General features: G+C 61.2%; 33 protein-coding genes, 1 tRNA gene and 17 pseudogenes (1 of these 51 running past the window's edge). 23 read left to right on the top strand and 28 right to left on the bottom strand.

What is annotated here, in order from left to right:
- The 3 genes in view from AC0V2S_RS08580 to AC0V2S_RS08570 are tightly spaced (at most 3 nt apart) and all read right to left on the bottom strand, a layout consistent with a single transcriptional unit that may run on beyond the window.
- Positions 1 to 1,128, bottom strand: partial view of an FGGY-family carbohydrate kinase gene (locus AC0V2S_RS08580; protein ID WP_475509369.1) — the 5' portion only. It extends 432 nt beyond the left edge of the window; 1,128 of the gene's 1,560 nt are visible here — the first part of the coding sequence; its start codon is at positions 1,126 to 1,128; the stop codon falls past the left edge of the window.
- A 3-nt stretch (positions 1,129 to 1,131) separates the two neighbouring features.
- Positions 1,132 to 2,730 (bottom strand): glycerol-3-phosphate dehydrogenase/oxidase, encoded by a 1,599-nt coding sequence (locus tag AC0V2S_RS08575; RefSeq protein ID WP_475509368.1) that lies wholly within the window; start codon positions 2,728 to 2,730, stop codon positions 1,132 to 1,134.
- On the bottom strand, positions 2,727 to 4,319 hold the full coding sequence (locus AC0V2S_RS08570) for an FAD-binding oxidoreductase (RefSeq protein WP_475509367.1): 1,593 nt from the start codon (positions 4,317 to 4,319) through the stop codon (positions 2,727 to 2,729). The genes AC0V2S_RS08575 and AC0V2S_RS08570 overlap by 4 nt, the downstream gene beginning before the upstream one ends.
- Positions 4,320 to 4,452: 133 nt before the next feature.
- Here AC0V2S_RS08570 and gliR point away from each other — a divergent pair.
- Positions 4,453 to 5,483: pseudogene (gene gliR, locus AC0V2S_RS08565) on the top strand (AraC family transcriptional regulator GliR).
- A gap of 78 nt (positions 5,484 to 5,561) precedes the next feature.
- Here gliR and AC0V2S_RS08560 read toward each other — a convergent pair.
- Both AC0V2S_RS08560 and moaB read right to left on the bottom strand, forming a co-directional pair.
- Positions 5,562 to 6,776, bottom strand: coding sequence for a molybdopterin molybdotransferase MoeA (locus AC0V2S_RS08560; protein WP_475509366.1), 1,215 nt, complete (start codon positions 6,774 to 6,776; stop codon positions 5,562 to 5,564).
- Positions 6,773 to 7,312: a molybdenum cofactor biosynthesis protein B gene (gene moaB, locus AC0V2S_RS08555; protein WP_475509365.1), complete on the bottom strand. Its 540-nt coding sequence runs from the start codon at positions 7,310 to 7,312 to the stop codon at positions 6,773 to 6,775. Before moaB ends, AC0V2S_RS08560 begins: the two co-directional genes overlap by 4 nt.
- 76 nt (positions 7,313 to 7,388) lie before the next feature.
- Here moaB and mobA point away from each other — a divergent pair, with 76 nt between their 5' ends.
- The 4 genes from mobA (at position 7,389) to AC0V2S_RS08535 (ending at position 8,753) form a co-directional block, all read left to right on the top strand.
- Positions 7,389 to 7,991, top strand: coding sequence for a molybdenum cofactor guanylyltransferase MobA (gene mobA / locus AC0V2S_RS08550; protein WP_475509364.1), 603 nt, complete (start codon positions 7,389 to 7,391; stop codon positions 7,989 to 7,991).
- 77 nt (positions 7,992 to 8,068) lie between these two features.
- The gene (locus AC0V2S_RS08545; RefSeq protein WP_475509363.1) at positions 8,069 to 8,290 is read left to right on the top strand and encodes a YgdI/YgdR family lipoprotein; all 222 of its coding nucleotides are present in this window, start codon (positions 8,069 to 8,071) and stop codon (positions 8,288 to 8,290) included.
- 90 nt (positions 8,291 to 8,380) lie between these two features.
- Positions 8,381 to 8,457 (top strand) — tRNA-Pro (locus tag AC0V2S_RS08540).
- Positions 8,458 to 8,561: 104 nt separating this feature from the next.
- Positions 8,562 to 8,753 carry a hypothetical protein gene (locus tag AC0V2S_RS08535; RefSeq protein ID WP_108097376.1) on the top strand — a complete coding sequence of 64 codons (192 nt, stop codon included), beginning with the start codon at positions 8,562 to 8,564 and terminating at the stop codon, positions 8,751 to 8,753.
- Positions 8,754 to 8,756: 3 nt separating this feature from the next.
- Here the strand turns inward: AC0V2S_RS08535 and AC0V2S_RS08530 are convergent, their stop codons facing one another.
- The 3 genes from AC0V2S_RS08530 to AC0V2S_RS08520 all read right to left on the bottom strand — a co-directional run bounded on the left by AC0V2S_RS08530 (position 8,757) and on the right by AC0V2S_RS08520 (position 10,848).
- A complete protein-coding gene (locus tag AC0V2S_RS08530; RefSeq protein WP_475509362.1) occupies positions 8,757 to 8,993 on the bottom strand; it encodes a glutaredoxin family protein in 237 nt (78 codons plus the stop codon).
- A 42-nt stretch (positions 8,994 to 9,035) separates the two neighbouring features.
- Positions 9,036 to 10,175 carry a DUF5610 domain-containing protein gene (locus tag AC0V2S_RS08525; protein WP_475509361.1) on the bottom strand — a complete coding sequence of 380 codons (1,140 nt, stop codon included), beginning with the start codon at positions 10,173 to 10,175 and terminating at the stop codon, positions 9,036 to 9,038.
- A 115-nt stretch (positions 10,176 to 10,290) separates the two neighbouring features.
- Positions 10,291 to 10,848, bottom strand: a complete 558-nt coding sequence (locus tag AC0V2S_RS08520) for a TetR/AcrR family transcriptional regulator (RefSeq protein ID WP_475509360.1) — start codon at positions 10,846 to 10,848, stop codon at positions 10,291 to 10,293.
- Positions 10,849 to 10,993: 145 nt separating this feature from the next.
- Here AC0V2S_RS08520 and AC0V2S_RS08515 point away from each other — a divergent pair.
- From AC0V2S_RS08515 to AC0V2S_RS08505, 3 genes and pseudogenes are all read left to right on the top strand, one after another.
- Positions 10,994 to 11,589: pseudogene (locus AC0V2S_RS08515) on the top strand (glutathione S-transferase family protein).
- Positions 11,590 to 11,611: 22 nt separating this feature from the next.
- Positions 11,612 to 12,466, top strand: coding sequence for an MBL fold metallo-hydrolase (locus tag AC0V2S_RS08510; RefSeq protein ID WP_475509359.1), 855 nt, complete (start codon positions 11,612 to 11,614; stop codon positions 12,464 to 12,466).
- A 126-nt stretch (positions 12,467 to 12,592) separates the two neighbouring features.
- Positions 12,593 to 13,897 carry an OprD family porin gene (locus tag AC0V2S_RS08505; protein ID WP_475509358.1) on the top strand — a complete coding sequence of 435 codons (1,305 nt, stop codon included), beginning with the start codon at positions 12,593 to 12,595 and terminating at the stop codon, positions 13,895 to 13,897.
- A gap of 225 nt (positions 13,898 to 14,122) precedes the next feature.
- On the opposite strand, the gene cysS is transcribed toward AC0V2S_RS08505, so the two are convergent.
- Both cysS and AC0V2S_RS08495 read right to left on the bottom strand, forming a co-directional pair.
- Positions 14,123 to 15,505 (bottom strand): cysteine--tRNA ligase, encoded by a 1,383-nt coding sequence (gene cysS, locus AC0V2S_RS08500; RefSeq protein WP_475509357.1) that lies wholly within the window; start codon positions 15,503 to 15,505, stop codon positions 14,123 to 14,125.
- 9 nt (positions 15,506 to 15,514) lie between these two features.
- On the bottom strand, positions 15,515 to 17,221 hold the full coding sequence (locus tag AC0V2S_RS08495) for a glutamine--tRNA ligase/YqeY domain fusion protein (RefSeq protein ID WP_475509356.1): 1,707 nt from the start codon (positions 17,219 to 17,221) through the stop codon (positions 15,515 to 15,517).
- A 1,143-nt stretch (positions 17,222 to 18,364) separates the two neighbouring features.
- Here AC0V2S_RS08495 and ltrA point away from each other — a divergent pair.
- The 4 pseudogenes from ltrA to AC0V2S_RS08475 all read left to right on the top strand — a co-directional run bounded on the left by ltrA (position 18,365) and on the right by AC0V2S_RS08475 (position 22,046).
- Positions 18,365 to 20,078, top strand: a pseudogene (gene ltrA, locus AC0V2S_RS08490) (group II intron reverse transcriptase/maturase).
- A 120-nt stretch (positions 20,079 to 20,198) separates the two neighbouring features.
- A pseudogene (locus tag AC0V2S_RS08485) lies at positions 20,199 to 20,694 on the top strand (peptidylprolyl isomerase).
- Positions 20,695 to 20,702: 8 nt separating this feature from the next.
- Positions 20,703 to 21,445 (top strand): annotated as a pseudogene (lpxH, locus tag AC0V2S_RS08480) (UDP-2,3-diacylglucosamine diphosphatase).
- Positions 21,442 to 22,046, top strand: a pseudogene (locus AC0V2S_RS08475) (GNAT family N-acetyltransferase). The pseudogenes lpxH and AC0V2S_RS08475 overlap by 4 nt, the downstream one beginning before the upstream one ends.
- Positions 22,047 to 22,456: 410 nt before the next feature.
- On the opposite strand, the pseudogene AC0V2S_RS08470 reads toward AC0V2S_RS08475, so the two are convergent.
- From AC0V2S_RS08470 to imuA, 3 genes and pseudogenes are all read right to left on the bottom strand, one after another.
- Positions 22,457 to 25,532 (bottom strand): annotated as a pseudogene (locus AC0V2S_RS08470) (error-prone DNA polymerase).
- Positions 25,529 to 26,953: a Y-family DNA polymerase gene (locus AC0V2S_RS08465; protein ID WP_475509355.1), complete on the bottom strand. Its 1,425-nt coding sequence runs from the start codon at positions 26,951 to 26,953 to the stop codon at positions 25,529 to 25,531. Before AC0V2S_RS08465 ends, AC0V2S_RS08470 begins: the two are co-directional and overlap by 4 nt.
- Positions 26,954 to 26,955: 2 nt before the next feature.
- Positions 26,956 to 27,606 (bottom strand): translesion DNA synthesis-associated protein ImuA, encoded by a 651-nt coding sequence (gene imuA, locus AC0V2S_RS08460; RefSeq protein WP_475509354.1) that lies wholly within the window; start codon positions 27,604 to 27,606, stop codon positions 26,956 to 26,958.
- 523 nt (positions 27,607 to 28,129) lie between these two features.
- On the opposite strand from imuA, the gene AC0V2S_RS08455 reads away from it, so the two are divergent.
- Positions 28,130 to 28,375, top strand: coding sequence for a DUF3077 domain-containing protein (locus tag AC0V2S_RS08455; RefSeq protein ID WP_475509353.1), 246 nt, complete (start codon positions 28,130 to 28,132; stop codon positions 28,373 to 28,375).
- Between the two features lie 185 nt (positions 28,376 to 28,560).
- On the opposite strand, the gene AC0V2S_RS08450 is transcribed toward AC0V2S_RS08455, so the two are convergent.
- Positions 28,561 to 29,154: a TetR/AcrR family transcriptional regulator gene (locus tag AC0V2S_RS08450; protein WP_475509572.1), complete on the bottom strand. Its 594-nt coding sequence runs from the start codon at positions 29,152 to 29,154 to the stop codon at positions 28,561 to 28,563.
- 222 nt (positions 29,155 to 29,376) lie between these two features.
- Between AC0V2S_RS08450 and AC0V2S_RS08445 the strand changes: the two genes are divergently transcribed.
- From AC0V2S_RS08445 to AC0V2S_RS08415, 7 genes are all read left to right on the top strand, one after another.
- Complete coding sequence (locus AC0V2S_RS08445; RefSeq protein ID WP_475509352.1) at positions 29,377 to 31,170, top strand: acyclic terpene utilization AtuA family protein; 1,794 nt, start codon at positions 29,377 to 29,379, stop codon at positions 31,168 to 31,170.
- A gap of 138 nt (positions 31,171 to 31,308) precedes the next feature.
- Positions 31,309 to 32,187 (top strand): SDR family oxidoreductase, encoded by an 879-nt coding sequence (locus AC0V2S_RS08440; RefSeq protein ID WP_475509351.1) that lies wholly within the window; start codon positions 31,309 to 31,311, stop codon positions 32,185 to 32,187.
- A gap of 3 nt (positions 32,188 to 32,190) precedes the next feature.
- The gene (gene atuC / locus AC0V2S_RS08435) at positions 32,191 to 33,807 is read left to right on the top strand and encodes a geranyl-CoA carboxylase subunit beta (RefSeq protein WP_475509350.1); all 1,617 of its coding nucleotides are present in this window, start codon (positions 32,191 to 32,193) and stop codon (positions 33,805 to 33,807) included.
- Positions 33,808 to 33,972: 165 nt separating this feature from the next.
- Positions 33,973 to 35,133 carry a citronellyl-CoA dehydrogenase gene (atuD, locus tag AC0V2S_RS08430; RefSeq protein WP_475509349.1) on the top strand — a complete coding sequence of 387 codons (1,161 nt, stop codon included), beginning with the start codon at positions 33,973 to 33,975 and terminating at the stop codon, positions 35,131 to 35,133.
- Between the two features lie 3 nt (positions 35,134 to 35,136).
- Entirely contained in the window at positions 35,137 to 35,934 is a 798-nt protein-coding gene (locus tag AC0V2S_RS08425; RefSeq protein WP_475509348.1) for an enoyl-CoA hydratase/isomerase family protein, read from the top strand.
- A gap of 135 nt (positions 35,935 to 36,069) precedes the next feature.
- Complete coding sequence (locus tag AC0V2S_RS08420) at positions 36,070 to 38,061, top strand: acetyl/propionyl/methylcrotonyl-CoA carboxylase subunit alpha (RefSeq protein WP_475509347.1); 1,992 nt, start codon at positions 36,070 to 36,072, stop codon at positions 38,059 to 38,061.
- 171 nt (positions 38,062 to 38,232) lie between these two features.
- Positions 38,233 to 39,054 carry an SDR family oxidoreductase gene (locus tag AC0V2S_RS08415; RefSeq protein WP_475509346.1) on the top strand — a complete coding sequence of 274 codons (822 nt, stop codon included), beginning with the start codon at positions 38,233 to 38,235 and terminating at the stop codon, positions 39,052 to 39,054.
- Between the two features lie 3 nt (positions 39,055 to 39,057).
- Here the strand turns inward: AC0V2S_RS08415 and AC0V2S_RS08410 are convergent, their stop codons facing one another.
- On the bottom strand, positions 39,058 to 40,668 hold the full coding sequence (locus tag AC0V2S_RS08410; protein WP_475509571.1) for a mechanosensitive ion channel family protein: 1,611 nt from the start codon (positions 40,666 to 40,668) through the stop codon (positions 39,058 to 39,060).
- A 246-nt stretch (positions 40,669 to 40,914) separates the two neighbouring features.
- Between AC0V2S_RS08410 and AC0V2S_RS08405 the strand changes: the two genes are divergently transcribed.
- Entirely contained in the window at positions 40,915 to 42,741 is a 1,827-nt protein-coding gene (locus AC0V2S_RS08405) for a long-chain-acyl-CoA synthetase (protein ID WP_475509345.1), read from the top strand.
- Between the two features lie 140 nt (positions 42,742 to 42,881).
- Here the strand turns inward: AC0V2S_RS08405 and AC0V2S_RS08400 are convergent, their stop codons facing one another.
- The 7 genes and pseudogenes from AC0V2S_RS08400 to AC0V2S_RS08370 form a co-directional block, all read right to left on the bottom strand.
- Positions 42,882 to 44,354, bottom strand: coding sequence for a hypothetical protein (locus tag AC0V2S_RS08400; RefSeq protein ID WP_475509344.1), 1,473 nt, complete (start codon positions 44,352 to 44,354; stop codon positions 42,882 to 42,884).
- A pseudogene (locus tag AC0V2S_RS08395) lies at positions 44,351 to 44,949 on the bottom strand (RNA polymerase sigma factor). Before AC0V2S_RS08395 ends, AC0V2S_RS08400 begins: the two are co-directional and overlap by 4 nt.
- A 1-nt stretch (position 44,950) precedes the next feature.
- Positions 44,951 to 46,666 (bottom strand): annotated as a pseudogene (locus tag AC0V2S_RS08390) (vWA domain-containing protein).
- 535 nt (positions 46,667 to 47,201) lie between these two features.
- Positions 47,202 to 48,641: an aminotransferase-like domain-containing protein gene (locus AC0V2S_RS08385; RefSeq protein WP_475509343.1), complete on the bottom strand. Its 1,440-nt coding sequence runs from the start codon at positions 48,639 to 48,641 to the stop codon at positions 47,202 to 47,204.
- A 167-nt stretch (positions 48,642 to 48,808) separates the two neighbouring features.
- Positions 48,809 to 49,614 (bottom strand): annotated as a pseudogene (locus AC0V2S_RS08380) (OmpA family protein).
- Positions 49,611 to 49,927 (bottom strand): annotated as a pseudogene (locus AC0V2S_RS08375) (DUF4398 domain-containing protein). Before AC0V2S_RS08375 ends, AC0V2S_RS08380 begins: the two co-directional pseudogenes overlap by 4 nt.
- A 49-nt stretch (positions 49,928 to 49,976) precedes the next feature.
- Positions 49,977 to 50,795 carry a substrate-binding periplasmic protein gene (locus AC0V2S_RS08370; RefSeq protein ID WP_475509342.1) on the bottom strand — a complete coding sequence of 273 codons (819 nt, stop codon included), beginning with the start codon at positions 50,793 to 50,795 and terminating at the stop codon, positions 49,977 to 49,979.
- Between the two features lie 48 nt (positions 50,796 to 50,843).
- Here AC0V2S_RS08370 and AC0V2S_RS08365 point away from each other — a divergent pair.
- Positions 50,844 to 51,848, top strand: a pseudogene (locus AC0V2S_RS08365) (alpha/beta fold hydrolase).
- Here the strand turns inward: AC0V2S_RS08365 and AC0V2S_RS08360 are convergent.
- The 3 genes and pseudogenes from AC0V2S_RS08360 to AC0V2S_RS08350 all read right to left on the bottom strand — a co-directional run bounded on the left by AC0V2S_RS08360 (position 51,845) and on the right by AC0V2S_RS08350 (position 53,519).
- Positions 51,845 to 51,970, bottom strand: a complete 126-nt coding sequence (locus tag AC0V2S_RS08360; RefSeq protein ID WP_004376036.1) for a hypothetical protein — start codon at positions 51,968 to 51,970, stop codon at positions 51,845 to 51,847. The pseudogene AC0V2S_RS08365 and the gene AC0V2S_RS08360 overlap by 4 nt on opposite strands.
- A gap of 54 nt (positions 51,971 to 52,024) precedes the next feature.
- A pseudogene (locus AC0V2S_RS08355) lies at positions 52,025 to 52,771 on the bottom strand (electron transfer flavoprotein subunit alpha/FixB family protein); the annotation flags it as partial.
- A pseudogene (locus AC0V2S_RS08350) lies at positions 52,772 to 53,519 on the bottom strand (electron transfer flavoprotein subunit beta/FixA family protein).
- A 318-nt stretch (positions 53,520 to 53,837) separates the two neighbouring features.
- On the opposite strand from AC0V2S_RS08350, the pseudogene AC0V2S_RS08345 reads away from it, so the two are divergent.
- Positions 53,838 to 55,498: pseudogene (locus tag AC0V2S_RS08345) on the top strand (electron transfer flavoprotein-ubiquinone oxidoreductase).
- An 87-nt stretch (positions 55,499 to 55,585) separates the two neighbouring features.
- Here AC0V2S_RS08345 and AC0V2S_RS08340 read toward each other — a convergent pair.
- The 3 genes and pseudogenes from AC0V2S_RS08340 to AC0V2S_RS08330 form a co-directional block, all read right to left on the bottom strand.
- Positions 55,586 to 56,144: pseudogene (locus AC0V2S_RS08340) on the bottom strand (DUF1285 domain-containing protein).
- Between the two features lie 12 nt (positions 56,145 to 56,156).
- Positions 56,157 to 56,758: pseudogene (locus AC0V2S_RS08335) on the bottom strand (DUF4823 domain-containing protein).
- A 68-nt stretch (positions 56,759 to 56,826) separates the two neighbouring features.
- Positions 56,827 to 57,671 (bottom strand): radical SAM protein (locus tag AC0V2S_RS08330; protein WP_475509341.1); only part of this gene is annotated, 845 nt, incomplete at its 5' end.

Genomic DNA, 57,671 nt, shown 5'->3' with positions numbered 1-57,671 from the left:
GCCAAAACCGATGATCGAGCCCTTCGCTTCCAGCCCCGGCTCACGAATGCCCGGCGTCCAGTACGGCTGCAACATCAGCCCCATGGAGCCGGCCGGCACACTGTTCACCAACTCATCGAACAACGCTTCGGGCTCGACGCCCAGCTCCTTTGCCCGCTGCATTTCCCGCAGGCCAAACTCCTGCTTGAACCAGTTGACCATCCAGAAGCCGCGGTAAATCATCACCTCGGTGTTGAAGTGATCGGGAATGGCAGCAGGAAAAGGCGGAATCAGCGGCACAGTTTCCAAGTAAGTGCGCCGCGTGGTGTTGATGGTCGCCGTGGTGCCGTACGACAAACACGCCGTGCTCGGCTCCACCCCGCCCGCCCCCAACACTTCACAGGCCTTGTCGGCGCCGGCAGCAATCAGCGGCAAGCCTTCGGGAATGCCGGTATGCCGGGCGGCTCCGGCCGTGATCACGCCCAGGCGTTCGCCGGGTTTGACCAGCTCCGGCAATTGGTTGAGCCGCACCGGCATCGCTTGCCATTTCCAGTCCCTGCGCGCCGCCCATTTCAGGCGTTTGTAGTCGAACGGCAGATAACCGACGCAGCAGGCCACCGAGTCGGCAAAGCGGTCACACAACCGATGGGTCAAAAATCCCGACAGCAACAGCACCTTGTCCGTCTTGGCCCACAGCTCCGGCTGCTCCTGCGCCAGCCAGTTCACTTCGGCCTGGGCACGGAAGTAGTCCACCGTAGCCTCTTCGCGGATCAGCTTGAACAGCCAGCCCCACGGCCCTTTGATTTTGCCGCGCACTTCGGCGCGGCGTTGGTCGAGCCAGAGGATGGCCGGGCGCAGCGGCTTGCCGGCGGCGTCCACGGTGATGATGGTGCCGCGCTGGGTGGTGAGCGACACGCCCTTGATCTGGCGCTTGTCGATATCCACTTGCTGCCACAGCAGGCGGCACGCTTCGCCCAGGCTCTGCCAGTAATACTCGGGGTCTTGCTCAGCCCAGCCGGGGTGCTGCGAGTAGTAGGCCTGCAGGTCCACTTTGCCCTTGCCGAGCAGATTGCCTTCGAGGTCGAACAGCAAGGCGCGCACGCTCTGGGTGCCGTTATCGATGGCCAGCAGGTAGCTTTTTTCGGTCATGGCTTAAGCCTTTTGTTCTTGTTCTGTCGGCAGGCTGTAGCAGCGTTGCCACAGACTTAGGTACTGCTGCTGTTCCTGCTCCCAGCGCGCATCACTCCAGTTCAGCCGCGCCTGGCACAGCGTGCGGATACGCGGCAGGAACTCGGCGGCGCCATTGGCGAGTAGCAGCCCCAGGCGAGTGCGGCGAAGTAGCAGGTCGTCCAGATGCAGCACCAGCTCGTGCTCAGCGGCAAAGGCCAGTTCGGCCCATAACGTGTCGCTGGCGCCGACGCACTCGGTGCCGAGTTCTTCGAGTAACGGCAGCAGCAACGGCAACTCGCAGCCGAAGCGGCCGGCCAGACGCCGCTGTTGGCCGACAGTCAGCGCGGCAAGCTCCGGCACAACCACCGGGCGGAACACGGCACTGCCCGAATCGCTCAGGGTTTTACCCAGCATCGGTGCGCAGGCGCTCAATACTTCCAGGGCCAGCAAGCGGAAGGTGGTCAGCTTGCCGCCGGCCAGGGTCACGCTGCCGGGCTCGGTCCACAGCACATGCTCGCGTTTTTCATCCGACGGTTTAAGGCTGGCAGCCCCGCTGGCCACCACCGGGCGCACGCCGGCCCAAGTGGACAGCACGTCGTGGGCGCCGATCTGGGCGTGGGGAAATTGCTGGGTGCAGGCGCTAAGCAGGTACTCGACTTCTTCGGCGCTGATGCGCGCTTCCAGGTCGATATCATCGCCATGATCGAGGTCGGTAGTGCCGATCACCGTGGCGCCCTCCCAAGGGAAAACAAACACCGGACGGCGGTCGGCGGCATGCATAAAGCTGAACGCATGGGCTAGCGGCAGACGCCAGGCCGGCAGCAGCAAGTGGCTGCCGCGCAGCGGGCGGATATGTTCGCCACCGACCTGTTTGCGCAATCGGTCAGCCCAGGCGCCGGTGGCTTGGGCCACCACGCCGGCCTTGAAGTGGTAACGCTGGCCGCTTTCACTGTCTTCAGCCTGCAGGCCGGTAACGCGGCCATCGGCGCGGGTCAGCTCCAGCACTTTCAGGCCATTGAGCGCTTCGCCGCCGTCGGCACGGGCTTCGCCGAGTACGCGCATCACCAGGCGGGCGTCGTCGGTCACGGCATCGAAAAAGCGTGTGCCGCCCTGCAACTGCTGGTCTTTCAGGCCGGGGGCCAGGTAGTTCAGCTCTGCCTTGGGGAAATACTGGTGCGTGCGTTTGCCAGCCAGAGCGTCGTACACCCGCAGCAAGGTGCCGAACACCTTCGGGCCGGGAAACTGGCCCTCATAGTGCGGCATTACAAAGCTAAGCGGGTCGACCAGACCCGGCGCCTCGCCGAGCAACCGCTGGCGTTCATGCACCGAATCGCGGGTGAGTTTGAACTGGCCCTTGGCGATATAGCGCAAACCGCCGTGCACCATTTTCGAGGAGCGGCTGGAGGTGCCCCAGGCAAAGTCGCGCTGTTCTATAAGCAGGCAACGCCAACCGCGCCGCGCCGCCTCACGCAGAATGCCGGCGCCGCTGATGCCACCGCCGACCACGATCAGGTCCCAGTTACGCGCCGCCAGATCGGCCAGCGCGTGCTCGCGCCAGTCCGCATTCCAGGCGGCTGTCATTTCAGCAATACGCCGGGGTTAAGGCGCTGGTCCGGGTCGAAGTGGTTGGCCATGGCCTGCAACGCCGCGATACCCAACTCGCCCTTCTCCACCAGCAGGTACGGCGCGTGGTCGCGCCCCACGCCGTGCTGGTGGCTGATGGTGCCGCGGTTATTTACCACGGTGCTGCTGGCCAGATGCTTGAGTTTTTTCCAGCGCGCGTGGGTGGTGGCGTAGTCGCTGCCGGGCCGGAAAACATAGGTGGTGTAGATGCTCGACCCTTCGCCATACACATGGGACAGGTGGGTAAACACATGCACCTGCTCGCCTTCGTCGGTCAGGCCGCCGCGCAGGCTGGCTTCGATCTTGTTCAGCAGGCTGTCGACGTTGGCCCAGTCGGTGGCGGTTTCCAGGGTGTCGACGGCATAGCCGGCTTGCCACAGGCCTTCACGCAGGTAGGGAAAACGAAAGCGCCCTTCTGCCCATTTCTTGCCGAGCAAGGTGCCGGTAAATACGCCGCCAAAGCTTTTCAGCAGGCTTTTGGCTTGCTTGAGCGACAAGGCGTTTTGCGCGCGGTTGCCGGTTACGCCAAAGGTGAGCATGCATTTGCCGTCACGCGCGCCGCGCAGGGCCAGGTATTTTTCCAGCCAGGCGATCTGTTCTGGGTGGCCGGCCAGGGCCAACTGGGTTTTGGTTTCGATGGCATTGGACAGGCGCAGCATCGACAGCGGCACCCGGGCCTGGCCCAAAGTCCGAATGGCCTCCAGAGCCTTGGCCCAGGACGGCAGGAACACGGCGTAGAACTTTTCTTCCACCGCCAGCTTGGTGACCCGTACCTGCACCGAGGAAATCACCCCGAAACGGCCTTCCGAACCCAGCACCATTTCGCGCAAATCGGGGCCGGCGGCCGAGGCTGGGAAGGTCGGAATCTGCAAGGTGCCAGCGAAGGTTTCCACGGTGCCGCCGGCAAACAGTTGCTCGATACGGCCATAGCGCAGGGATTGCTGGCCGCTGGAGCGGCTGGCTACCCAACCGCCGAGGGTCGACAGCTCCCACGACTGCGGAAAGTGACCCAGCGTGTAACCCCGGGCGCGCAACTGGCTTTCCACTTGCGGGCCGTTGGCGCCGGGACCGAAGGTGGCGATCAGGCTTTGTTCGTCCAGCTCCAGCAGGCGGCTCATGCGCTCCAGCGACAGGGTGAGCACCGGTTTCTCGCTGGCCTGCGGGTTGATATGGCCAGCCACCGAGGTGCCGCCGCCATAAGGAATCACCAGCACATCCTGCGCCGCCGCCCAGGCCAGCAGCTCACGGATTTGCGCGGGGGTTTCAGGCAGGGCCACGCCGTCGGGGAACACCTCGAAACGGCCTTCGCGCATCGCCAGCCAATCTGGCAGGCTCTGGCCACGGGCATGACGCACGCGCACTTCGGCATCGGTGCTCACCAACGGGTGCACCGCCAGGCGCGAGGCCGGCACCTGGGCCAGCACATCGGCCAGGCTGGCATCGGGCAGCGATTGGCCGGGGCCGATCAGTTCGGCCAGAAACGCGCCGCCATGGGCCGGCAACTCCACCACCGTGGCCTCATCACCCCAACCGTTCCAACGCCGCATGCCTGTCTCCTTGTGCCAGTTTCGAACGTGCTATATGGGTGCCTATACTAGCCAGCCGTTTGAGTACGTCACTGTCGAATCAAGACAGCGCCAGTTGCCAATCAAGACAGTCCACCAAAATAAGAACGACGCCATGCAAGCACTTGGCTACACCTCGGTTCCTGCCCTGCTCAAGTACCTGCGCCACGCCGAACAACTCGGTGTGGATCAAGCCGCTGCCCTCGCCGCTGCAGGCCTTACGCCCGGCGACCTGGACGACAACAGCCGGCGCCTGCCCAGCGAAGCCCACGAAAAACTTCTCGAGCATTTGCTGCGCGAGTCCAACGACCCGCTGTTCGGCCTGCATGCCGCGCACTTCACCCAGCCGGGTCGTGGAGCGTGCTGGGCTATATCACGATGAACTGCGCCACCCTCGGCGAGGCCATGAGCCGCATCGTGCCGTACGAAAAACTGGTGGGTGATATGGGCGTCAGCCGCCTGGAGCCGGCGGGCGATCATTTGCGGTTGATCTGGAGTTGCCGCCATCAGCCGGCAGAAATTCGCCGGCATATGGTCGAGAACGTGCTCACTTCCTGGCTGCTCTATGCACGCTGGATCGCGGACATGAACGCCTCGCCGCGCGAAGTGTGGTTCGAGCATCCGCAGCCGGCCGGCTCTGAATTGGCCGAGTACGAACGGGTGTTTGGCTGCCCGGTGAAATTCGGCCAGGAGGTTAATGCCCTGCTGGTGCCGATGGAATACCTGCAGGTGCCGCTGCGCCAGGCCGACGCCAATTTGCTGCGCACCCTGGAAGAACATGCACTGACGCTGATGGCCGGACTGGACGAAGGCGAGCCGTTGCCACTGCGGGTAAAAAACGCCCTGCGGCTGTTGCTTAAGGATGGTTTGCCGCGCAAGGAACGGGTGGCAGAGAAATTCGAAATGACCGTGCGTACTCTGCAACGGCACTTGCAGTTGGCCGGTACGAGTTACCAGGAAATTCTCGACCAGTTGCGCCAGGAATTGGCCGAACACTACCTCACCCGCAGCACATTGCCGGTGCAGGACATTGCGTATTACCTGGGGTTTACCGAGAGCCGCTCGTTTCACCGCAGCTTCAAGGGTTGGACGGGGATGACGCCGGGGGAGTATCGGGAGGCTAACCGTAGGATGGGTGGAGCGTAGCGATACCCATCGGCGATTTATGCCGGGACCACGATGGGTTTCGGCGCAAGCGCCTCTACCCATCCTACGAAGAGCGGCTTAACTCAGCACTTCGCTGAGTGGGATGAAATTAACGCTCTCCCCTTCACTCAACGTCCGCCCTTCCGGCACTTCCACCAACCCTTCGGCCCACGCCGCGCTGCGCAGCACGCCGGAGCTCTGGTTGCTGTAGAGCACCGCACGCCCGTCTTCAATCCGGGCGCGCAGGTATTCGCGACGCTCACCGGCAGTACGCCAAACAAACCCCGCCGGCACCGGAAAGCGCAGCGGCAGCACTTCTTGCACGCTCATCCGGCGTAGCAAATACGGCCGCGCCAACAGCGCAAACGTGACCAGGCTCGACGCCGGGTTACCCGGCAAACCAATCACCGGCACGCCACGGAAATGGCCAAACGTCAGCGGCTTGCCCGGCTTGATCGCCAGCTTCCACAGCGCCAGCTCGCCCTCTTCTCGCAGCGCATGGCCGAGGAAATCCGCCTCGCCGACCGACACACCGCCGGTGGAAAGAATCAGGTCAACGTTGCTAAAACCGCCCAGGCGTTCGCGGGTGAGTTCGAGGTTGTCCGGCAGAATGCCGCCATCAATCACCTCGCAGCCCACCTGCTTGAGCCATTGGCACAGCAGCGTCCGGTTGCTGTTGTAGATTTGTCCGGGGCCCAGCGGCTGACCGGGCTCGATCAGCTCGTCGCCAGTAGACAGCACCGCCACACGCGGGCGGCGCACCACGTTCAATTTGGCCACGCCGAGCGTTGCGCACAGGCCGAGCTTGATGGCGTTCAAGCGCGTGCCGGTCACCAGCACGGTTTCACCCACACGGGTTTCCTGGCCTTGCGGACGAATGTTCTGGCCAACGCTAAGGGCTTCGGTAAATCGCACGCGGCCGTCTTCGAGCTCCTCGGCGTTTTCCTGCATTTCCACTACGTCGGCACCTTCGGGCACCGGCGCGCCGGTAAAGATGCGCGCGCAGGTGCCGGGCTGCAGCGGTTGCGGTGCCTGGCCGGCGAAGATGCGTTGGGTGACGGTCAGCGGCTCGCCAGTCCAGTCGGCCACGCGCAGGGCGTAGCCGTCCATGGCGCTATTGGGCCAGGGCGGCAGGTCGAGGCTGGCCACCAGCGGCTCGGCCAACACGCGGCCGTGGGCATCGGCCAGGGCCACGCGTTCCACGTCGGTAATCGGTGCGGCTTCGGCCAGCTTCAGCAAGCGCTCCAGCGCCTGCTCAACCGGCAGCAGGCCGGGGCGTTTGGCCTCGCTCATCCGCGCGTCTCGCACGGCGCAGCCTGTTTCAAGTGCGGCACGAAGTTGCACGGGCGGTGACGGTTGTCCAACTGCTCGGCGAGGATGCCGTCCCAGCCGGTGCGGCAGGCGTTGGTCGAGCCCGGCAGGCACACCACCAGCGTGCCATTGGCCAAGCCAGCGAGGGCGCGCGACTGCACGGTGGAGGTGCCGATATCGGCGACGGAAATCTGCCGGAACAGCTCGCCAAACCCGTCGACTTGTTTATCCAGCAGGCAGCTCACGGCTTCCGGGGTGCTGTCGCGGCCGGTAAAGCCGGTGCCGCCGGTGATAAGCACCACTTGCACGGTGTCTTCGGCAATCCAGGTAGCGACCTGGGCGCGGATTTTGTACAGATCGTCTTTAAGCAACACGCGCGCAGCCAGGTTATGGCCGGCAGCGGACAGGCGATCAACAAAGAGTTGGCCGGAGGTATCGGTCTCCAGGGAGCGGGTGTCGCTGACGGTCAGCACAGCGATATTCAGGGGCACAAAGGGTGCTTCAGCCTTGGTGTTCATAGGCTCAATCCGGTTGTAGGGGAGGCAGGTCGGTGTTTATATCACAGCCCTCGCCCTTATCGCGCCAGGAGCGCCCATGACCGATTCGACCACCCTGCCCGTCTGTTCGATTCTGTTGTTAGCCGGCGGCCGCGGCCAGCGTATGGGCGGCGTCGACAAGGGCCTGGTGGCCTGGCGCGGCAAGCCGCTGATCGCCCATTTGCAGGAACTGACGCGGCCGCTGACCGATGATTTGATCATTTCCTGTAACCGCAATCTGCACGTCTACGCGCCGTATGCGGATCAGTTGGTGAGTGACGGCAATACCGACTTTCACGGGCCACTGGCGGGTATTCGGGCCGGGCTGGCCGTGGCGAAACACCCCTGGATGTTGGTGTTGCCGTGCGATGCGCCGCTGGTGGATTTGCCGTTGTTGCACGCCATGGGGCGTTTGGCTGAACAGGCAAAAAAACCAGTGATGTTGCGCCGCGGTGCGCAGTGGGAGCCGTTGTTTAGTGTGCTGCCGACGAGCATTGCGCCGGGAGTGGAGCAGGCGTGGCAGGCGGGTAAACGCAGCCCGCGCCAGGTGTTTGAACTGCATGGGGCGGTTTATCTGGATTTGGCTGAGGATGATGCGCGGCTGGCCAATCTGAATACGCCGGAGTTGTTGGCGCAGGCGGCAATCTCTGCCCGCCACTGAACTTGACCGTTAGGCTTGCGTCTCATGCAGCGTAAAAATGCAGCAGACCTGAGTCTGCCTATAACGGAGAAAAACCCATGAATCAGCGGATTATTCCCGCCTTTGCTTTGGCCTTTGGCCTCGTTGCCCTCGCCGGTTGCGCCTCGCCCTCGGTGATCACCCTGAATGACGGTCGCGAGATTCAAACCGTCGACGAACCGGAATACGACAGCGACTCCGGCTTCTATCAATTCGAGCAATTGGATGGCAAACGCACCAAGGTCAATAAAGACCAGGTACGTACCGTGAAGGAACTCTAAGGCGTGACGAAAAAGGGTTAGCCCACGTAAGAAAATTTTCCGGCTAACCCCTTGTGCGCTAAAACTTTTTCAGTAAAATCTGGCCCCATTCGGAGTGTAGCGCAGCTCGGTAGCGCGTCTCGTTCGGGACGAGAAGGTCGCAGGTTCGAATCCTGTCTCTCCGACCAATCCCTGAAAAACCCGCCCTCTTGGCGGGTTTTTTATTGGCCGCGTTTTCGCCTTTAATGAACACGGCGAAACCAGCCCAATCTTTCCTTTATCGAGAATAAACATGAGCGCAGAAAAAACCGTAAACGGTTATGTGATCAAGCAGATCGGTGCCGGTAATTGGTGGGTGTGTGCAAGCTCTGGCGAGCAAGTTGCCGGGCCATTGCCCAGCGAGAAAATGGCCTGCGAAGTGGCCGAAGTATTCGAAGACACTCCGCCGCCTCCGCGCCGCCGTGGCGAAAAAGACGACGACTAATCGTTAACGCAGAAACGCCGCGACCTGGTCGGCTTCAAACGGCCAGTTCAGCTCCGCGCCGCTATCACAGCGGCGCAATACCGGAATACGCAAACCGTAGAGCTCCACCTGCGCTTCGTCGTCGCCGATATCAATCAGCTCCACCAGCAAACCGTGCTCGACAAAGGGCATGAGCAGCGCTTCGGCCACTTCACAGAGATGACACCCTAGGGTGCCGAACAGTTGGCATTCGGGAAGCATCGCTGCGCCTCAAGGAAAAAGTTGAGGCGCAGTTTAGCCGAGTCACACGTCGCTGGCAGCGGCCGTGGTCTGGGTTTGCGGGGTGATCAGGCCTTTGAGGCCGTCGAGCAGGCGGTCGTTGAGGGTTTGCGCCTTGTCCAGATCGTCTTGGCTGAAGCGGTCGTCCAGGCTGAACGCGCCCTTGAGCAGATCAGACATGGTTTTCGCCGGATCGCTCGAAATGCTGCTGGCGCTTTGCAGGCCATCCACCAAGCTCTTGGCGTAATCCTGCAGGGCGCTGTTACCGGCACCTGCCGCACTAGTGCCGCCGGCCACGGAGCCATAGGTTTCGGTGGCGCGTACGCTGGCGGTGGTCAGGTTCAGCGACAGGCTGGCCAGTTGGGTGCCGTTGATATCCAACTTCACCGCCTGGTCAAACGCGCCCTGCAAGTCACCGGAATAGAACTTGTCGGAAATATCGGAGACCTTACCGAACAAGTCTTTCAGCGAGGCCAACTCTTGATCATTGAGGTCGCCATCCACCTGCACCGAATAGCCCGCCACCTGAATGGTTTTGGTCGATGACGAACTGCCGTCCGCCGACGTGGTGCTGTCGCTGGACGAGGCATTAGCCGCACGAATACTGACTTTGTCGCCTTCCAGCGTGGTCAGATCGAGGCTGAAGCTCTGCGCCTGGGCCTGGGAATTGCGGCTGCTGTAGTCGCCGGTGATCGACGTGGTGTCGCCCGTGCCACTGCTGGTCGACGGCACGCCCAGGCTTTCGCCCAGCTTGTCCAGGCCAGCGGTAATTTTGTTGAAGGTCTCTTCGATATCGGAGGCAATCGTGCCGCCCAATACGCCGAGGCCATCGAGAATTTTCTTGGCCTCGTCAAAGCCTTGCTGCACGCCTTTACGGGCTTGCGCAAGCATATCTTGCAGCTCGGCGGGGTCGGCGCCGGCAGCGGCCTTGGCTTTGATGCTGCCTTCGACGAAACCGAGAATGCGGTCGGCAACCTTGTCCGGCGTGTAGTCGCTGGACTTGCCGCTAATGTCGCTGGCCTTCAGGCCGAGCTTGTCGGCCAGACGGTTGGCTAGGGTTTTTTGCGGGTCAATTGCGCCACCGGTAGTGGACGCTTTGCCAATATTGCTGGTGTTGCCAGCGCGCAAATTGGCTGGCAGAAAGGCAGCAGAAGAAGTAGCCATGGTCGTTTTCCTCGACAGGACATCTGCAAGGTTGACGGCGCCGTTTGGCAAAAGTTGAGGGCATTTCGCCATGAGACCGACCGATGGTCCTACGTCCCACCAGGAAAATTCAGCGCTAAACCCCAGCGGCGTCCAATAGCACCAACGCTGCGGCTTTGGCCTCGGCTGCCTGCTGACCCGGTCCCATCAGGTGCGCCATATCCACTGCGCCTTCAAACAAATACTGCAGCTGCCGCGCCAGCACCGCCGGTTGAGCGACTTCCAGACGCTGCAAGGCGCTCTCGAAATAGTCCGCCAGATGGCGTTTCTGCTCGGCGGCTTGTTGGTGCACCGGGTGCGACCGATCAGAAAACTCCGCCGCCGCGCTCATAAACAGGCAGCCGCAAAAATCCTCCTGCTGTAACCACGTCTGCAAACCGTCGAAAGCACCGAGCACGGCCGCACGCGGCTCAACGTGTTCGCGGGCGTAATCGAGGGTGCGGCGAATTTCGCCAAAGCGCGATTCCAGGGCGGCGACGATCAATTCGTCCTTGGATTTGAAGTGGTTGTAGAGGGTCATTTTCGCCACGCCCGACTCGGCCAGAATGCGGTCGATGCCGGTGGCGTGATAGCCCACGCGGTTGAACAGCGACAGGGCGGTTTCGATCAATTGCTCGCGTTTGCTTGCTGCCATGTAAGGCCTCCTGAGGGCCGCCATTATGCGCGGGCCTCGTCAGCCGCTGAAAGGTATCGGCTGGGTGTGGGAAATTTTTACTTGAAATAGACAGACCTGTCTATCTAGTATCTATCACACAACCCAACCACAAGAGTTAACCGCTATGCGTCTTTACGATATGGAACTGTCCGGCAACTGCTACAAAGTGCGCCTGTTTCTGAGCTTGATTGGGCAGACCGCGCAATTGCAGAGCGTGAATATTCTCGGCGGCGAGCACCGTGGTGACGATTATTTGCAGATCAATCCACGGGGTTTGTTGCCGGCGCTGGAAGACGAAGGTGCGATCGTGGTCGACTCCCAAGCCATCCTCACCTACCTCGCCCGCCGTTACGGCGCCGAAAGCTGGTTGCCTTTGGAACCGCTGCGCCAGGCTCGCGTGGCCTCGTGGCTGAGCTTTGCCGCCCATGAAGTGCACCAGGGCCCGAATATGGCGCGCCTGCACAAAAAATTCGGCATGCCCATTGATGTGGCCAAAGTCACCACCGCCTCGCTGGCCACTTTGGCTCTGCTCGACACCCACCTCGCCCAGCATCACTGGCTGGCAGAAGCGATGCCCCGACCATCGCCGATATCGCCGTGTACCCCTACGTAGCGCTGGCCGGTGAAGGCGCTATCGACCTCAGCCCCTACGCTCACGTCCAGCAATGGTTCGGTCGCCTGCGCGAGCTTCCGGGCTATATCGGCATGCACGGTCTGTAATCACCGTTTAGGGAGCCACGCCATGCGCTCGTACCATCTGTTATTGCTGATGCTGCTCAGCCTGCCCAGCTTTGCCGACGGCCTGCGGTTCAGCCTGATCAAAACCTCGCAGACCGAAACCCTCGACGCCTTTACCTACGAGGGCGGCAGCTGGACCGACAAGGTAAAGGTCAACCACACCGCCGTGCTGATCCAGCACCACGCCGCCACGCTGCTCTTCGATACAGGGCTGGGTCGCCAGGTGGACAGCCAATTCGAAGAAATGCCGGCCTGGGACAAACCCTTGCTGCAATATGGCCCGGTGACGCCGGCGCGCGACCAACTGGACCGCGACGGCATCCGCATCGACCGCATTCTGCTGTCCCACGTGCACTGGGACCACGCCTCGGCGTTGGTGGATTTCCCCGAGGTGCCGGTGTGGGCGCCCTATGAAGATATCGAGTTCAGCCATATCTCCACGCCGCCGGCCGTGCTGCCCAGCCAGTTCAAGCACAACGTGAAATGGCGCCCCTACGTGCTGGAGCCCGAGCCCTTTATGGGCTTTAGCGAAAGCCTCGATTTGTTTGGCGACGGCAGCTTGGTAGTGGTGTCGCTGCGTGGCCATACGCCGGGTTCGGTGGGGCTGTTTCTGACCCTCGAAGACGGGCGGCGCTTCTTTTTTACCGGCGATGCCAGCTGGCGCCTGGAAGGCTTTACCGGGCCACACGAAAAATTCTGGTTTAGCCGCAACATGGTCGACAACGACCGCGAACAGACGGCCAACGTGCTGAAAACCGTGCACGATCTGGCAGTCAACAATCCGAAACTGATCATCGTCCCGGCCCACGACGCCGCCGTGCAGGACAAACTCGGTTATTACCCGCAATGGGTGCAGTAGAGCGGCGCAAACGCCCGGCAGACTAAGGTCTAAAGGGCGGAAGTCTTTTCCTCGTGCTTAGATTCATACGCGGTAACAAATCGGTCACACCACCACCGACCGAGCCGCCACGAGGAGAAAACAATAATGCGCAAAGCTCCCCTCGCCCACGCAGTCGCCCTGGCTGCCGTTGGCGTTTCCCTGTCCCTGCCCAACATTGCCCACGCTGATTTCATCAAAGACAGCAAAGCCAGCCTCGAGCTGCGCAACTTCTACATGAACCGCGACTACCGGCAGGACGGTAATCCCAATCCGCCCGGTGTCACCGGCAAACCTGGCGAATTTCGCAGCAAGTCTGAGGAATGGGCGCAGGGCTTTCTGCTGCGCTTCGAGTCGGGCTACACCGACGGCACCATTGGCGTTGGCGTCGATGCGTTAGGCACTCTGGGGTTAAAACTAGATTCCGGCCGTGGCCGCACCGGCACCCAGTTGCTGCAAGTGGACCGGGAAACCGGCAGAGCGCAGGACAGCTATGGCGATGCGGGCGTCACGGCAAAGCTGAAAGCCTCGAAGACCATTCTCAAAGTCGGCACCCTGGCGCCCAAGCTGCCAGTGCTGCAGGCCAACGACTCGCGCCTGCTGCCGCAACTGTTCCAAGGCGGGCAGATTAGTTCGCTGGATATCGACAACCTGAGTTTGGATGCCGGGCAGATCAAACGGGTGAACTACCGCGACTCGTCCGACTACGAAGAAATGACCATCAACGGCGGCGGCCGGCGCGGCATCGTTACCACGCCCGGGCTCACCAGCGACGAATTCAACTTCGCCAGCGGCAGCTACAAATGGAACGACCAACTCACCACCGCCTACAGCTACGGCAATCTGGATGAGTTCTACAAACAGCACATCGTCAACCTCACCCATGTGTTGCCGCTGGCCGACAAGCAATCGCTGAAATCCGACATCCGCTACGCCCGCTCCACCGATGACGGCAGCCACAGCAACGTCGACAACAAAGCCCTGGGCGCCATGTTCACCTACAGCCTCGGCGGCCACGCCTTTGGTGCCGGTTACCAGCGCATGAGCGGTGATACCGGCTTTGCCTACGTCAACGTTACTGACCCGTTCCTGGTCAACTACGTGCAGATCGGCGACTTTGCCGCCAAAGACGAAAAATCCTGGCAGCTACGTTACGACTACAACTTCGCCGCCATCGGTATTCCCGGCCTCACCTTTATGACCCGCTACCTCAATGGTGACGACGTCGACCGTGTAGGCGGCGCCAACGACGGCAAAGAATGGGAACGCAATATGGATATCGGCTACATCTTCCAGGACGGCCCGCTGAAAAACCTCGGCGTGAAATGGCGCAACGCCACGGCGCGTTCGAACTTTGGCAATGACCTGGATGAGAACCGGTTGATCGTGAGTTATACGGTGGGGTTGTGGTAAAGCCGAAAAACCCCCGGTGATATCTGGAGGAACATCGTCATCCCCGCGCAGGCGGGGATCCAGAATATAACGGCGGACGTCTATAGACGTTCCAACGGCGTTCACCAGACGAGTCTGGATCCCCGCCTGCGCGGGAATGACGGTGGAATGTTTGGGTTTTCGATCCATCCACCACGAACAAAAAAAGCCCGCCAATTGGCGGGCTTTTTGTTCAAGCGCAAACAATCAATCAGCCAAGCGCCAGGTCGTCCCGCCCTTACCGTCTTCCAGCACCACGCCCATGGCGGTGAGCTCGTCGCGGATGCGGTCGGATTCGCCCCAGTTCTTGTCGGCACGCGCCTGCAAGCGCGCGGCAATCAAGGCGTCCACTTGGGCAGCGTCCACCTTGCCTTCAGCGCCGGCGCGCAAAAAGTCATCGGCGTCCATCTGCAACACGCCCAGCACGCTGGCCAGTTCTTTCAAGCGCGCCGCCAAACCGGCCGCCGCGTTGACATCGCTATCACGCAGGCGGTTGATTTCGCGCACCAGCTCGAACAACACGGCGCAGGCTTCCGGGGTGCCGAAGTCGTCGTTCATGGCGGCGGTAAAACGCTCCACCAACGCTTCGCCACCGGCAGGCGCCACAACCGGCAAACCTTTGAGCGCGTGGTAGAACCGCTCCAGCGCGCTTTTGGCTTCTTTCAGGTTGTCTTCGGAATAGTTGATCGAGCTGCGGTAGTGGCTGGATACCAACAGGTAACGCACCACTTCCGGCTGATACTTTTCCAACACATCACGAATGGTGAAGAAGTTGTTCAACGACTTGGACATCTTCTCGCCGTTGATGCGGATCATGCCGCAGTGCATCCAGGCATTGGCGTACGGCTTGCCGGTGGCCGCCTCGCTCTGGGCGATCTCGTTTTCGTGGTGCGGGAATTCCAGGTCGTTGCCGCCGCCATGGATGTCGAAGGTGTCACCCAGGCAGCAGGTGGACATCACCGAGCACTCGATATGCCAGCCCGGCCGGCCAGCGCCCCACGGCGACTCCCAGCTTGGCTCGCCCGGCTTCACGCCTTTCCACAGCACGAAATCGAGCGGGTCTTCCTTGGCTTCGTCCACTTCGATGCGCGCGCCGATGCGCAGGTCTTCGATCTTCTTGCGCGACAGCTTGCCGTAGCCGAGGAATTTGTTAACGCGGTAGTACACGTCGCCGTTACCCGGCGCGTAGGCGTAACCCTTGTCGATCAGGGTCTGGATCATCGCGTGCATGCCATCGATATGGTCGGTGGCGCGCGGCTCCATGTCCGGCTTCTTGATGTTCAGGCGGGCTTCGTCTTCGTGCATCGCATCGATCATGCGCGCGGTCAGGGCATCGAAGCTCTCGCCGTTGTCGCGGGCGCGGTTGATGATTTTGTCGTCGATGTCGGTGATGTTGCGCACGTACGTCAGGTCATACCCGCTAAAACGCAGCCAGCGGGTAATCAGGTCGAAGGCCACCATGCTGCGGCCGTGGCCCAGGTGGCAGTAGTCGTACACGGTCATGCCGCACACGTACATGCGCACCTTGTTGCCATCCAGCGGCTTGAACGGCGCTTTGGTCTTGGTCAGCGTGTTGTAGATCGAAAGCACGTTAGTTCCTCAGGCCCACGAATCGCGCAGGGTCACGGTGCGGTTGAACACCGGCCGGCCTGGTTGCGAGTCTTTGATATCGGCGCAGAAGTAACCTTCGCGCTCGAACTGGAAGCGGTCTTCCGGTTTGGCCTGAGCCAGCGACGGCTCGGCGCGGCAACCGGTGAGCACCTGCAGCGAAGCCGGGTTGATGTTGTCGAGGAAGCTCGCGCCCTCTTCAGCTTTTTCCGGGTTTGGCGAGCGGAACAGGCGGTCGTACAGACGCACTTCGCACTCGATGCTGGCAGCGGCCGGCACCCAGTGAATCACGCCTTTCACCTTGCGGCCTTCGGGGTTCTTGCCGAGGGTTTCCGGGTCGTACGAGCAACGCAGCTCGACGATGTTGCCGTCGGCGTCCTTGATCGCTTCGTCAGCACGGATCACGTAGCTGCCGCGCAGGCGCACTTCACCGCCCGGTTCCAGGCGCTTGTAGCCTTTTGGCGGTTCTTCCATAAAGTCGTCGCGGTCGATGTAAATCTCGCGCTCGAACGGCAAGGCGCGTACGCCCATGTCGTTTTTCGGGTGGCACGGCAGTTCGAGGTTCTCGACCTGACCTTCCGGGTAGTTGGTGATCACGACTTTCAGCGGACGCAGTACGCACATTGCGCGCGGCGCGTTGTGGTCCAGGTCGTCACGGATGGCGAATTCGAGCATGGCGAAATCCACCACGCCGTCGGAACGGTTGGTGCCGATCATTTCGCAGAACTTGCGGATGGAGCCGGCGGTGTAACCGCGACGGCGGAAGCCCGACAGGGTCGACATGCGCGGGTCGTCCCAACCATTTACGTGCTTCTCGTCCACCAACTGCTTGAGCTTGCGCTTGCTGGTAACGGTGTAACTCAGATTCAGGCGCGAGAACTCGTACTGACGCGGGTTCGCCGGCACCGACAGGTGCTCCAGGAACCACTCGTAGAGCGGGCGATGGCCTTCGAACTCCAGGGTGCAGATGGAATGAGTGATGCCTTCGATGGCATCCGACTGACCGTGGGTGAAGTCGTAGTTCGGGTAGATGCACCAGGTGTCGCCGGTTTGGTGGTGATGCGCGTGGCGAATGCGGTACAGGATCGGGTCGCGCAGGTTCATGTTCGGCGAGGCCATGTCGATCTTGGCGCGCAGCACGCGGGCGCCGTCGGCGAATTCACCGGCTTTCATGCGGGCGAACAGATCGAGGTTTTCCTCAACCGAACGGTCGCGGAACGGGCTGTTCTTGCCAGGCTCAGTCAATGTGCCACGGTATTCCTTGGCTTGCTCGGGGCTCAGGTCATCGACATACGCATTGCCGGCCTTGATCAGCTCAACGGCCCAATCGTGCAACTGGTCGAAATACTGCGAGGCAAAACGCACTTCGCCGTCCCACTGAAAGCCCAGCCACTGCACGTCGCTCTTGATGGCGTCGATGTATTCCTGGTCTTCCTTGGCCGGGTTGGTGTCGTCGAAGCGCAGGTTGCACACGCCACCAAACTCCTCGGCCAGGCCGAAGTTCACGCAGATCGATTTGGCATGGCCAATATGCAGGTAGCCGTTGGGCTCCGGCGGAAAGCGGGTGACGATCTTGGTGTGTTTGCCCGAATCGAGATCAGCCTGAACGATCTGGCGCAGGAAGTTGGCAGGGACAACGGGGGCAGCTTTGCCATCAGCGGCGGGAACGGCAGCGGAGTCGTGAGTAGGCTTGCTCATAGGATCCTTGAACGTACAGGTGCGCAGCCAGGGTAGGCCGACCAAAACAAAGCGCTTATCATAGCCGAAGCTGGTGCGACACGCATGTGCGTGTACTGGTAGGTTTGGATAGCTGATCCAGGTCCTCAAACCCTTTGATATCAAGGGGTTGGAATTCCAAAACAAGCAGCACTCTGTAAAAGGCAATGGCCTGTTTTCGTCCCTTCAAGGGGTCCTTCGACATCGGTAAAACGTGTTGAATGGAGATTAAAAAGGGGGCCATGCGCCCTCAATTTGTCCTAAAAAGGCGCTCTGTTACAATTTTTTACACGAAAATTGTCTCAGTGTTTTCGAGCTAAATGACGGTAGGTAATCCATTCCTCCGTCGCCCTCTGGGGAGTCATCCCCACAAGGGATTTCTCTCAATCAGGTGGGCGCCAAGCTCGCGTTTCCTCTCAATACCGCGAGGTATGGGGACACGGTGCTATCTATCGGTACCGCCTGCTCCGATTTGTCATTATCCAACCCCTACTCCGGTAGAGGTAGCGGATCTGCTGTGCGACCAGCAGTAGCCTAAGGGGATGTGCGTCACTGGTAACGGTGGGGTGCAGAGCTCTCCTGACAATGTAACTCCCGTATGGGTACAACGAACCGTGAGGGGACTTGGAAGGTTCGGAGCAGTACCGAATCTGGTTGCTAGGCTGGCTGGCATGGGTAACTCAAGTGAACTACTGATAAACACCGTAACTATGAACGTGCCAAATCTGCTGATAGGCACGAACCAAAAGGTACGAGGTCCAGCTGCTCTCGTCGGCTTCGGGAGCACGTCGCTACTAGGACCTCCGGTGGAAAGGTAGACCCTAAACCAGTCGTGTGATGATCGGGGAACGTGGTAAGCCCGTATGACTGCCCCATGGGCAGGCGAACCGCAAGGAACGCTGTCGGTCGTGCGGGTATGGGATGGCGGAGAAAGCGAAGGCCGATCTGTAATGGATCGGATAGAGGTGGTTAAACCATCTCACCCGAAAGGGGCAGACTTCCGCCTGGTCTTACGTCGCAAGACGCCTGACTAACCTCACTCAAATAAACCTTCCGAAGGGAGCTATTACGCCCTTTCGGGGACGTTATGGCTTCCGCTCGGGCTCAACCTGAGAGGAATGCAGCATGAAAGAGCACGGATCATCCGTGTCTGCGCATCCAAACGGTCCACAAAATTGGCAAGACATCGATTGGTCTCTGTCCAAAGGAACGTTCGAGAATGCAGTTACGTATTGCGAAGGCTTGTCGGGAAAACGATTGGCGCAGGGTTAAGTCCTTGCAAAGAATGTTGACCCGCTCGCGCTCAGCCAAACTTTTGGCTGTACGTCGAGTCACCGAGAACCAGGGAAAACGAACGGCGGGAGTCGACCGAGTTCTCTGGGATACACCTGACGCCAAGTTCAGTGCCACTTCAAAACTTGGGGCTCGTGGATATCGGCCGCAACCATTGCGGCGGGTATACATTCCCAAGTCCAATGGCAAAGAGCGTCCGCTAGGCATCCCCACGATGCTCGACAGAGCTATGCAGGCACTCCACCTGCTGGCACTGGCACCTGCCGCCGAAACTAGAGCTGACCCAAATAGCTACGGCTTCCGGGCAGAGCGCTCTACGCATGACGCGATGGGGCAGCTATTCGTCTGTCTCTCCAAGAAGGTTTCCCCTCAGTGGGTGCTGGAAGGCGACATAGAAGGATGCTTCGACAACATCAACCACGACTGGCTCATCAGCAATGTCCCTATGGACCGCAATGTGCTCACGAAATGGCTGAAGGCGGGTGTAGTCCACAAGGGCCTGTTGTCGGAAACGGTAGCGGGTACGCCTCAGGGAGGGATCATCTCCCCTACTCTGGCAAACATAGCGTTAGATGGTCTTGAGTCTGATCTGAAGAAACACTTAGGTAAGACTCGGGCCAAGTCGCTCAAAGTCAACGTCGTGCGATATGCAGATGACTTCGTCATCACAGGCAGCTCTCGGGAGATCCTCGAAACTGAGGTCCGTCCGTGGGTCGAACAATTCCTTTCATCAAGGGGATTACGACTCTCACCTGAAAAAACCCGCATCACTCACATAGACCAAGGCTTTGACTTTCTAGGCTGGAACTTTCGCAAATATTCCTCACAGGACATGCGCAAGTTACTGATCACGCCAAGCAAGAAAAAACGCTCAGGCGTTCTATCGCAAAGCGAAGGAAGTAATCAGCGGCAACAAGACGGCAAGGCAGGAGAATCTAATTCGACTGCTGAACCCGTTGCTGCGCGGTTGGGCGCTTTACCACCAACCCGTAGTCGCTAAAAAGGCGTTCAGCTTGATGGATCACATGATCTTCAAGGCTTTGTGGCGTTGGGCTGTTAGACGCCACCCACGGAAAGGTCTCAACTGGATACGGAAGAGGTATTTCGTTACAGAGGGACCCAGAAACTGGGTGTTCTCCACAAAAACCGTGGATAAGAAGGGAGATAAAAGGGACTTCGGATTGTTCCATATCGCTGGAGTCGAAGTTGTGCGTCACAAGAAGATCAAAGCGGAATACAACCCTTTGACCCGCTCTACGAGGAAGACGGAGAGAAACTGCGCATGGAACGGATGCTGACCAAGCTGAAGTACCGCAAGCAGGTATCGACCCTCTTCGTTCAACAGAAGGGCTTGTGCGTCATGTGTAGTACCCCAATATCCAAGGAAACTGGCTGGCATGACCACCACATCATCTACCGCTCACAAGGTGGTAATGACTCCTTGGAAAACCGGGTATTATTGCACCCCGATTGTCACCAGCAACTCCACGCACGTGGACTAAAGGTGAAAAAGCCGGCCCCTCGAAAGGGCTTAGCTGAGGCTTGAGCCGTATGCGCTGAAAGGCGCACGTACGGTTCTTAGGGGGCCCCGGACCAGTAATGGTTCGGGGCCACCCGACTCAACCCCCTGACAGGCCTTCGAATTCTCGACAGAGTGGATTTTCCCATGATCAAGCTGCACACCAACCACGGCGTCATCACCCTGAACTGTTCGCTGACAAGCCCCGGAGACCGTTGCCAACTTCGAGGAATACGTTAAGGCTGGTCATTACGACAACACCGTTTTCCACCGCGTGATCAGCAATTTCATGATTCAAGGCGGCGGTTTCGAGCCAGGCATGAAGCAAAAAGCCACCCGCGCCACCATCAAGAACGAAGCCAACAACGGTCTTTCCAACAAAGTTGGCACCGTAGCCATGGCCCGCACCATGGAGCCGCATTCGGCTTCGGCGCAGTTCTTCGTCAACGTTTCCGACAACAACTTCCTCGACCACAGCGCACCGACCGTTCAAGGCTGGGGCTACACCGTGTTCGGTGAAGTGGTAGACGGCATGGACGTGGTCAACAAAATCCGCGCTGTGGCCACCACCATGAAATCCGGCCACCAGGACGTGCCAGTCGATGACGTGATCATCGAACGCGCCGAGATCGTTGCCGAGTAAACCGATTGATCACTCTTCTGATCTCGGATCTGCACCTCGAAGAACAACGCCCGGACATTACCCGGGCGTTTGTGCATTTTCTCGCCGGCCGTGCCCGCACGGCTGGCGCCCTTTATATCCTCGGTGACTTTTTCGAGGCCTGGATTGGCGACGACGCCATGAGCCCCTTCCAAGCCTCCATCGCCCAGGCCCTGCGCGAGCTGAGTGACAGCGGCACCGCCATCTACCTGATGCACGGCAACCGCGACTTATGCTCGGCCAAGGTTTTTGCCGCGCAGCCGGCTGCTCTTTATTGGTTGACCCGACCCGAATCGAGCTCGGCGGCGAACCGGTACTGCTGATGCACGGCGACAGCCTGTGCACCCGCGACGAAGCCTATATGCGCCTGCGCCGTTACCTGCGCCACCCGCTCACGCTATTTATTCTGCGTAACCTGCCGCGCCGCACGCGGGAAAAACTCGCACGCAAACTGCGCAAGGAAAGCAGCACGCAAACGCGGATGAAAGCGGCGGATATCGTCGACGTAACGCCCGAAGAAGTGCCGCGCCTGATGCAGGAATACGGCGTGCGCACGCTGATCCACGGCCACACCCACCGCCCTGCCGTGCACCGCTTGCAAGTGAACGGCGAACCGGCGCGGCGCATCGTGCTGGGCGACTGGGACAAACAGGGTTGGGCGTTGCAGGTGGACGACCAAGGGTTTCAGCTCGCCGCGTTTGATTTTGTGCCGGTGGAAAGCATCGCCGTATGAGTTTCCCCCTCGACCCTGTGCTCACAGGGAGCCTCCTGTCGCTCCAGCCCCTGCAACCCAGCGATGCTCCGCGCCTGCTGGAAGCTGCGAGCGATGGTCGGCTGTGGGAGATGAAGTTCACCGTCATCCCCGGGCCGGACACCGTCGAGCAGTACCTGACCACCGCCCTGACCGGGCGCGCGACAGGCACGGTGATGCCGTTTCTGCTGGTGCGCAACAGCGACGGCCAGGTGCTCGGCAGCACGCGCTTCTGGAAAGTCGACCGCGCCAACCGCAAGGTAGAAATCGGCCATACCTGGCTGCGCCAATCGGCCCAGCGTTCCGGAGCCAATACCGAGGCGAAGTTTCTGTTGCTGCAGCATGCGTTTGAAGTGATGGACTGCGTGCGCGTGCAATTCACCACCGATGAGCTGAACGACAAATCCCGCGCGGCTATTTTGCGCATTGGCGCGACGCAGGAAGGCATCGTGCGCCATGAGCGAATCATGCCGGATGGGCGCAAGCGCAATTCGGTGCGGTTTAGCATCATCGATAGCGAGTGGCCGGGGTGAAGGCGATGCTGTTGGAAAAGATGGCCCGTCCACACCACCCCGCGCCCTAACCCCGTCGTCCCCGCGCAGGCGGGGACCCAGAATCTCGTGCCGTACCCCATTTCGCGCATCATCCGAAATTCTGGATCCCAGCCTGCGCTGGGATGACGGTGGGTTGCTATAAATTCAGCGAAAGACCTGGCTACTCACATTCGGCGCTGAAGCCGATGTCGTTGGAAAGCTGGCCCGCCAAACACCACCCTGCGCCCCAACACCGTCGTCCCAGCGCAGGCTGGGACCCAGAATCTCGTGCCGTACCCCATTTCGCGCATCATCCGAAATTCTGGATCCCAGCCTGCGCTGGGATGACGGTGGTTAGAGCTATTTCCCCGTCATTCCCGCGCAGGCGGGAATCCAGAATCTTATGTCGTACTCAACATCGTGCTCTACCTTCGCGGGGTGACGGTGCGTTGCCATAAATTCAACGAAAATCCCGGCTACCCACCTGCAACCCACTCAACAACGGCGTCAGGTCAGTCAACCGCTTGGCAATCAAATGCTGCACCCATCCTTGGCCTCCAGCTTCCCTTCCACCGCATCAAACTCGACCCCACCAACACCCGCCGCTGCCGCTCGCCCAGCTCGTTCCACACCACCACATTCACCATGCCGAACTCATCTTCCAGGGTGACAAAAATCACCCCGCTGGCGGTCTGCGGGCGCTGCCGGCCTTTGACCAGACCGGCCACCCGCACGGCGCTGCCGTCTTCCGTAGCCTTTAGTTCGGCCGAGCTGCGGCACCGGCGGCTGCGCAACTCCCGGCGCAGCAAACTCAAGGGATGCGGGCCGAGCGTAGTGCCCAGGGTCGCGTAGTCGATCCACACGTTATCGACCACACTCGGCGCCGGCAGCGCTACGGCCTCCTCCACCGGCGGCAATCGGCAAACAACGGTGCCTGCTCTTGCACCCCGGCCACCGCCAGCGCGCGTTATGCCGATGCCCGGCCAGGCTGCGCAACGCGCCGGCATCGGCCAGCAGTTCACGGGCACGGCCATCCAGCCCGGCGCGCTGAATCAACTCGGTCACGCTGGTAAACGGCCGCAACGCAGCGATGCGCTCAGCCTCCTCCTGGCGAAACCCCTTGATCATCCGCAACCCCAGGCGAATGGCCGGTTCGCCCGTGCAGTGCGGGTCGTCGTCGGCAAATTCCAGGGTGCAGTCCCAGTCACTGGCCTGCACATCCACGGCGCGGGTTTCGATCTGGTGGCGGCGGGCGTCTTGCAGCAACTGGTCGGGGCTGTAAAAACCCATGGGCCAGCTGTTGATCAGCGCGCAGGCAAAGGCCGCAGGCTCGTGGCATTTAAGCCAGCAACTGGCGTAGGTCAGCAGGGCAAAACTGGCCGCGTGGGACTCGGGAAAACCGTAGCTGCCAAAGCCTTTTATCTGCTCGAAAATGCGCGCCGCAAATGCCGCTTCGTAGCCGCGTTCGAGCATGCCGTCGGTAAGGCGTTTACGGTGATGCTCCAGGCCGCCATGGCGTTTCCAGGCGGCCATGGAGCGGCGCAGTTCATCCGATTCGCCACGGCTATAACCGGCGGCCACCACCGCCAGCTCCATCACTGCTCCTGAAACAGCGGCACGCCCAGGGTGCGTTCAAACACCACTTTCAGCTCATCAGATGGATAGGTCACCTCCTCCTCTCCATTACGCCGGCGCAGGTACGGTGAACCATATCGCCCTGAATCGGCCCCGGCCGCACGATGGCCACCTGAATCACCAGGTCGTAAAAGGTTGCGGGCGCAAGCGCGGCAGCATGGCCATCTGCGCGCGGGACTCGATCTGGAACACGCCGATGGTGTCGGCGCGGCTGATCATTTCGTAGGTGGTTTTGTCTTCGGCCGGCAGTGTGGCCAGCTCCACTTTCGCCCCCGGTGGTGCTCGATCAAATCGAAGGTGCGGCGAATGGCGCTGAGCATGCCCAGGGCGAGGATATCCACCTTGAGCAAGCCCACCAGATCGAGGTCGTCCTTGTCCCACTGAATGATAGTGCGGTCGGCCATGGCCGCGTTTTCCACCGGCACCAGCTTGTGCAGCGGCTGTTCGGAAATCACAAAGCCGCCGGGGTGTTGGGATAAGTGGCGAGGGAAACCGATCAGCTCGGCGGTCAGCGCCAGCACCCGGCGCAGCTCGGGAAGCGTGGGGTCGAAGCCGGCTTCGCGCAGATCGTCCAGCGGCGGGCCGTCTTTGCTCCAGCGCCCGCAGCAATCGGCCAGGGCGTTGATTTGATCCGGCGGCAACCCCAGCGCGCGGCCAACATCGCGCACCGCGCCAGCACCGTGGTAGGTGCTGGCCACCGCCGTGAGCGCCGCCCGGCCCCGGCCGTAGCGGGTAAAAATGTACTGCAGCACTTCTTCGCGGCGGTCGTGCTCGAAGTCGACGTCGATATCCGGCGGCTCGTTGCGCTCTTTGGAGAGGAAGCGCTCGAAGAGCATATTCATCCGCGCCGGGTCGATTTCGGTGATCCCCAAGGAAAAACACACCGCCGAGTTGGCCGCCGAGCCACGGCCCTGGCAGAGAATGCCTTGGCTGCGGGCGAAGCGAACAATGTCATGCACCGTGAGGAAGTAGCTTTCGTAACCCAGCTCGGCAATCAGCCCCAGCTCGCGCTCCACCAGATCGATGGCCTTTTGCGGAATGCCTTCGGGCCAGCGCCACTGCATGCCTTCTTCCGTCAGGTGCCGCAGCCACGACGTGGCCGTATGGCCGGCCGGCACGAGTTCATGGGGGTACTGATACTTCAGCTCCTTCAAGGTGAAGGTGCAGCGCGCCGCAATATTCACGGTCTCGGCCAGCAACGCCGGCGGATACAACTGCGCCAGCGTTTCCAACGGCCGCAAATGCCGCTCGCCATTGGCAAACAACCGCAACCCCGCCTCCGCCACGGTGCAGTGATGGCGGATGGCGGTCATGGTGTCTTGCAGGGCGCGGCGGCCACGGGCGTGCATATGCACATCGCCCGCTGCCACGGCGGGAATGGCCAGGCGCTCGGCCAAGGTCAGCAGCTGCTGCAAACGCCGGTCATCGTCGGCGCCGTGGTGCAGCTCCACCGCCAGCCACAGGGTTTGCGCAAATATCGTACGCAGCCAGGCGCCCTGCTCGTTCACATCGCCGTCGAGGTCGGCCAGCCAGAGGGCGCACAAGCCATGCAGCGGCGCGGCGAAGTCTTCGCGCAGCAGCCGGTATTGACCCTTTTCGCTGCGTCGCCGGCCCTGGGTAATCAGCCGGCACAGGTGCTGGTAGCCCGTCAGGTTTTCCACCAGCAGCACCAGGCGCGGGCCATCCTCCAGGGCCATTTCGCTGCCGACAATCAGCGGCAGCCCGCTGTCCTGAGCCGCCTGCCAGGCGCGCACGATGCCGGCCAACGTGCACTCATCGGTAATCGCCAAGGCTTGATAGCCGTGACGTTTGGCCCGCTCGAACAGCTCTTTGGCACTGGAGGCACCGCGCTGAAAACTGAAATTGCTCAGGCAGTGCAGCTCGGCATAGGTAGCGCTCACGAGAACCACCCGTGGACCATAAAAGGCCCTGGTTCATCGCTGCCGCCAACACTGCGATAAGCCCACACGCGCTGGCCGCTGCGGGTGAGCAGCAGGTAGTAGTCGCGGCGGATATCACCGCCGTCCCACCAGCCGGACTCAATGCGCTCCGGCCCGGCCAGAATCTGCGGCGCCCGTTCGCGCAACGCCTGGGCCTCGCTCAGCAGCCAACCCGGGCGTGGCGCGCCGCGCTCGAGCAGCGGCGGTTTGCTGCTGGCCGAGGCGTGCCAAGCGCATTCGGGGCGGTGGTCGGCATGCGCCTGAATACCCTGCACCGCCTCATCGCCCAGCCGCGCACGCAGGCGTTCGCGCAACTGCAGCCAGGGCACCGATTGCTGCGGGCGCTCATCAAACAGCTCGCGGTGCTCGGGCACAAAGGCCGGCAAATTCTTGGCCTGCAAGCTCACCGCGCGCACCGGCGACTGCACCAGCAGCCGCTCCAGCCGGCCACGGGCCAGGTCGAACAACAGCGTGGGCTCGCGCTCGGCGCTAAGCAGGCCCACATCCACCTGGCTGCGGCTGCCGTCCACATGTTCCAGGTGCACCACAAACCCCAGCACGCCGCTGTCGCGCCCGGCGAGAAAGGCCGCCAGGTCCGCCGTCAGCCGGCGCAGGGGAAACAGCAGCGCCTGGTTCGACTCCACATCAAAATTCAGCTCGATGCGCACCTCGAACTGCTCCGGCGGCTGGTAACAATCCAGGGCCACCGCGCGTTGGCCGAGCAAAGTATCCAGGTGCAACAACAGCGCGGCGTCGAAGCGTTTGGCCAGGGTATGCCGGGGCAGCGCCAGCACCTGCTGCAAACTGCGCAGGCCCATGCGCGCCAGGGCGCTGGCGGTTTTGTTGTCCAGGCCCAGGCGATTGAGCGGCATGCGCTCCAGCACCTCGTGCAGCACCTGGCTATCGCTGACGGCCAGCCCGTCGTAAGCATTGGCGAGCATGCGCGCGGCCACCGGGTTGGGCGCTGCCACCAGGCGATGGCGAAAGCCCAGCGCCGTGAGTTCGCTGCGCAGGCGCGCTTCAAAGCGTGGCCAAGGCCCGAACAGCGCCAGGCTGGACTCAATCTCCAGCAGCAAAGCACGTGGGTAACGCAGGCTCACCTGAGAACTGAAGGAATAGGCCCAGGCCGCAAGAAACTGATGCCAGCGGGCGATGGCGCCGTGGTCGTATTCCACCTGAGTGAAGTCGCGGCTCAGGGCCAAGGCCGTGGTCAGGCTTTGCCCCGCCTGCAAGCCCAGCTCACGGGCGGCGTCGTTCACCGCCTGCACCACGCGGCGCTGCGCCGTGCCGGTGATCAACGCCAACGGCGCCTCGGGTTCGCTGCTGGCGCGCAGTACGGCATCCAAGGCCAGTTGCGGCAACACAATGCACACCCAGCGCATGGTCAGCGCGCCAGCGGCACAGGCATGGCCGGCGCCAGGCCGCCCCGGCACTTGAGCACACGCAACTGCGCGGGCTGGGTGTCGATGGCAATGCGCAGCGCGGCGGGCGACGGGTTGACCGCTTCTTTTAAAGGGCGATAAGCAAAGGCCAGGGTTTGCCCGGTTTCGGCGGCCACTTGCAGACGGCGCAGGGAACGGTCATCGGCCTGCTGCGGCCAACTCAACACCGCGCCGCAACTGCCCGAGCGCAGGCATTGTTCGGTGGCCCACAAGGCATCGCTACCGCTGGTTTGAATAATGCTCAGCCAGCGCAGATCGACCCCGGCGGCCAGCCAGGCACTTGGGTAGGGAATGCCCGGCGGCGCCACCAGTACCACGCGCTCGCCCGCCGAGGTCAGGCGCGCCAAGGTCGGCCAGAGCAAGTTCAGCTCACCGACGCCGGGGGCATTCAGCAGAATTTCGCTCAACGCCGCTTCCGGCCAACCGCCGGTGGGCAACAGCGCATCCAGCGTGGCATGGCCGGTGGCGATATGCCCCGCCTGCTGCGGCATGGCCCGGCCCTTCCACACACGACGGCGGTCGAGCAAGGACTCCAGAGAGACGACATTGCCTGCCACGGCGGAGTCGGCAAGAGACATTGGGGTAGGAAGCATGGTGCAGCTCAGTAGGAAATTACTGTATGGGTATACAGTAAACCTAATTGAGCGGGGGGTGGTCAATGGTTGGCGACAAGAGGTGCAGACGATCACAAATCATCACAACCGACTCGGATGCCCCTCTTCTTTCACAGCCGATCTCGATCACTTGTAGGAGAGGAGGAAGCAGCCATTTGATAGAGCCTCGAAGCGCTCAAAAATGACAAACTTCCCACGCAACGCGTCCACGCCTGTAACCTGTTCGGGCGCTGCAGCTGGGCCTATAGTCGTTTCGTCGTTGCCAACTCAACGACCGGGTTTGACCGCTCGACTTCTTAGCTCCGGCGCAAAAGCGCCCCGTCCCATCTGGAAGCTGGCGCTTTTTTTGTGCCTCGACTTTCAGCTATGGCGGCTGTACGTGGGACACCTTCGGGTGTGCCGGGTTTGGGAGTTACCGGTCGGTCAACCCATGTACAGCTGCCACCTAATTCGTTTGACCGCGAACGGAGGCAGATAAACTCCTCCTTCAAAGGTAAACCTTATGAACCAAGCAACCGCAGTCACCAAAACCAGCACCTTCTGTGTACCCGACGGCTTGCCGCTGTTTTCGGTCAACGCTGGCGTTCCCGCCAGTGATGCCCTGGAGCAATCGGCCATTCTGTTGGACTGCATCAAGCACCTGATCGTGATCCGTGACACCACCGATCTCGACAAACACGCCACCGTCTTGCAATACCTCACCGAGATGGCAGAAGCCCTGGTAGACGCCACCCGCCCTGTGGAATAAGGCGTCGGAACAGGCCGCGTGTTTTTTGCGCGGCCTGCTCTAAGCGAAGTGAACAGGGAGGGGATGTTGCGTTGAGCGGTTGAGCGCACCGGCCTCTTTAATGGTAGGCGATAAGAGGTGCAGAAGATCAAAAGAATCGAGGCTAAAGCCTCGAGTTTTTGATCTTTTCCCAGCAGGGGAAAAATCTACGCCTTGATCACCAGACTAAGCGCCTCTTCCGCCAACTCATCCAAACTCATCGGCCCCTCCGCCCTGAACCACGTGGTACTCCACGACAGCGCTCCAGTCAAAAACCGCCGCTGCACAAACGGGTCGCCCTTGAAGTACCCCGCCGCCTTCGCCTCGCCCAGCACCTGTAGCCAGATCTGCTCGTAGGTGTCGCGCAAGTCGAGGATATAAGCCTGGCCCTCTTCCGACAGCGAGCGCCATTCGTATACCAGTACGGCCATGGCCTCGCCGGTGCCGCCCATGATCGATTGCAGCTCGCAGCGGATCAGCGCCAGCACGCGTTCGCGCACGTTGCTGGCGTCGGCCAGGGCGGCGGTCATCAGGGCGGTGTTGTAGAGGATGGTTTCTTCCATCACCGAGCGCAGGATTTCGTCTTTGCTTTTGAAGTGGTGAAAGATGCTGCCCGACTGAATGCCCACCGCGCTGGCCAGGTCGCGCACGGTGGTGCGGTCGTAGCCCTTGCTGCGAAACAGGTGCGCGGCGGTTTGCAGCAGCTTGCCGCGGGCGCTTTGCGGGTCGGTCACCTGGCCGTCGTCCACCAGCGTGCGCATCACCTTCTGGGCTTGTTCCTCGTCCACGCGTATTCCCCCTAGCCCGACGCCCGGCCTTAGAAGTGGCAAGTGCTTGTCGGCATTGGTGAAATTTAAGCGTGCCGGCCCAACCAAGCAAGCGCTTGGCCATGCTTTAGTTGAGAAAGGTGCATTCGGGGCTTCCATAACCAAGCGCTTGCTTGGTATGGTCGCCACATCGATCGGCCAACGGACTTAATTCCAATGACAAAAACCGTACGCATCGGCTGCGCCTCCGCCTTCTGGGGCGACACCTCCACCGCCGCCGCCCAGCTGGTAAATGGCAGCGAGCTGGATTACCTGGTGTTCGATTACCTGGCCGAAATCACCATGTCGATCATGGCCGGCGCGCGGATGAAAAACCCCGAGCAAGGTTATGCCGGCGACTTTATCGAGGTGCTCGCCCCACTCCTGCACACCATCGCCAGCAAAAAAATCCGCGTGATCAGCAATGCCGGCGGCGTCAATCCACAGGCCTGTGCCACGGCGCTGGCGGCGGCCTGCGAGAAAGCCGGCGTGTCGCTGAAAATTGCCGTGCTGCATGGCGACAACCTGCAAACCAAATTGCCCGAACTGAATAAAGCCGGCACCCGCGAAATGTTCACCGGCAACCCGCTGCCGCCAATGTGCGTGTCGGTAAACGCCTACCTCGGCGCGCCGGGCATTGTCGAAGCGCTGGCCTTGGGCGCCGATATCGTGATTACCGGTCGGGTGGTCGACAGCGCGGTGGTCAGCGCTGCGCTGGTGCATGAATTCGGCTGGAGCTGGCAGGACTACGACAAGCTCGCCCAGGCCGCACTGGCCGGCCATATCATCGAATGCGGCGCACAGTGCACCGGCGGCAATTTCACTGACTGGGAAAGCGTGCCGGACTACGAGCACATCGGTTTTCCGTTGATTGAAGTGGCGGCCGATGGCGGCTTTATCGTCAGCAAACCGGCGGGCACTGGCGGCCTGGTGACGCCCTTTACTGTCGGCGAGCAGATGCTCTACGAAATCGGCGACCCACGCGCTTACCTGCTGCCCGATGTGATCTGCGACTTCACCCAAGTGCAGCTCAGCGAAGTCGGCAGCGACCGCGTAGAAGTGCGCGGCGCCAAGGGCCTGCCGCCTACCGATCAATACAAGGTTTCCGCCACCTACCCGGACGGTTTCCGCTGCACCGCCAGTTGCCTGATTGCCGGCATTGATGCGGTGAAAAAAGCCCAGCGCGTCAGCACGGCCATCATCCGCAAAACCGCCGAGATGTTCGCCGACCGTGGTTGGCCCGGCTATGTGGAAACCAACATCGAACTGCTCGGCAGCGAGGCCACTTACGGCCCCCACGGCCAGCGCCAGGACAGCCGCGAAGTGGTGGTGAAACTGGCCGTGCGGCATGCGAAGAAAGAAGCCTTGGTGCTGTTCTCCCGCGAGATCGCCCAGGCAGCTACCGGCATGGCGCCGGGGCTGACCGGCATTGTCGGCGGGCGCCCCACCGTGTACCCGGTAATTCGTCTGTTCTCGTTTCTGGTGGATAAAGCCGCCTGCACACTCTCGGTCGACCTCAACGGCGAACGCCACCCGTTGGCTCTGCCCGAGGTCGATGCTTTCAACTTCGCCAGCCTGCGTTCAGCCGAAGAAGCGCCGCTGCCACAAGGCGACGCCGATGCCAGCGTGCCGCTGATCAAACTGGCCGTGGCCCGCTCCGGCGACAAAGGCAACCACAGCAATATCGGTGTGATGGCCCGCGAGGCCGAGTACCTGCCGTGGATTGCCGCGGCGCTGAGCGTGGAAGCGGTGGCCGACTGGATGGGCCATGTGCTCGACCCGGTTCACGGGCAAATCAGCCGCTGGTATTTGCCGGGGTGCCACGGCCTGAACTTCCTGCTGGAAAACGCCTTGGGCGGCGGCGGCGTGGCGAGCTTGCGTATCGACCCGCAGGGCAAGGCGTTTGCCCAGCAGTTGCTGGAATTTCCGGTGCCGGTGCCGAAGGCGTTGGCAGAAGAACTGAACCGTTAACACCGTCGTTCCCGCGCAGGCGGGAACCCAGAATTGTGTGGCGAACGACGTTTCCTGTACCACTCTGGATTCCCGCCTTCGCGGGAATGACGGGAGTAGGTTTCAGGATCAAAGAACAACAAGCGAGACGACGCATCCATGAGCTACGACTCCATCTACAAACCCACCCTCTTCCAAGGCCAAACCATCATGGTCACCGGCGGCGGCAGCGGCATCGGCCGTTGCACCGCCCATGAACTGGCCGCCCTCGGCGCCCATGTGGTGCTGGTCGGGCGCAAGTGGGAAAAGCTGCAAAGCACCACCGACGAAATCATCGCCGATGGCGGCAGCGCCAGCTGGAAAGCCGCCGATATCCGCGAGGAAGAAGTGGTGAAAGCCATGGTCGCCGAAGTGCTCGCCGAGCACGGCCAAATCCACCACCTGGTGAACAATGCCGGCGGCCAATACCCGGCGCCGCTGGTGTCGATCAACCAGAAAGGTTTTGAGACTGTGGTGCGCACCAACCTGGTCGGCGGCTTTCTGGTGGCCCGCGAAGTGTTCACCCAGTGCATGAGCAAACAGGGCGGCAGCATCGTCAATATGCTCGCCGATATGTGGGGCGGCATGCCCGGCATGGGCCACTCCGGCACCGCCCGCGCCGGCATGGAAAACTTCACCAAAACCGCCGCCGTGGAATGGGGCCATGCTGGCGTGCGGGTAAACGCCGTGGCGCCGGGCTGGATTGCGTCCAGCGGCATGGACACCTACCCCGACTCGATGAAAACCATGATCCGCTCGCTCAAGGACCATGTGCCCCTGCAACGCATCGGCACCGAATCGGAAGTGGCCTCGGCCATCGTTTTTCTGCTCACCCCCGGCGCCAATTTCATCAGCGGCAACACCATCCGTATCGACGGCGCCGCGAGCCAGGGCAGCCGTGCCTGGAGCCTGGGCAAGGCCAAGAACGTCGAGTCGTACAACGGTTTCCACCGCGCCTATGTGCCGGACGTGCTCAAACCTGCGGACAACAAGGAGTAAGTCATGCCGGTGATTCAATCCGAACTGGACGTGCACAGCGCCGACTACGCCCGCAACCGCGAGGCCATGCTGGCCACCATCGCCGGCTTTCGCGACGTGGAACAAAAGGTGTTGGACAAGGCAGCCGAGGCCAAAGCCAAGTTCGACAAACGCGGCCAACTGTTGCCCCGCGAACGCCTGAACCTGCTGCTCGACCCCGGCGCGCCGTTCCTCGAACTGGCCTCCCTGGCCGGCTACAAATTGCATGACGACAAGGACGGCACCCAGGCCGGCGGCGGCATCATTTCCGGCATCGGTTATATCGCCGGCGTGCGCTGCCTGGTGAACGCCAGCAACAGCGCGATCAAGGGCGGCACCATTTCCCCCAGCGGCTTGAAAAAGACCCTGCGCCTGCAACAGATCGCCTTCGAAAACAAATTGCCTGTGGTGACACTCGCCGAAAGCGGCGGCGCCAACCTTAATTACGCGGCGGATATTTTCGTCGAAGGCGCACGCGGTTTTGCCAACCAGGCGCGCATGTCGGCCATGGGTTTGCCGCAGGTTACCGTGGTGCACGGCTCCAGCACGGCGGGCGGCGCATACCAACCGGGGTTGTCGGATTACACCGTGGTGGTGCGCGGCAAGGCCAAGATGTTTCTCGCCGGCCCGCCGCTGCTAAAAGCTGCCACCGGTGAAGTGGCCACCGACGAAGAATTGGGCGGCGCCGAGATGCACGCGCAAACCGCCGGCACTGCCGAATACCTGGCCGAAAACGATGCCGACGGCGTGCGCATTGCCCGAGAAATCGTCGGCATGTTGCCGTGGAATGAACAGCTTCCCCATCGCCCCCGCAAAGCCGTGCGCGAGCCGCTGTACCCGGCCGAAGAACTGCTGGGCCTGATCCCCAGCGACGCGAAAAAGCCCTACGACGTGCGCGAAATCATCGCCCGCATTGCCGACGGTTCCGAGTACCTCGATTTCAAACCCGAGTTCGACAACCAGACCATTTGCGGCCAACTGAAAATCGAAGGCCTGGCCTGCGGGTTTATCGGCAACAACGGCCCCATCACGCCCAAGGGCGCGGCCAAGGCGGCGCAATTTATTCAGCTGTGCGACCAGAGCAATACGCCGATTCTGTTCTTCCACAACACCACCGGTTTTATGGTCGGCACCGAGTCGGAACAGCACGGCGTGATCAAGCACGGTTCCAAGCTGATTCAGGCGGTGGCCAATGCCCGCGTGCCCAAGCTGACCATCGTGGTCGGCGGCTCGTACGGCGCCGGCAACTACGCCATGTGCGGCCGCGGGCTGGACCCGCGCTTTATCTTCGCCTGGCCCAACAGCCGTACGGCGGTGATGGGCGGCGCCCAGGCGGGCAAGGTGCTGCGCATCGTCACCGAGGAAAAACACCTGAAGGAAGGCAAGGAAGCCGACCCGAAGATGCTCGACATGCTGGAAACCGTCACCGCGCAAAAACTCGACAGCCAATCCACCGCGCTCTACGGCACCGCGAGCCTGTGGGACGACGGCCTGATCGACCCGCGTGACACGCGCAAATTGCTCGGCTTTTTGCTGGATATCTGTGCCGAAGCCGAGGTGCGGCCGCTGAAGGCCAACACCTTTGGTGTGGCGCGATTCTGACAAAAAACGCACAACCGTAGGTTGGGTTGAGCGACGCGAAGCCCAACAATTGGGCCCCAACACGCGGCGTCTGCTCAATGTTGGGCTTCGCTGCGCTCAACCCAACCTACGAATAGCCGAATCACCGAATTACCGAATTACCGAATTCCCGAGGAGAATAAAAAAATGATCATCACCCAGGAACACGAAGAACTTCGCCGCACGGTGCGCAACTTTGTCGACAAGGAAATCAACCCGCACGTCGATGAGTGGGAAAAGGCCGGGCGCTTTCCGATTCACGACATTTTCAAGAAGGCTGGCGAGCTCGGCCTGCTGGGCATTTCCAAGCCGGAAAAATTCGGCGGCATGGGCCTCGACTACAGCTATTCCATCGTCGCCGCTGAAGAGTTCGGCACCATCCGTTGCGGCGGCATTCCGATGTCCATCGGCGTGCAAACCGACATGTGCACCCCTGCCCTCGCCCGTTTTGGCTCCGATGAATTGCGCGATGAATTTCTGCGCCCCGCTATCACCGGCGAAGCAGTTGGCTGCATCGGCGTGTCGGAAGTCGGCGCCGGCTCCGACGTCGCCGGGCTGAAAACCACCGCCCGCAAAGACGGCGACGACTACGTGATCAACGGCAGCAAGATGTGGATCACCAACTCGCCGTCCGCCGACTTTATGTGCCTGCTGGCCAACACCTCGGACGACAAGCCTCACGTCAACAAATCGCTGATCGTGGTGCCGATGAACACCAAGGGCATCAGCGTGTCGCCGCACCTCGACAAGCTCGGCATGCGCAGCTCCGAAACCGCCCAAGTGTTCCTCGACGACGTGCGCGTGCCGCAGCGCAACCGCATCGGCCACGAAGGCGCCGGCTTTATGATGCAGATGCTGCAATTCCAGGAAGAACGCCTGTTTGGCGCGGCCAACATGATCAAAGGCCTGGAGTACTGCGTGGACGCCACCATCGAGTACTGCAAAGAGCGCAAAACCTTCGGCCAGCCGCTGATCGACAACCAGGTCATCCACTTCCGCATGGGTGAACTGGCCACCGAAATCGAATGCCTGCGTGCCCTCGTTTACCAGGCCACCGAGCAATACATCAAAGGCCGCGACGTGACCAAGCTGGCCTCCATGGCCAAGCTCAAAGCCGGGCGTTTGGGCCGCGAAGTGACTGACAGTTGCCTGCAATATTGGGGCGGCATGGGCTACATGTGGGACAACCCGGTGGCCCGCGCGTACCGCGATGTGCGTCTGGTGTCGATTGGCGGCGGGGCCGATGAAATCATGCTCGGCATTATCGCCAAGCTGATGGGCACTTTGCCGGGCAAGAAGAAGGGCTGAGCCATGACCTTACCCACCGTCACCACCCTGCTGCTGGAGCACGCCGACGGCGTGCTTACCATCACTCTCAACCGCCCAGACGTGCGCAACGCCATGAGCCTGACCATGGTGGAAGAATTGCGCACCGTGCTGCGTACCAGCGCTGCCGATGCCAGCATCCGCGCTCTGGTATTGCGCGGTGCCGGCGGGCATTTCTGTGCCGGCGGCGACATCAAGGACATGGCCGGCGCCCGCGCCCGTGCACAAACCGACGGTGAGGACGCCTACCGCCAACTCAACCGCGCCTTTGGTGCCCTGCTGGAAGAAGCACAGAACGCCCCACAGGTACTGATTGCCGTGCTTGAAGGCGCGGTGCTGGGCGGTGGGTTTGGGCTGGCCTGTGTGTCGGATATCGCCATTGCGCAAAACGGCGCCAAGTTTGGTTTGCCGGAAACCAGCCTCGGCATCATTCCCGCGCAGATCGCGCCGTTTGTGGTGAAACGCATCGGCCTGACGCAAACACGCCGCCTGGCGCTGACGGCGGCGCGCTTTGATGGGGAAGAGGCGTTGCGGTTGGGGTTGGTGCATTTTTCTGAAGCCGAAGTTGAGCCGCGTTTGGCGCAGGCATTGGAACAGGTTCGGCAGTGCGCGCCGGGGGCCAATGCAGCAACCAAGGCGCTGCTGCTGGCTACCGAAAACGAACCGCTGAACACCTTGCTCGACCAGGCCGCCGGGCTGTTTGCTGCGGCCGTGGTGGGTGAAGAAGGCGTGGAAGGGACGATGGCGTTTATGCAGAAGCGTAAGCCTGGGTGGGCGGTGTGACTGCTTTTACCCCTCACCCTAGCCCTCTCCCACAAGGGGAGAGGGGACTGCTTGCCTCCCCTCTCCCGCTAGCGGGAGAGGGGCCGGGGGTGAGGGCAAGCTGCAACCACAATAAAAACAGGAGCCCACTAGCCCATGCCAGCCTTTAACAAAATCCTCATCGCCAACCGCGGCGAAATCGCCTGCCGCGTCATGCGCACCGCCCACGCCCTGGGCTACCGCACCGTGGCCGTTTACAGCGAAGCCGACGCCGACGCCCGTCATGTGCAACTGGCCGACCAGGCTGTGTGCATTGGCCCGGCGCAGGTCAATCTGTCGTACCTGTCCATCGACGCCATCATCAAAGCCGCGCAAAAAACCGGCGCCGACGCGGTGCACCCCGGCTACGGTTTTCTCTCAGAAAACGCCGCCTTTGCCCAGGCCTGCGAAGCCGCCGGCATCGTGTTTATCGGCCCAACCGTGGAAGCCATCCACCTGATGGGCAGCAAGCGCCTGTCGAAAATCGCCATGATCAAAGCCGGCGTGCCGTGCATTCCCGGCTACGAGGGCGCCGAGCAGGATGACAACGTGCTGGCCGGCGAAGCCGAGCGCATCGGCTATCCGCTGATGATCAAGGCCAGCGCCGGTGGCGGTGGTCGCGGTATGCGTCTGGTGCACGAAGCGAGCGAGTTGCTGGCGCAAATCCGCACCGCGCGCTCTGAAGCGCAAAACGCCTTTGGCTCCGGCGAGCTGATTCTGGAACGCGCCGTGCTGCAACCGCGGCATGTGGAAATTCAGGTGTTTGGCGACCAGCACGGCAACATCGTTTACCTCGGAGAGCGCGATTGCTCGGTGCAGCGCCGCCACCAGAAAGTGGTCGAAGAAGCGCCCTGCCCGGTCATGACGCCTGAGCTGCGTCAGGCCATGGGCGAAGCGGCGGTAAAGGCCGCCGCGTCGGTGAATTACGTGGGCGCCGGCACCGTGGAATTTCTGCTCGACCCAAGCGGCGAGTTCTTCTTTCTGGAGATGAACACCCGCTTGCAAGTGGAGCACCCGGTGACCGAGTTGATCACCGGGCAAGACCTGGTCGCCTGGCAATTGCAGGTGGCCGCTGGGCAACCGTTGCCGCTGCGTCAGGACGAAATCCAGCTCACTGGCCATGCCATGGAAGTGCGTCTGTACGCCGAAGACGCGGCCAATAATTTTCTGCCGCAGACCGGCGCTGTGTTGCGCTGGGAACCGGCGCAGCTGGACGGCATCCGCATCGACCACGGTCTCGTTGAAGGCCAGCGCATTACCCCGTTCTACGACCCCATGCTGGCCAAAGTCATCGCCTACGGCGCCACCCGCGACGAAGCCCGGCGCAAGCTGGTGCGGGCGGTGGAAGACTGCGTGCTGCTCGGCGTGAACGGCAACCAGCGCTTTCTCGCCAACCTGCTGGCCCATGACGAATTTGCCGCCGGCAACGCCACCACCGCGTTTATCGCCGAACACTTCCAGGCCGACGAAAGCCTGAGCCCGCAGGCACCCAGTGCGGTTGAGCTGGCCAGCGCGGCCGCCCTGCTCTACCAGGCCGGCGCCGAGGCGCGTGCGCATCAGGTGGAATTGGCCGGCTGGCGGAACGCCGGTAATGCGCCATGGCGGTTTGTGCTCAAGCATGGCGACAACAAATACCCGGTCGAACTCAGCGTCCAGCAGTCCGGCCCGCAACCACGTTTGCTCGCCAGCGTTGGTGAACAGCAACTGGAGCTGCAACTGCTCAGCCATGACGGTCGCTGGGCCACGGTGAATATCGACGGTGTGCGTCAGCGCCTGGCCTATCACCACGCCGGCCCGCAGCTGTGGCTGTACGGCCATGACGGCAATCTGGAACTGCACGATGTCACCCATGAGCCGGTCAGTGCGGCAGGGGCTGCCGCCTCGGGCGTGATCAAGGCGCCGATGGATGGGGCGATTGTTGATGTGCTGGTTGCCGAGGGCGACCGGGTCAGCAAAGGGCAACTGCTGGTGGTGCTGGAGGCGATGAAAATGGAGCATCCGCTGAAGGCCGCCAGTGACGGTGTGGTGCGGCGGGTGCAGGCCAACAAGGGCGATCAGGTGAAGGGTCGGCAGGTGTTGGTAGAGATCGAAGCTGATACGCCGACCTGACTCCCAACCACCGTCATCCCCGCGCAGGCGGGGATCCAGAGTTTCAAGTCGAACACCGACTCCTGAAATATTCTGGATCCCCGCCTGCGCGGGGATGACGGGTGTTTGTGTGAAGAGTTATGTGACATCCCGGATTTATCAAAACAATAAAAACCTTTGGAGATTCACCTTATGTCCCTGTCCGGCAAAACCCTGTTTATCTCCGGCGCCAGCCGCGGCATTGGCCGTGAAATCGCCCTGAAGGCCGCCGCCGATGGCGCCAATATCGTGATCGCCGCCAAAAGCGCCGAAGCCCACGCCAAGCTCGAAGGCACCATTCACTCGGTGGCCGCCGAAGTCGAAGCGGCCGGCGGCAAAGCCCTGGCCCTGCAACTGGATGTGCGCGACGAAGAAGCGGTAAAAGCCGCCATGGCCAAAGCCGCCGAACATTTTGGCGGTATCGATGCGCTAGTGAACAACGCCGGGGCCATCAAGCTGGTGGGCGTCGAGCACCTGCCGCCCAAGCGCTTCGACCTGCTCTTCCAGATCAACACCCGTGCGGTAATGGTCTGCAGCCAGGCGGCCTTGCCGTACCTGAAGCAGAGCAAGGGCCATATTCTCAACCTGTCGCCGCCGCTGAACATGGATGCCAAATGGTTCGCCCAGCACGGCCCCTATACCGTCACCAAATACGGCATGAGCATGCTGACGGTGGGCATGAGCGAGGAGTTTTCGAAGTACGGCATCAGCGTCAATTCGCTATGGCCGAAAACCATGATCGCCACCGCCGCCATCGAGTTCGAGCTGGGCAGCCGTGAGGCGTTCAAGCGGGCGCGGGTGCCGGCGATCATGGCTGATGCGGCGCATGCCATTCTCAGCAGCAGCGGCCGGGCCATTACCGGGCGCTTGCTGATAGACGAGGAGATTCTGCGTGAGCAGGGCCAGAGCGAGTTCGAGCAGTACCGCTTCGACCCCGCCGGTGGCCCGCTGATTCAGGACCTGTTTGTGGAGTAAGCGTTACCCCTCGTTGCCCTCGCCTGGCGCCGCCGGGCGCTTGGCCGGGGCGGCGTACCAGCCCTCCTCCGGCACCACCTTGGCTTCTTGCGGGTCGCCCAGATAGTGCGGCGACATGATCTGCACGCCGTACTCGTTGAACACATCCTGAATATGCGCGTGCAGCGCCGACATCAGCAGCGCCCTGGGGCGCGGCAGGGTGAAGATTGCCTGCGCCACCAGGCGGTATTCCGGGTAGAAATCCGAGAGCGAAGTCTGGAACACCAGCGGCGCCGGCTCGCTGACGATGCCGTCGGTGCGCCGCGCGGCTTCGATGAGCATGGCCTCCACCTGGCGCCACGGGGTGTCGTAGCCGATGGTGACCACGGTATCGACGATATAACCGGTGCCCTGCACGGCGCGGGAGTAGTTCTTCGTCACTGTGCCGGTAATCATCGAGTTGGGCAGGGTCAGCACTTCGCCCAGGCCCGTGCGGATACGGGTGGTGAACATGCCCATCTCGGTGACCGTGCCTTCGTGCTCGCCAATGCGTACGTACTCGCCATTTCTCAAGGTGCGGGTGTAGGTGAGGATCAGCCCGGAAGCGGCCTGCCCTACCAGGCTCGACGCGCCCAGCGAGACCATTAAACCGATCAACACCGACAGGCCTTTGAAGGCCTCGGTGCCGGCGCCCGGCAAATACGGATAGGCCATGGCCAGGGCGAACAGCCAGATGCCCAACGAGGTCAGGCGCGAGGTCGGCTGCAGGGTTTCTTCGTTCAACCAATCGACGCTATGGCTCTGGTAAGCCAGGCGCTTGAGCAGGCGCTGGGCGAAGGCGCTGATGCCGCGGGCGATAAAGAAGATCAGCACGGCGATCAGCAGGCCCGGCACCGCGTGCACGATGCCCTGCAACACGTACTCGAGCACGTCGAACAGATAGCTATTGAGCCGCTCGCCCCACGGCCGCGTATAGGGGAAGCGCGACAGCACGAAGCTCAGCCATTCGTAGGCGAGCAGCAGCACCAGCGCCCAGCGCAGCAGGTCGAGCAGGCGGTTGACCAGGGTGTAGAGAAAACGCAGATCGAGTATTTGTGCGCCGCCCACTTTCAGGTCGCGGGCCTTTTGCTGCATCAGCATCGGCAGCGCTTGATACAGCTTGCGCCGCAGCCAGTGGATGGACCACAGCAGCGCCACGAACAGCACGGTGGCCGCCACGCTGAAACCGATGGCTTTGAGCATCGCACTCAGGGTGCGCCCTTCGCTGGTTTCGGCCACCACCTGGCGCAGGCGGTCGGCAGCCAGTTGCGCCGTTTGCTCGGTGCTTTGCTGTTCCAGCGGGTCGACGTCTTTGGGGGTGACGATAAAGCTGCGGCGGCCGTTGAGCAGCACGATAAAGCTCTTCTGCACGGGCTGCAGCGTCACCTGCAAGTCGCCGCCGTCCTGCATGATTTCATCGATGGAGATTTTCGCCCGTTCTACCCGTACGGCCGGCGCTTCGCCCATGAGTACGGCGCGAAAAACCATGATGGTACGGTTGGCGATCTGCAGTTCGGCCGTGGTATCGGCAACGCGCAGGGTTTGCTCGTTGTCCTCTACGCTCGGCACAGCAAGCACCGAAAACGCCATTGCCATTACCAGGCCCCCGCCCAGTACCCGACGTAAAAACTTGCCCATACCCGCTCCTTGAAATGGCCCGCGTGGCTGCGCCTGTGTTCCGGCAACCTGCACTGATTTATAGCCGGGCCACGGGCTTTTGCCGCTTTATTTCGCGGCTATTTGCCCATCTGCCCGCCGCTCGGCGCACCAGGGTCATAGTCCGGTTGCGGCGGGCCAACTAGAGTGAACGCTCGTTCCCGATAAAAGCATAACGACGCGAACATGAGCCAAGCCGACCTGATCACCCCTTTGCGCTTTATCAGCCACCTGCCCGCCACCTTCGCCCGCGTGCCGCGCATGTTGCGCGGGCTGTATTACGCGGGTATCCGCAACCGCGAAAAAAACCTGTCGCTGGCCTGGGCCCTGGAGCGCGCCGCCGACCTGTACGCCGAGCGCCCGGCAGTTCTCGAAGAGAATCGCCAGCTGAGCTACGCGCAGTTCAATGCCTGGGCCAACCGCCTGGCCCGAGCCCTGCAAAAACAGGGCGTGGTGCATGGCAGTGTGGTGGCGGTGATGCTGGAAAACCGCATCGAGGTGTTATTGCTGCTAGCGGCGCTGGCCAAGCTTGGTGCGGTGGGCGCGTTGGTGAACACCACCCAGCGCGGCCAGGTGCTGGTGCATAGCCTGAACCTGGTAACGCCCAGCCATTTTGTGATTGGCGAAGAACTGCGCGAGCCGTTTGAAGCGGTGCGCGAGCAGGTGCATGGCAGCGACCAGCACTGCTATTGGTTAAGCGACGGCGACAGCCTTAACGTGCCCAGCTCTGCCCCGGATGGCTGGCAAGATTTGATGGACCTGGCCTGGAGCGAGCGCCACGACAACCTGCCCGACAGCGCCAAGGTGCGCCTCAAAGACCCGTGCTTTCTGATTTACACCTCGGGCACCACCGGCCTGCCGAAAGCCTCGATCATGAGCCACGGCAAGTGGATCAAGGCTTACGGCGGCTTCGGCCACTCAGGCCTGGGCCTGAACGAGCAGGACGTGCTCTACCTCACCCTGCCCTGCTACCACAACAACGCCGTGACCGTGTGCTGGAGCGCGGCCCTGGCCGGCGGCGCGGCGATCGCCCTGCGCCGGCGTTTTTCCGCCAGCGCGTTCTGGAAAGATGTGCAGCACTACCAGGCCACCTGCTTCGGCTATATCGGCGAACTGTGCCGCTACCTGCTGAACCAGCCGCCGTGTGCTGAGGAGCAGAACAACAGCCTCACCTGCATGATCGGCAATGGCTTGCGTCCGTCGATCTGGGGCGAGTTCAAGCAGCGGTTTGGCATTGAGCGCATCACCGAGTTCTATGCCTCCAGCGAGGGCAATATCGGCTTTACCAACGTGTTCAATTTCGACAATACCGTGGGCTACTCGCCGGCCACTTACGCCATCGTGCGCTACGACCTGGAGAACGACCGGCCGCTGCGTACCAAGAAGAATTTTCTGCAAAAGGCTGACAAGGGCGAACCGGGCCTGCTGATTACCGAGATCAGCGCCAAGTGGCCGTTCGACGGCTACACCGACCCGGCCAAAAGCGAGGCGGTGATTTTGCGTAACGTGTTCAAGAAAGGGGACGCGTGGTTTAACACCGGCGACCTGATGCGCGATATCGGCTTCAAGCACACCCAGTTCGTCGACCGGCTGGGCGATACCTTTCGCTGGAAAGGCGAAAACGTGTCCACCACCGAAGTGGAAAATGCGTTAGGGGCGTTTGCCGGTATTGAAGATGCCGTGGTGTACGGCGTGGAAATTCCCGGCACCAATGGCCGCTGCGGCATGGCGGCGCTGCGTTTGGCGCCGGGGCTGCAACTGGCGTGTGGCGAGCTGGCCGTGCATTTGGACCGTGAGCTGCCGGCCTATGCGGCGCCGCAGTTTGTTCGCTTGCTGCGCGAGGTGGAAACCACCGGCACGTTCAAATACAAGAAGAATGATCTGAAGACAGCCGCTTATAACCCGCTGTTGGTGACCGATCCGTTGTACGTGCGGTTACCGGGGAGTGGGCAATTTGAGGTGTTGGATTGGGCGGTGTATGAGGAGATTCAGCAGGGGGTGCATCGGTTTTGAGATTTTAGAGCGGTGCCTGACGGAACATTCTGGGTCCCCGCCTGCGCGGGGACGACGGTGTTTTTATCGAGTCCACCGTCATTCCCGCGCAGGCGGGAATCCAGAATTTCGGATTAATCCGGATTTTCCCAAAACGCTATTCAATGGCGAAACTTGAACTGCAGCTCCGCCCCATCCACCGTATCCAACAGACCGGTGTCCTTATCCTGATCACGGACGCGGTCACTAGTAATCACGCGCCCGCCCACTTCAAACGGGCTTTGCGCGCCCGGCTTCTCCGCAAACATTTGCGGTAGCAAGGCCGGTGCGTCTTCCTTGCTCGGCGCAGGTTCACTGGCGCCAAAGGCGGCCACTTCCGGCTGCAATTTCTGCACGGCATCTTTGGGTAGATGCAGGTTCAGTTGCGGCTTGGCCACCTTGGCTTGCTTCACGGCGTCGCTGGCTTTTTTCTGCGCGGCGGTTTGTGGCTTGGCCACTTGCAGGCGCTGAATTTTGTCCGGCGGGGTTGGCGTGCGCACTACGGTCACCGGCGCTTCGCTGGCCTCTTCAACCGGTTCGCTTTCGGCGGCTTTAGGCAGTGGCTTCAGCTCACTCTTCACCAGCGGCTCAAACGGTTGGGCAGTTTTGACCGCTGCCGGCTTGGGTTTTTCAGCGGGCTCGGCGGCCGGCGCAGGGGCTTGGGTAACGGTCGGCGCTTGCGGCGCGGGCGGCGTTTTTGGCGGGGTTGGGTCTTTGTCGCACGCGCCCAGTGCCAACAGGGCGAACAGCAAACCAACGGTACGAATAGTCATCATGGTGCAGTAGTCGAACTCAACAGAGGCCAACATGCTCGCGTGCTCAGCCGTCCCTGGCAAGCGCGCATTGCAGGCAGAAAGTTCTGCTGCCCTTCTACTGCAGACCACGCTCACGCTGTAAACGTTGCAACTGCTCGCGCACATCCTGCTCTGGGTAAGTTGTTGCAAGGTGTGCAATTGCTGCTCGGCCAGGTCCCGTTGCCCGGTGCGCTGCAGTTGCAGAATCTGCTCCAGGCTGCGTTGCAGCTGCGCCTGATCATGCGCAGCGTCGGCCTTGGCTTTGCTGGCCAGCGCGGGCGGTGCCGCCGGTGCCACCGCATCGGCAAAGGGGGCGGCAGCTTCAGGCGGCGCGGCTTCCAGCTTGCCCATCTGCTCGTTCAGTTGGCCGCTGATAATCGCCGGTGCGGCCTGCCTGCGCATCTCCGGTCGCGGGCGGGCCACTTCCTCGCTGGCTTTCTTTTCAGCCATTGGCGCCATGGCCGGAGCCGGCACAGACAACGCCATCGGCGCCGCATCGTATTGCTGCTCGGGCGCTTGCTCCAGGGTGCGCATGGCCAGCCCGACACCAATACCGAGGGTGGCAATGCTGGCAAACGCCATCGACCAACGGGCCCGCTCGCTGCCGCCAAACCACCAGCCGTGCAGGCGGCTGAGTGCCGAGGTTTTGGCTGCCGGGCGCTGCTGGCTCGCTACATGCGCCAGGGCTGCGGCCAGAATGCGGGCGTCCAGCTCCGGCGACGGGGTTTGGTCGCTGTGGCGGCGGAAGTGTTCGAGCATTTGCCGCTCAAGCTCAGCGCTTTCGCGCGGATCGTGTGTCATGGGGATACCTCGTCGGCGGTGGCCGGGTCCGTCAGCAACCGTCGTAACTTGCTCAGGGCGTAGCGCAGGCGGCTTTTAACCGTTTCCGCCGGGGTTTGCGTCAGCGCGGCGATTTCGCCCAGGTCCAGATCGCCGTGGGCGCGCAGCAGGAACACTTCACGCTGCTCAGCCGGCAGATCATCTAGCGCTGCCTGCAGGCGCTGTTGATCACGGGTCAGGCTGAGCTGCTGCTCCGGGTTGGGCTGGCTGTCCGCCTCGGCGTGCAGCTGCTCATCGTATTCATCTTGCAGGTACTGGCGCTTGCCATGCCTGCGCCAGTGGTCGATCAGGCGATTGCGGGCGATCTGGTACAGCCAGGTGGTGAACTGCACCGCCTCGCGCTGCTGCGATTCGCTGCGGATCAGGCTCATCCAGGTTTCCTGGAATATTTCTTCAGCTAATGCAGCGTCGTTGCACAAGCCACAGAGAAAACGGAACAGGCCAGGCGATGACGTCCGTAGAGCACGGCAAACGCCTGGCTGTCGCCCTGCCGGTAGCGACGCAACAGCTCAGCGTCGCTCGGCAGTGAGGTGGATGGGGAAGGAGCGGCTGTCACGCTAGTCGACCTTGGCCAGGGTTGTAGAAGCTGAAGGGGTGGAAGACGGATTGGCCGCAGTGTGCAGGCTCTGCGCCAGTTCCACCAGTTGCACGAACTCGGCACGCAGGCCGAAGCGGTCTTCGCCTTTCGCGCCACGGGCCAGCTCGGCGCTGGCGGCCAGGTCGAAGCCTTGGGTGTATTGGCCGCCTTTTAGCTGCTGAGCAAACGCCGCTACGGCGGCGGCAAAGCGCAGGTCGGCACTGGCTTCGCTGATGGCCGGGGCCTTGGCGTCGGCGGCAATCGGCACTTCCAGCAGGCGGCTTTGCGCTTGTTCCGGGGCTTTGTAGCGGATGCGCAGCAAGGCCATTTCGCTGGAGGCGGCGCGCTTGGCATCGGCCTTTTGATAACGCAGCGGCTCCAGCCACCCTTTGTTGCCGGCCGGCACGATCTCGTACAACGCGGTGACGGTGTGGCCCGCGCCAATTTCGCCGGCATCCACTTTGTCGTTGCTGAAGTCTTCACGTTTTAGCGCGCGGTTTTCATAGCCGAGCAAACGGTATTCGCTGACTTGCGCGGGGTTGAATTCCACCTGGATTTTTACGTCCTTGGCCACGGTCACCAGGGTCGAGCTGAGCTGCTGCACCAGCACTTTTCGGGCTTCGCGCAGGTTGTCGATATAGGCGTAGTTACCGTTGCCGGCATCGGCCAGCTGCTCCATCAACTGTTCGTTGTAGTTGTCGGTGCCAAAGCCCAGAGTGGTGAGCGAAACGCCTGTCTGGCGTTTGGTTTCGGCGAGTTTTTTCAGGCTGTCGAAGTCGCTGACGCCGACGTTGAAGTCGCCGTCGGTGGCCAGCAGGATGCGGTTGATGCCGTGGGCGACAAAGCCTTGCTGGGCTTGCTGATACGCCAGCTGAATCCCGACTCCCCGGCAGTGGAACCGCCGGCTTGCAGTTGCTCGATGGCGGCGCGGATCTTGGCTTTTTCACTGCCCGATGTGGGCGCCAGCACCACCCGTGATTCGCCGGCGTAGACGACCAGCGACACCTTGTCTTCGGCACGCAGTTGGTCGACCAACAGCTTCAGCGTGCTTTGTACCAGCGGCAGGCCATCGGGGCGGTCCATGGAGCCGGAGACGTCCACCAGAAACACCAGATTGGCCGGCGGCATGGCCTGGCTTTGCAGCTCCGAGGCTTGATCGCCACTTTCAGCAGGCGGCTGTTGGGGTTCCACGGCGTAACGGCCAGTTCGGTGCTGACGCCGAACGGGGTGTCGCCATTGGCTGCCGGGTAGCTGTAGGGGAAGTAGTTGACCAGTTCTTCGAGGCGCACCGCTTCTTCCGGCGGCAATTGGCCGCGATTGAGAAAGCGCCGCACGTTGGCGTAGCTGCCGGTGTCGACGTCGATGCTGAAGGTGGACACAGGGTCTTGGGCGACGGCGTGAATCGGGTTGTCGGCGAGTTTTTGGTATTGCTCGCGGTATACGTCCTGATAACCCGGCGCCTGGGCATCGGCCATGGGCGCGACGGCCATGCGCGGGGCCGGCATGACGTTGCCCATCACGGCGGCACTTTTTTTCAGTTCGGCAGGAGCGGCTGCTCGGCCAGCACCGGGGCGGCGGGAGGTGTGGCGGCAACGGAGTCCGATTCCTTGACCGAGCAGGCGCTGAGCGCCAGGGCCAGACCACCGGCGAAACCGTAGAACAGGGGCAAGCGGGATAGAGCGAGATAGTGAGCCATGGGGGCGTCTCCTGGGGGGCCATTCGCTCAGGTAGACGGAGGGATATGGGGTTGGGGTTAAGCGGGGTGAGAAAATTTTTGAAGCGGTGAACGTGCCGAGATTCTGGGCCCCAGCCTGCGCTGGGGCGACGGTGGATGCGGCAAAAACCTCCGTCATCCCTGCGTAGGCAGGGATCCAGAATTTTAAGTGGAACGCGGTTACAGCAGGTTCGGCGTCTCCTCGCACAAGTGAGAGGTGAGAAATTTTTGAGACGGTGGACGGTGCCGAGACTCTGGATTCCCGCCTTCGCGGGAATGACGGTGGTTGTTGGGAGAACACCGTCATCCCAGCGCAGGCTGGGATCCAGAATTCTAAGTCGAACGCGGTTACAGCAGGTTCGGCGTCTCCTGGCATAAGTGAGAGGTGAGAAATTTCGGAGACGGTGAACGGTGCGAAGACTCTGGATTCCCGCCTTCGCGGGAATGACGGTGGTTGCTGTGAGAACACCGTCATCCCAGCGCAGGCTGGGATCCAGAATTTTAAGGCGAACGCGGTTTACAGCAGGTTTGGCGTCTCTTGGCAGAGCTGATTGGCGAGCATGCCAAGCGTCATGATCGCCCGCTCCGATTCCCTGTTCCACGGTATCCCGCAGTTCAACCGCACGCAGTGATTGAACTGCTCGGTGTTACTGAAGATCAGCCCCGGCGCGATGCTGATGCCTTGTTGCAGCGCGCGCGTGTGCAGGTCTTTGGTGTTCACCCGACGCGGCAGGCTGACCCAGAGAATAAAGCCGCCTTTTGGCCGGGTAATCTGCGTGCCTTCCGGGAAGTATTGCTGCACCGCCAGCTGAAAGGCGCTGAGGTTTTTGCGGTACTCGTGGCGGATGTAACGCAGGTGCCGATCGTAGCCGCCGTTCTCCAGATACGCCGCCACGCCCATCTGCGTGACGCTGCACGCCGAGTGGGTGGTGAAGGTTTGCAGGCGCTGAATATCGTCCTGGTATTTGCTGGCGATAATCCAGCCGACCCGCACGCCCGGCGACAGGGTTTTCGAGAAGCTTGAGCAGTACAGTACGCGCCCTTCTCTATCATGCGACTTCAAGGCTTTGGTGGGGCCTTGTTCGAAGAGCAGTTCGCCGTAGATATCGTCTTCCACAATATGGAAATCGAACTCGCGGGCTTGGCGCAGCAGTTGTTTCTGCCGGTCTTCGGGAATGGTGCCGCCCAGCGGGTTGCTAAGGCGCGCGGTGAGTACCAGCGCCTTGATCGGCCATTGGCTGGCGGCCAGTTGCAGGGCTTCGAGGCTGATGCCGGTGCCGGGGTCGCTGGGGATTTCGATGACTTTCAGGCCCAGCAAATCGGCCAATTGCAGCAGGCCGTAGTAGGTGGGCGATTCGGTGGCGATCAGGTCGCCGGGCTTGGTCAGCACGCGCAGCGACATTTGCAGGGCGTCCACGCAGCCGTGGGTGATGACCACTTCGGCTGGGTCGACCACCACGCCGGCATCGCGCATACGGATTGCCACCTGGCGGCGCAGCGGCTCGAAGCCGGGGCTGAACATATAGCTGAAGGCGCGCGGGCTGTGGAACCGGGTGACCTTGGCCAATTGCTGGTGCAAGGCGCGCACTGGCAGGTAGTCCACGTGCGGCACGGCGGCGCCAAACGGAAACACGCCTTCACGGCGGGCTTCGGTGAGTATTTGATGAATGATGGTGCTGCGGGTGACCAGACCGGGGCGTTCCACCCGGGCGATATCCGGGGTGGCAGCGGTGAGTGCCGGGGTTTGGTGCACATAGAAACCCGACTGCGGCCGCGCGCGGATCAGACCCTGGTCTTCCAGATTGGCGTAAGCCTGCAACACCGTGGCGTGGCTGACGTTCAGCTGTGAGCTCATCTTGCGCACCGACGGCACGCGCTCGCCCGGCTGGTACACGCCACGGCGAATATCCTCAGCCAATTGCTGGGCGATACGTTGATAGAGCAACAGACTGGTCATGGCGGCTTCCTGGGTTGAGCGCGAACACCGATACAGTAGCGAAACAGTTTAGAACTGAACCGGCACAGTTGCTGTTTTTGTTTTCCATACAGAACAAATCTGGATCTTTCAGGCACAAAAAAACCCCGGAGCTTGGGCGACCGGGGCTTTTTTAAAGCAGATGCCGTTTACCGATCCCCGCCCAACTTGCCCTGGTCATCGGAGAACACGATTTCCACCCGGCGGTTCTGCGCACGGCCGCGGCTTGAGGCGTTTTCGGTAACCGGGAAGTCCGCCCCATAGCCCACCACCTGAATGCGTTTTTCCTCGATGCCAAGGTCGATCATGGTGTCGGCCACGGCCTGGGCACGGGCTTTGGACAGGGTGAGGTTTTCGTCCACGCTGCCGCGATTGTCGGTGTAGCCCTCAACCCGCACCACGCGACGCGGGTTCAACTGCAGGAACTGGGTGAGCTTGAGCAGCGTGCGGTTGGCAGACGGCTTGAGTTCGCTGTCGGCCGGGTCGAACAGCACGTCGCCCAGGGTGAGCACCAGGCCGCGGTCGGTCTCGGTGGTGGCCAGGTTGATCTGCTCTTCCAGCCATTTGCCTTGCTGCTGCACGCTCACCAATTTGGCTTCGCGCAGGTTCAGTTGCAGGCGCTCGATATCCAGCTGCAGCTTGGCCTGGCGTTCCTGGTTAATGCTGAGTTGGTGTGCTCTTCGGCAATCGCGCTGTAGCGCTGGCTCAGATAGGCGTAGTGGCGAACATCCGAGTCGCTGCCCCAATAGGTGGACAGGCGATCGGCACGCGCCAGCGAATCGCCGGCACGCAGTACGTCGCGCGGCGCGTAACGCAGGGCGTCGGTGTTTTCTTTGACCTTCTGGTAGCTGTCGCGGGCCGCCTCCAGGCTTTGCTCGGCAGCCGGCTCAGTGGCGCAGCCGGCCAGCAGCGAAACGGCCAGCAAGACCACGGTCAGATGATAGGAACGGCTCATTGCATCTCCCCCAATTGCTTGTGGAGACGTTTGATGCGGGCGTTGAGGTCGGCCAGCTGTTTTTCGCTCTTGCTGGTCAGTACCCGGCCTTCGGCCAGACGCGCATCCAGTTCGGCGGTTTCGGCCAGCATGCGGGCGCGGCGGTAGTCTTGCTCTTCCATGTTCTTTTGCGCGCGGGCCAGCTTCTGTTCAGCGGCCACCATTTCCGGAATCTGCTCGTCGGCGCCTACTGCCTTGGCTTGCTCGACGGCCTGTTCGGTCAGGCGCATTGCTCGTTGGGCGCGGGGTCTTTGGTACAACCGACCAAGGCCATCACGACCAGGCTGGTTGCCAGTATGCGTCTTTGAATCACGAAAAAATTCCTACTGTTTCGGGGGAGTAGCCGGTTGCAATTGCTGCGTTTTCCACAGGTCAAGATTGCGCTGCAGCAAGGCTTGCGGCACGCCAGAGGCGGCCAATTCTGTCATCTTTTTCGCCAGTTGTCCGCGCAGCCACGGCTCGTTGCAGGCCGAGTTGAAGGACAGGGTCAGGTACAGCCCTTCACTGGCGATCGGCGGCTCCAGGGCTTCGAGGTCGGCGGTCATGCCCAGGGTTTCGGCCAGGGCCAGGCCGGGGTAGCGCTCGTACAACACGTAGTCGGTGCGTTCGAGCAACAGCTTCTGGTAGGCCTGGGTGAGGCTCGGCACGGTTTCCAGATTGAGGTTGTCTTTGGCGTAGTGGTCGAAGGCCTGGCCGAAGCTGTTGTTTACCAGGGTGCCGCCGGTGTGCAGGCGCAGGTCGTCCCACTCTTTATAGGGGAAGCCTTTGCCGCGCTTTACCCAGACTACGCTGGTGGTTTCGAGAAAGGCCGGGTGGATGTAGTCCATGGTTTCCAGACGCGGCAGCGTCAGAAACGCGCCGGCGATCATATCGACCCGGCCGGTGCGCACATCTTCCTGCGCGCGCGACCAGGGGCCGGTGTAGATCACGTCGATGGCCACGCCCAGTTCGCTACCCAACTGCTTGAGTAGATCGGCATTGGCACCAATCAGCATCTTTGGGTTGGCCGGGTCGCGCCATAAATAAGGGGGGTATTCGGGATTGCCAGTCGCCACCAGGCGTTCACACTTTCCAGCAGCAGCGCTCAAGCCAGGCTGACCTGCGAGCAGCAACAACAGCGCGATAAAGTGGCGTATCTGCATCAGTGGGTTTTCCCGAACAGAACGATGGTTGGGCTTGCAGGTGGAGGGATGCCGTCATCAAGCGGCGAAAAACTACTGCTTGGCTTTGCGATCTGTGTGGCAGCAATTGCCGCCCTGCTCTATTTCTCCCCGGCTGCGTTGATGGCCACTGCTCAATTTGCCGAGCGCCAGATGGCCGGGCTCAGCAATGAGCAGGTGATGGTCGGCGACTTGAACATTCACTATTACCAGGGCGGCCCCGTGACGGCGAAACCGTTCTGATGATTCACGGCTTCGGCGCCAACAAAGACAACTGGGTGCGCTTCGCCAAGTACTTCACCAAACGCTACAACGTGATCGCCCTCGACCTGCCCGGCTTCGGTGATAGCAGCAAACCCGATGCCAGCTATGACGGGGTACTCAGGCCGAGCGCGTGGCAGCCTTTGTCAAAACCCTGGGGCTAACCAAAGTGCATGTGGTGGGCAATTCCATGGGCGGCCATATCGCGGCGCTGTATGCGGCGCGCCACCCCGAGGCAGTGCGGTCTCTGGCCTTGTTTGATAACGCCGGCGTCACCTCGCCGAAGAAAAGCGAGCTGTATGAAATGCTCGAACGCGGCGAACCTAACCCGCTTGTAGCCCGCGATGCGGAAGGTTTTGCCAAGCTGGTTAGCTTTGTGTTCGTGGAGCCGCCGAAGGTACCGGCCAACGTGCGCCGCTACATGGCGGAGCAGGCGAGCGCCAGAAGTGCGCAGAACGACAAGGTGTTCAGCCACCTGCGCGAGCGTTATATCCCGCTGGAACCGGAACTGCCGAAAATCAGGCTCCTACCTGCTGGGGGGCGAAAAGGACCGCGTGCTGGACGTGTCGAGCATCGAGGTGATGAAGCCGCTGCTGAAAAAACCCGACGGTGGTAATCATGAAAAACGCGGGCATGTGGCCGATGATTGAACGGCCCGAAGAAACAGCTGGGCATTACCAGGACTTTTTGAACAGCGTGAAAGTTAAAAAGCCCAGGCATAAAAAAACCCGCTCAGTGAGCGGGTTTTTTCTTGAGCGGGAGGTTCTGGTTTAAACCAGTTTTTCCAGCTCAGGTACAGCTTCGAACAAGTCCGCAACCAGACCGTAATCGGCAACCTGGAAGATCGGTGCTTCTTCGTCTTTGTTGATGGCGACGATGACTTTGGAGTCCTTCATACCCGCCAAGTGCTGGATGGCACCGGAGATACCGACCGCGATGTACAGCTGCGGTGCGACGATCTTGCCGGTCTGGCCAACCTGCATGTCGTTCGGTACGAAACCAGCGTCACTGCAGCGCGCGAGGCACCCACAGCGGCGCCGAGTTTGTCGGCCAACGAGTACAGGTGTTTGAAGTTGTCACCGTTCTGCATGCCACGACCGCCGGAAACGACGATTTTGGCAGCGGTCAGTTCAGGACGGTCGGACTTGGCCAGCTCTTCGCCAACGAAGGACGACTTGCCAGCGTCAGCCGGGCCGCTTACCGCTTCAACAGCAGCGGAACCGCCTTCGGCAGCAACCGGGTCGAAACCGGTGGAACGCACGGTGATCACTTTCACGGCAGCCGAGGACTGCACGGTAGCGATGGCGTTACCGGCATAGATCGGACGCTTGAAGGTGTCGGCGCTTTCTACGGAAATGATTTCCGAGATCTGATCAACGTCCAGTGCAGCGGCAACGCGCGGCAGGATTTTTGCCGTTCGAGGTAGCGCTAGCCAGGATGTGGCTGTAGCTCTTGCCCAGGTCGGCGATCAGAGGAGCGACGTTTTCCGGCAGTTGGTGAGCGTAGGCAGCGTTGTCGGCTACCAGCACTTTCGAAACGCCAGCGATTTTGGCAGCAGCTTCAGCAGCAGCGCCGACGCCAGCGCCAGCAACCAGCACATGAATGTCACCACCGATTTTTGCAGCAGCAGCCACAGTGTTCAGGGTGGCAGCAGCCAGGGCGGAATTGGTGTGTTCAGCGATAACCAGGATAGTCATTTAGATTACCTTCGCCTCGTTCTCAGTTTCTCGACCAGTTCAGCAACCGACTTGACCTTGATACCAGCGCTGCGAGCAGCCGGCGCTTCTACTTTCAAGGTTTTGACGGTGGACGAGGTGGAGACGCCCAAAGCATCCGGAGTAACAACTTCCAGCGGCTTCTTCTTGGCTTTCATGATGTTCGGCAGCGACGCGTAGCGCGGTTCGTTCAGGCGCAGGTCGGTGGTCACGATAGCCGGCAGGTTCAACGCAACGGTCTGCAGACCGCCGTCGATTTCGCGGGTTACGTTGACCTTGTCACCAGCCACTTCAACGTTGGAGGCGAAGGTGCCTTGTGCGTAGCCGCTCAGGGCAGCCAGCATTTGAACCGGTCTGATTTTGTCGCTGTCGATAGCTTGTTTGCCGAGGATGACCAGCGAAGGCTGCTCTTTATCGACAACAGCTTTGAGCAGTTTGGCCACGGCGAGCGAGTTCAGCTCTTCCGCGGTGTCGACCAGAATGGCACGGTCAGCACCCAGAGCCAGCGCGGTGCGCAGTTGCTCTTGAGCAGTGTTCGGGGCGATGGAAACCACGACGATCTCGGTAGCCACGCCTTTTTCTTTCAGGCGGACGGCTTCTTCTACGGCGATTTCGCAGAAGGGATTCATCGACATTTTGACGTTGGCGAGATCAACGCCGAGTTGTCCGCTTTGACTCGGACCTTGACGTTGTAGTCAACCACTCGTTTGACAGCTACAAGAACCTTCATGGATTCCTCGTTACTCTCCGGTGAATAAGAAGTCGCCAAATTGACAATGGCGGGCGATGCTCGTCGGCCGGAACCGACGGTCAGCCTACAGCACGGCTAGCGCAAAACCGCCCGTATCTTGACCGTATCGCCCATATGGGTCAATACGACAAAATGGCCACTTTAAGCCGTGAAACCTGATTCTAGCAGGCTATTGAAAATTCAACAAACGTTTGTATTGGACCCGTCGGGGTCCGTGGATATAATGCGCCGACATGGCTTACGGAACGAGCCCGGTCCTCAAATAAAACATAGATAGAGCCTGAGTAGAGATAGCCTGTGGAACGCGAATTTATGGAGTTCGACGTCGTCATCGTTGGCGCCGGCCCAGCTGGCCTGTCCGCGGCCTGCCGACTGAAGCAAAAAGCCGCTGAAGCGGGTAAAGAGATCAGCGTTTGCGTGGTCGAGAAAGGCTCCGAAGTCGGCGCCCATATCCTCTCCGGCGCTGTATTCGAACCCCGCGCCCTGAACGAACTGTTCCCTGACTGGAAAGAACTCGGCGCCCCGCTGAACACGCCGGTCAAGCGCGACGACATTTATGTCCTCAAAAACGAAACCAGCGCCTCGAAAGTGGCCTGACCTGTTTGTGCCGAAAACCATGCACAACGAAGGCAACTACATTATCTCCCTCGGCAACCTGTGCCGCTGGCTGGCCCAGCAGGCTGAAAACCTGGGCGTAGAAGTCTACCCAGGCTTCGCTGCTCAGGAAGCGCTGATCAACGAGAACGGTGTAGTCACCGGTATTCTGACTGGCGACCTCGGCGTAGACCGTGAAGGCCATCCTAAAGAAGGCGTGTACACCCCGGCATGGAATTGCGCGGCAAGTACACCTTGTTCGCCGAAGGCTGCCGTGGCCACATCGGTAACAACTGATCAGAAGTACAACCTGGACAGCGACGCTGACGCCCAGCACTACGGCATCGGCATCAAGGAAATCTGGGACATCGACCCGTCCAAGCACGAGCAAGGCCTGGTGGTGCACCACCGCCGGCTGGCCGCTGGATATCGTTGGCACCGAAAACACCGGTGGTTCGTTCCTCTATCACCTGGAAAACAATCAGGTCGTGGTCGGTCTGATCGTTGACCTGTCCTACGCCAACCCCACCTGTCGCCATTCGATAGTTCCAGCGTTTACAAGCATCACCCGGTGATCAAGCAGTACCTGGAAGGCGGCAAGCGCGTTTTCCTACGGCGCCCGCGCCATCTGCAAAGGCGGCCTGAACTCGCTGCCGAAAATGGTCTTCAATGGCGGCGCGCTGATCGGTTGCGACCTCGGCACCCTGAACTTCGCCAAGATCAAAGGCAGCCACACTGCCATGAAGTCCGGCATGCTCGCCGCTGACGCCGTAGCCGACGCCCTGTTCGCTGGTATCGAAGGCGGCGACCTGCTTAACGGTTACGTCGAATCGTTTAAAGCCAGCTGGCTGTATGACGAGCTGTTCCGCAGCCGCAACTTCGGCCCGGCGCTGCACAAGTTCGGCCGCTGCTGGGTGCGCGTTCAACTTCGTCGACCAGAACATTTTCGGCGGCAAGATCCCTTTCACCCTGCACGACACCAAGCCGGATTACGCCTGCTTGAAGCCGGCCGCAGAAGCGAAAAAGATCGCTACCCGAAACCCCGACGGCAAACTCAGCTTCGACAAGCTGAGCTCGGTATTCCTCTCCAACACCAACCATGAAGAGGAACAACCCTGCCACCTGAAGCTGATCGACCCGAGCATTCCACTGCTGAAAAACCTGCCGCTCTACGACGAGCCTGCGCAGCGTTACTGCCCAGCTGGCGTGTACGAGATCGTCACCCAGGAAAGCGGTGAGAAGAAGTTCCAGATCAACGCGCAGAACTGCGTGCACTGCAAAACCTGCGACATCAAAGACCCGTCCCAGAACATCAACTGGGTAGCCCTGAAGGTGCTGGCGGTCCGAACTACCCCAACATGTAATTTCGTTGGGTAAATAAAAAGGCTCCTTCGGGAGCCTTTTTAATGCCAGCGTTTGAGTCGGTGGCGCATCGTCACCTATTCGCCGGATTAATCCGGCTGCGGCGCAATCGGGAAAAACTCGCCGCCACTCCCAGCCCCAGCCAGGTTTCCCATCGATGTCGCGCGGCACCGCCAGCTCTACCAACTGATAGAACACGTTACGGTGAATCAGCGCTTCCAGGTTGGTGCGGATATGCACGTAGGCGCTGGCTCCTGCGTATCCGGGTCAATCACAATCGTAGCGGATGGTCAGCCCGCCTTCGGCGACGTCTTCAACGTTGGTGGTAAAGCGCAGCAACTGCCCTTCGCCCTCGCCTTCCACTTCAACACTGACCGCCACAAACGGCGCGTCGTCGACCTTGATGCCAACCTTTTCCACCGGGGTAATCAGAAAGTAGTCATCGCCGTCGCGGCGGATGATGGTGGAGAAAAGCCGCACCATGGGTTTGCGGCCAATGGGCGTGCCCAGGTAATACCAGGTGCCGTCGCGGGCGATGCGCATATCGATATCGCCGCAGAAATCCGGGTTCCACAGATGCACCGGCGGCAAGCCTTTGCTTTTGGGAATTTGCCCGAGCAGGTCGCCCGCCTTGCCTGGATCAGTCATGCCCTCTCCTTTCTATTCATTCAAACCCAGCAGGCGTCGCGCGTACTCCTGCATGGGCGGCCCGAGCAAGTCCTCGGTTTATTGTCGTATAACGTCAGAAAACCGCCACGACTGCGAACCCTTACGGTGTCCACCAGATAGCGTGTATTGGTTTCGACCAGCATTACTTGAATGACACTGTGGTCCACGCCCAAGCGATCCAGCGCCTCTTGGTCCTCCCACTCTTCCTCCGTGCCGATACGGTCATCGGCGTTGGCGAAGCGGGCATACAGCAAATAATTGGCCCCGGCGGCACGGGCCTGACTCAACGACTCATCCAGCCCGGCCGGTGCTCGCGCGCGACGCACCATTGGAAAATATTCGACAAAGCCATCGAACGCCTGTTCCGCCACGATATTCGGTCGCGGCGTATGGCCGCCCGGCGGCACAAAATGGCCCTGGGCTATATAGATGAAGGAATCGGGCTGCAACCGCCACGGGCTGGACCGGCGAATGTCGCTATGGTCAAGAAAACCGGCATCGCTCATCTGATCGAGAACGCCATCGGTCATATCGCTGACTTTCATACAGCCCCCGAGGGCCAGCAGCGTCAGCAGCACAATCAGGCTACGCATGGGAAATCTCCGCTTGCCGGTGACGGAAAACCGGCGAATAACGCGGGTCTTGCAGCTTCCGCGCCAGCTCACAGCCCGCGTTGCCATTCCTGACGCAAACGCGCCTGCTGTGGCTGCTCGATGGCCTGCCGTACCTGCGCCAGCAAACGCGCTTTATCGGCCCCCAGGTTGCCCTTGAGCATCAGGTAGTTGGAGGCGTGGTCGCTGCGAAACACCGTGTTGTTCAAGTCGAGCCCTTGCAGCAACCGTTCGACCTCGACAAATAGTTGGTGCTGGCTCAACGGCTGGTAATCGGCAAACCCCTGGCGAAAACGCTCCTCGCCCTGTGGGAAGCTCACCACCAGCGTTGAGAGAAACTCCGGCTGCGCCTCGTTCATCAACCGTGCCGAATTGTCGGCGTGCTGGTCGCTCAAGGTCGTACCGCCCAAACCATTGAGGATCATCACCGACCGCGTGATACCGGCCTGCCCCAGCTTATCCAGTGCGCTCAGGGAGGACTCAAAGGTCTCGCCCTTGTTCACCTGCGCCAGCACTTCGTCATCCCCGGATTCGGCGCCGACGTACGCCATCTTCAGACCCGCATCGGCCAATTCCTTCAGCTCGTCGACCGACTTCTTGCGCAGGTTACGCGGCAGGCAGTAACTCGATACGCGGTCGACTTCGGGCATATGTTCACGAATGGCGCGCAGGATAGTGAGCAGACGCCGAGTCGGCAGCACCAGCGCATCGCCATCGGCGAGAAACACGCGCTGCACGATCAATTGCTCGCCGCAGCGGCGGATTTCCTCCAGCACTTGCGCCTCATCACGCGCGCGAAACTTCTTCTGCTCGGGCGTATACATCTCGCAGAAACCACACTTGTTCCACGAGCAGCCGTTAGTCACCGGCAGAATCAGCGAATGGGCTTCGCTCG

This window comes from Pseudomonas sp. CC11G (assembly GCF_056174845.1).
Note: the sequence above shows the minus strand (reverse complement) of the source record. Positions and strands in the feature narration are given on the sequence as shown.

Bases quoted from the DNA above. Each gene is read 5' to 3' on its own strand.
- AC0V2S_RS08575 (WP_475509368.1), bottom strand. From the start codon at position 2,730: ATGACAGCCGCCTGGAATGCGGACTGGCGCGAGCACGCGCTGGCCGAT.
- AC0V2S_RS08570 (WP_475509367.1), bottom strand. From the start codon at position 4,319: ATGCGGCGTTGGAACGGTTGGGGTGATGAGGCCACGGTGGTGGAGTTG.
- AC0V2S_RS08560 (WP_475509366.1), bottom strand. From the start codon at position 6,776: ATGAGCGAGGCCAAACGCCCCGGCCTGCTGCCGGTTGAGCAGGCGCTG.
- moaB (WP_475509365.1), bottom strand. From the start codon at position 7,312: ATGAACACCAAGGCTGAAGCACCCTTTGTGCCCCTGAATATCGCTGTG.
- mobA (WP_475509364.1), top strand. From the start codon at position 7,389: ATGACCGATTCGACCACCCTGCCCGTCTGTTCGATTCTGTTGTTAGCC.
- AC0V2S_RS08545 (WP_475509363.1), top strand. From the start codon at position 8,069: ATGAATCAGCGGATTATTCCCGCCTTTGCTTTGGCCTTTGGCCTCGTT.
- AC0V2S_RS08535 (WP_108097376.1), top strand. From the start codon at position 8,562: ATGAGCGCAGAAAAAACCGTAAACGGTTATGTGATCAAGCAGATCGGT.
- AC0V2S_RS08530 (WP_475509362.1), bottom strand. From the start codon at position 8,993: ATGCTTCCCGAATGCCAACTGTTCGGCACCCTAGGGTGTCATCTCTGT.
- AC0V2S_RS08525 (WP_475509361.1), bottom strand. From the start codon at position 10,175: ATGGCTACTTCTTCTGCTGCCTTTCTGCCAGCCAATTTGCGCGCTGGC.
- AC0V2S_RS08520 (WP_475509360.1), bottom strand. From the start codon at position 10,848: ATGGCAGCAAGCAAACGCGAGCAATTGATCGAAACCGCCCTGTCGCTG.
- AC0V2S_RS08510 (WP_475509359.1), top strand. From the start codon at position 11,612: ATGCGCTCGTACCATCTGTTATTGCTGATGCTGCTCAGCCTGCCCAGC.
- AC0V2S_RS08505 (WP_475509358.1), top strand. From the start codon at position 12,593: ATGCGCAAAGCTCCCCTCGCCCACGCAGTCGCCCTGGCTGCCGTTGGC.
- AC0V2S_RS08495 (WP_475509356.1), bottom strand. From the start codon at position 17,221: ATGAGCAAGCCTACTCACGACTCCGCTGCCGTTCCCGCCGCTGATGGC.
- AC0V2S_RS08465 (WP_475509355.1), bottom strand. From the start codon at position 26,953: ATGCGCTGGGTGTGCATTGTGTTGCCGCAACTGGCCTTGGATGCCGTA.
- imuA (WP_475509354.1), bottom strand. From the start codon at position 27,606: ATGCTTCCTACCCCAATGTCTCTTGCCGACTCCGCCGTGGCAGGCAAT.
- AC0V2S_RS08455 (WP_475509353.1), top strand. From the start codon at position 28,130: ATGAACCAAGCAACCGCAGTCACCAAAACCAGCACCTTCTGTGTACCC.
- AC0V2S_RS08450 (WP_475509572.1), bottom strand. From the start codon at position 29,154: ATGCGCACGCTGGTGGACGACGGCCAGGTGACCGACCCGCAAAGCGCC.
- AC0V2S_RS08445 (WP_475509352.1), top strand. From the start codon at position 29,377: ATGACAAAAACCGTACGCATCGGCTGCGCCTCCGCCTTCTGGGGCGAC.
- AC0V2S_RS08440 (WP_475509351.1), top strand. From the start codon at position 31,309: ATGAGCTACGACTCCATCTACAAACCCACCCTCTTCCAAGGCCAAACC.
- atuC (WP_475509350.1), top strand. From the start codon at position 32,191: ATGCCGGTGATTCAATCCGAACTGGACGTGCACAGCGCCGACTACGCC.
- atuD (WP_475509349.1), top strand. From the start codon at position 33,973: ATGATCATCACCCAGGAACACGAAGAACTTCGCCGCACGGTGCGCAAC.
- AC0V2S_RS08425 (WP_475509348.1), top strand. From the start codon at position 35,137: ATGACCTTACCCACCGTCACCACCCTGCTGCTGGAGCACGCCGACGGC.
- AC0V2S_RS08420 (WP_475509347.1), top strand. From the start codon at position 36,070: ATGCCAGCCTTTAACAAAATCCTCATCGCCAACCGCGGCGAAATCGCC.
- AC0V2S_RS08415 (WP_475509346.1), top strand. From the start codon at position 38,233: ATGTCCCTGTCCGGCAAAACCCTGTTTATCTCCGGCGCCAGCCGCGGC.
- AC0V2S_RS08410 (WP_475509571.1), bottom strand. From the start codon at position 40,668: ATGGCAATGGCGTTTTCGGTGCTTGCTGTGCCGAGCGTAGAGGACAAC.
- AC0V2S_RS08405 (WP_475509345.1), top strand. From the start codon at position 40,915: ATGAGCCAAGCCGACCTGATCACCCCTTTGCGCTTTATCAGCCACCTG.
- AC0V2S_RS08400 (WP_475509344.1), bottom strand. From the start codon at position 44,354: ATGACACACGATCCGCGCGAAAGCGCTGAGCTTGAGCGGCAAATGCTC.
- AC0V2S_RS08385 (WP_475509343.1), bottom strand. From the start codon at position 48,641: ATGACCAGTCTGTTGCTCTATCAACGTATCGCCCAGCAATTGGCTGAG.
- AC0V2S_RS08370 (WP_475509342.1), bottom strand. From the start codon at position 50,795: ATGCAGATACGCCACTTTATCGCGCTGTTGTTGCTGCTCGCAGGTCAG.
- AC0V2S_RS08360 (WP_004376036.1), bottom strand. From the start codon at position 51,970: ATGAAGGACTCCAAAGTCATCGTCGCCATCAACAAAGACGAAGAAGCA.